Here is a 54,190-nt window from a genome sequence, read left to right on the forward strand (position 1 = left end):
GTGGCCGCCCGCACGGGCGGGGCCGACGAGGGAGAGCTCGGAGATCCGGGCGGCGCCCAGGACCCCGATGCGCAGCGGCTCGGCTGTCGTCATGCCTTGCGTACCTCTTCCATGGTCACGGGGCGGTGTTCGCGCAACGAAAGCGTGCAGGCCTCGGCGATCCAGCCGGCCTCGACGGCGTCGGCGACGGTGCAGGGGGAGGGCCGCAGGCCCGCCACGACCTCGGTGAAGGCGGTGAGCTCGGCCCGGTAGGCGGCGGCGAAGCGGTCCATGAAGAAGTGGTGCGGTGTGCCCCCGGGGAAGGTGGCGCCCGGTTCGACGGAGCGCAGCGGCAGCCTGTCCTCCAGGCCCGCGGCCACGCTGTCCGTCATGCCGTGGAGCTCCAGGCGGGCGTCGTAACCGCGGGGGTTGTGGCGGGTGTTGGAGACCACGGCGAGGGTGCCGTCGTCCAGGGTGAGGAGGGCGGAGGCGGTGTCCACGTCTCCGGCGGCCGCGATGTACTCGGCGCCGCGGTTGGCGCCGGTCGCGTAGACCTCGGTGACCTCGCGGCCGGTGATCCAGCGGACGGTGTCGAAGTCGTGCACGGCGCAGTCGCGGAAGATACCGCCGGAGACGGCCACATAGGCGGCCGGGGGCGGCTCGGGGTCCAAGGTGGTGGACCGCACGGTGTGCAGCGGCCCGAGCTCACCGCTGACCACCGCCGCCCGCGCGGCCACGTACCCGGGGTCGAACCGCCGGTTGTAGCCGATCTGGACCTCCACCCCACCGCCCTCCACCGCGCGGAGGACATCGAGGCTCTCCTCGATCGTGCGCGCCACGGGCTTCTCGCAGAAGACCGGTACGCCCACCCGCACGGCGGCGAGGATGAGCTCGGGGTGGGCGTCGGTGGCCGCGGCGATCACGACGCCGTCCACGCCGGCGGCGAGTACGGCCTCCGGCGAGTCGACCGCGTGGGCGCCGAAGCGCTCGGCGGCGGTGGCGGCGGCCGCGGCGACCGGGTCGGTGACCACGAGGGAGTCCACCGCGTCGAGCGTGGACAGGGTCTCGGCGTGGAAGGCGCCGATCCGGCCCAGACCCATGATGCCGATACGCATGGGGAGTTGTGTCCCTTTCTGATGGTGCGGGTGCTGACGGTGTGGCTTTGGGTGGTGTGGCTTGTGGGCGGGTGTGGCCTATGGGCGGGTGTTGCTTCTGGCGATGCGGCGGGTCAGCCGAGTCCGCCGAGGACGTTCTGGTCCCAGTCGATGACCGAGCCGGTGACGACCCCGCTGCGGTCGGAGAGGAGGAGGACGACGAAATCGGCGATCTCGTCGACCTGGCCGAGCTTGCCCATCGGCTGGGCGCGGGCCGCCTCCTCGCGCCAGTCGTCGCCCGCGCCGTGGAAGGCGCGCTGGATGGCGTCCTCGCCCTCGGTGTCGGTCCAGCCCAGGTTGAGGCCGTTGACGCGGACGCGGTCCCAGCGGTGGGCGTGGGCGGCGTTGCGGGTCAGGCCCGCGAGCCCGGCTTTCGCGGCGGAGTACGGTGCCAGGAACGGATATCCGCCGTGTGCGCAGTTGGAGATGATGTTCACGATGGTGCCCGGGGCCTTTCTGGCCACCATGTCGGCGACGGCGGCCTGCATCGCGAAGAACGGGGCGCGCAGATTGATCGCGACATGCGCGTCGAAGAGCTCGGGGGTGGTGTCCAGCAGTGTCCCGCGCGAGGTGAGCCCGGCGGAGTTGACCAGGCAGTCGATCCTGCCGTGGGCCGCCACCACCTGTTCCACGCTGCCGCGTGCCTGCGCGGGATCGGCCAGGTCGGCGCGGAGGAAGGCGGCCGTGGCTCCCCGGGCGGCGAGCTCCCCGGCCAGCTGCTCACCGGCGTCGGGGCGGCGTCCGGTGAACGCCACCGTGGCCCCTTCGCGGGCGGCGGCGCGGACGATGCCCGCGCCGATGCCCTGGCTGCCCCCGTTGACCAGGACGATCTTGTCCTGCAACAGTCCCATCAGCGGTCCGTCTCCTTCAGCTCTGGCGGCGCTCGGCGCCGGCCCGCAGTTCCGTACGCAGGGTCTCCGGGGTCCAGTCCCGCTCCAGGGCGCGCCGGAGGGTGTCGGCCTGGGAGTCCGGGGCGAGGCCGCCGACCGGCGGGTCGAGGTCGAGGTTGGTGGGGAAGGGATAGCCCTCGGCGCAGGCCGCGACCACGTTGTGCAGCCAGTCCTCGGTGGCGCCTTCGGCCTTGCGCCGCCGTAGTACGGGGAAGACCGCGTTGGCCACCGCCTCGCGGTCGACGGTCTCCATGGCGCGGCCGAAGGCGGAGGAGATCTGCAGCAGGTTCGCCATCCGCCGGATGTCCGTGGAGCGGTTGTGTCCGGCGGCGTGGAAGAGGGCGGGGTTGAAGAAGACCGCGTCGCCCGCCTCCAGCGGCAGCTGGACGTGGTGCTCGGCGAAGTAGGCCATGAACTCCGGGCGGCGCCAGGCCAGATAGCCGGGCTCGTACGTTTGCGAGTACGGCAGGTAGAGCGTCGGGCCGGACTCGACCGGCATGGCGCAGTGGGCGACCGCGCCCTGCAGGGTCAGCACGGGGGAGAGCCGGTGGACATGGGCGGGATAGGCCGCGGCCCGCGCCTCGGAGAGGAAGCCGAGGTGGTAGTCGCGGTGCACGCTCTGGGCCGCACCGCCCGGGTTGACCTGGTTGATCTGTGAGGTGACCTGGTAGCCGGGGCCGAGCCAGGCGGTGGCCACGAGGGCGATGAGGTCGTTGGCGTAGTAGTCGGCGAAGACCTCCGGTGCGCTCAGGGCCAGCTTCTCCAGCGCGTTCCACACCCGGTCGTTGGCGCCGGGCTTGGCGAAGTGATCACCGCGGGCGGGGCCCGCCGCCCGTTCCCGCTCGATCAGCGCCGTGAACGCCTCGGTGGCCCGGTCCAGGACCGACGCGTCGGGGAAGGCGCCCTTGAACACCACGATGCCGGGGCCGTCCAGCAGGGCGTGGACCAGTTCCGCCTGCGCCTCCCGGCGGCCGGGCGCCGTGGCGGCCCGGGCCCGCAGGCGGTCGCCGTCGTAGACGGGGACGTGTCCCTCCACGGCGTCGGCACCGGGGTGGTCGCCGGGGTCGGTGGTCCGCTCGACCAGGGTGCGGAAGGCCTCGAGGGAGCAGTCGGCCTCACTGAACCAGGCATGAGACCTCGGAGCGATGAGGGGCATTGCTAACCGATCCTTCCCGTGGGCTGCGGCTTTCTGTCAGTGTTGTGATCGGCCGAGCATCGAGCAATCCTCAGCGGCCCATCAAAAACCCCTCGGGGAGGCGCGCCGATGGCCCATCCGTATCCCATCCGGGAGATCGCCCGGCAGGCGGGCCTGAGCGAGGCCACCGTCGACCGGGTGCTGAACAACCGGGGCGGGGTGCGCGAGAGCACCACCCGGGAGGTCCACCAGGCCATCAAGGACCTGGACCGGCAGCGCACCCAGGTCCGCATCGGCGGCCGCACCTTCATGATCGACATCGTGATGCAGGCCCCTGAGCGCTTCTCCTCGGCGGTCCGCGCGGCCCTGGAGGCGGAGCTGCCCTCGCTGCGCCCGGCGGTGCTGCGGTCGCGCTTCCACTTCCGCGAGACCGGTCCGGTGGAGGAGCTGATCGCCACGCTGGACCGCGTCGCCCAACGCGGCGGCTGCCAGGGGATCGTCCTGAAGGCGCCCGACATCCCGGAGGTCACGGCAGCCGTCGGCCGCCTGGCGGCCCTCGGGCTACCGGTGGTGACCCTGGTGACCGACCTGCCCAGCAGCGCACGCCGGGCCTACGTCGGCATCGACAACCGCGCCGCCGGAGCCACCGCCGCGTACCTCATGGGCCAATGGCTCGGCGACCGCCCCGGCAATGTGCTCACCACCATCAGCCGGGGCTTCTTCCGCGGTGAGGAGGAACGCGAGATGGGCTTCCGCAGCGCGCTGCGCAACGCACACCCCGGGCGCACGCTCGTGGAGGTCACCGACAGCGACGGCCTGGACGCCACCCAGCGCGACCTGGTCCTGCGGGCACTGCGACGCGACCCGGACATCCGGGCGGTCTACTCGATCGGCGGCGGCAACACCGCGACGATCCAAGCCTTCGAGGAACTCGGCCGCGGCTACGAGGTGTTCATCGCCCACGACCTCGACCACGACAACACCCGGCTGCTGCGCGAGCGCCGGCTGTCCGCGGTGCTCCACCACGACCTGCGCCAGGACATGCGCCGCGCCTGCCAGATCATCATGCGGGCCCACGGAGCCCTCCCCGACGACGGCCCCTCCCTGCCCTCGCCCATCCAGGTCGTCACGCCGTACAACATGCCGCCCGACGTGGCCTGAGACACCTGATCGCGGCACCTTCCCGCACCCTCCGGGCCGCTTGGCGAGATCCCGTTGAACCATGTCACTCGTGCCACTGGGAGCCGTTTCCGCCCTCGCATAGCGTCGGAAAAGGGCCAGACAGACTGGCCATCACCGCATGTGAGGGAACATTTTCATGCTCGCCCAGATCGTCCTGTTCGAGGGCTTCGACCTCCTCGATGTGCTCGCCCCCTACGAAGTGCTGCACGCCGGTGGCATGGCTTCCGGAGGAGCGCTGCGCGCGGAGCTGGTGTCCGCCGAGGGGCCGCGTGAGGTGGTGAGCGGGGTCGGCGGCGTACCGCTGCCCGCCACGGCCGCACTCGATCCGGCGAGGGCGGACCTGGTGGTGGTCCCCGGTGCCGCCGGCCGGGTCGGAGAGCCCGGCGAGGTCCCCGACCACGACGCGGACGCGGACCCGGGCGAGTGGCGGGAGGGCGAGCTCATCCCCGTCCTGCTCGGCCGCACCCTGAACACCGGGCTGCCGGGGCTGCTGAAGGCCGCCATGGACCGCCCGGAGGTGACCGTCGCCACGGTGTGCGGCGGCTCGCTCGTGCTGGCCATGGCCGGTCTGCTGGAGGGCCGCTACGCCACCACCCACCACATGGGCCTGGACATGCTGGATGCCACCGGCGTCAACGCGATCAGGGCCCGGGTCGTCGACGACGGCGACCTCGTCACCGGCGCCGGTGTCACCTCCGGACTCGATCTGGGCCTGTACCTGCTGGAGCGCGAACTGGGGCCGCGGATCGCCCACGCCGTCGAGGAGCTGTTCGCCTACGAGCGCCGTGGCACCCCCTGGCGCCACCACGGGCCGTCGCCCGTCGCCCTGTGACCACACCGCCCCACCGCCATCCGCCCCTACCCACCGTAAGGAAGCACACCACCATGTCCGTCGCAGACTCCGTCGAAGGCACCTGGGATCTGTCCATCTCCACACCCATCGGCCGGATCAAGGCCGTGATCGAACTCCGCGACGAGGACGGCACCCTGACCGGTACGGCCCACGGTGCGGGGGAGGAGGTCCCGCTATCCGATGTGGCGCTCGACGGTGACCAGCTCATCTGGCGTCAGACCATCACCAAGCCCATGCGACTGAACCTCGCGTTCACGATGACGGTCGAGGGCGAGACGATGACCGGCACCTCCAAGGCCGGGCGGCTGCCCTCCTCCAAGGTCACCGGACAGCGCCGCGCCGTCCCCGTGGCAGCGGAGAGCTGACCGGATACGCCGATGAGGGAACCGGGCCGATGGCCCGGTTCCCTTGCGCGTTCCCCAGGTCAGCGGCGCACCGCGAGGCTCATGAGATCGGCACCCACGATCAAGCGCCCCGAGTAGCCCCTCTGGGCCGGCCGCCAGGGGTCGATGTCCCGCAGCTCGAACACGCCCGAGAGACGGGCTGTTCGGGCGCAAGAAGAAGCGGCAGTGCCGACTTCCAACGGAAAAGTGCCGCCGGGTTCAGAGGAACTGCTGGACCATCAGCACGGTCGCGCTCGCCACCGCGAGCACCATGGCGACGGCCCTGGTGCGCCGAATGTCCAGCCGGCTCGACAGCGGGCGGGCCAGCAGCACCCCGATCGCCGCGGCCGGGGCCAGCAGGGCGGTGTGCCACAGGCTGTACGTGTGCACCGCCCCCGTCGCCGCCAGGGTGGCCAGACTCATCACCGAACCGACCAGGAAGAACCCGCTCATCGTGGCGCGCAGCCGCGGTCCGCTCAGGCGTTGCCAGACCATGGCCATCGGCGGTCCTCCGATGGCGGTCGCCGTGCCCATCAGCCCCGACATCAGACCGGCCAGCAGCACCGACCGCCGCCGCGGCGCGGGCACGAAGCCGCGCAGGCTCACCGCCACGCCCGTGAGGACGACCGCGGCCACGAGGAGGGCGAGGTACCGGGCGGGCAGCACGGCCACCAGCGCCGCGCCGCCCAGCACCCCCGGCACCCGGCCGACCAGCGCCCACCCCGCGCCCCGCAGGTCCAGGTGGCCGCCCTCCAGCATCAGCACCGCGGCCGTGACCCCGGTGGCGAGCAGCAGGACCACCACCGGGGTGAGCGACGGGTCGAATATCGCGATCACCGGGGCGGCCAGCAGGCCGAGCCCGAAGCCGATGGAGACCTGGAGCAGCGCCCCGACCGCCACCGTGATGAAGAGCAGGGTGAACTCCGGCGGGCTCATGCTTCCGTCGGCCCGGCGCCCAGCGGGAAGTGGCACAGGCCCTCGTGCGGCTCCCGCCCGGCGTCCGCCGTGCCGGCGCGGATCACGACAGGAGGAGTGAGCTCGGCACACCGGGCCTCGCTCTTCCAGCAGCGGGTGCGGAACCGGCAGCCCGACGGAATGTCGTACGGGGACGGGATCTCCCCGCGCAGCTGGATCTCGTCGTCCTGGGCCTGCCCGGAGACGTCGAGGGTGGGCGCGGCGGACATCAGGGCGGCGGTGTAGGGATGCACCGGCCGGTCGAAGACGTCCTCGGCGGGGCCGTGCTCGATGACCTTGCCCAGGTACATCACGGTCACTCGGTCGGAGACATGCCTGACCACGGAGAGGTCATGGGAGATGAACACGTAGGAGACACCGAGCCGCTCCCGCAACTCGGAGAGCACATTGAGCACTTGGGCCTGCACCGACAGGTCGAGCGCGGACACCGGCTCGTCGCACACGATGAGGTCGGGGTCCAGCGCCAGCGCGCGGGCGATGCCGATGCGCTGCCGCTGCCCGCCGGAGAACTCGTTCGGGTAGCGGTGGGCGTCGCTCTCCCGCAGTCCGACGAGGGACAGCAGCTCACTGATCCGTCGCTCCCGCGCCTGTGCCGTGGGCACGATGTCGCGGTGGGTGCGCCACGGCTCGCCGATGAGGTCGGCCGCGGACATCCGGGCGTTGAGCGAGGCGAAGGGGTCCTGGAACACCATCTGCACCCGGCGCCGCCAGGCCAGCAGTTCCCTGCCCTTGAGGGTGAACGGATCGGTGCCGTCGAAGCGCACCGTGCCCGAGTCCGGGCGCTCCAGCCCGAGCACCACTCTGGCCAGGGTCGACTTGCCGCATCCGGACTCGCCCACCAGCCCGAGCGTCTGGCCGCGCTCGACCCGCACATCGACGCCGTCGAGCGCGGTCAGGCGCCGGCGGCCATGGCCGAACGACTTGGTCACGCCGCGGACCTCGAGCAGCGGCGGGGAAGTGGCGGAGCCATCGGCACGCGGGCCGGTGGCGGTGGCGTCGGTGAGGGGCGTCTCAGGCACGGTCGAGCTCCTCGGAGAAGTGACAGGCGGCCGAACGCGAGGCCCCGACGGACATCAGACGGGGGCGCTCCTGGGCGCAGCGCTCCTTTGCCAGCGGACATCTGGCCTGGAAGACACAGCCGGACGGGACCGCGCTGAGCTCGGGCGGACTTCCCGGTACGGCGGGCAACGGGCGGCCCCTGACGGCGTGTTCGGGGACCGAGTCGAGCAAGCCCTTGGTGTAGGGGTGGCGGGGGCGGGAGAACACCTCCGCCACCGGGCCGGTCTCCACCACATTGCCCGCGTACATCACCACGACATCGTCCGCGCGCTGGTATACCACCGCCAGATCGTGGGTGATCAGCACCAGCGCCATGTCCCGCTCGGTCTGCAGATCCCGCAGCAGCCGCATGATCTGCGCCTGCACGGTGACATCGAGCGCGGTCGTGGGCTCGTCGGCGATGAGCACATCGGGGTCCAGCGCGACGGCCATCGCGATCAGCAGCCGCTGGCGCATACCGCCGGAGAACTGATGCGGATACGCGCGGGCCCGCAGCCGGGGCTCGGGGATGCCGACGCGGGTCATCAGCTCGACCGCCTTCTCCCGGGCATCGCGGCGCGACATCCCGCGATGGATGCGGAACGGCTCGGCGAGCTGTCTGCCGACCGGCTGTACGGGGTTGAGCGCGGTCAGCGCGTCCTGGAAGACGATCGACAGCACGGGACCGGCGAGCTTCCTGCGCCCCGCCTGGCCCAGCCGCAGCACATCGGTGCCGGACACCTTCACGGATCCGCCCGTCACCTCGGTCGTCGGCTCGAGCAGCCCGACGATGGACAGCGCGGTCATCGACTTCCCGCAGCCGGACTCGCCCAGCAGCGCCAGCGTGCGCCCCTTGCGCACCTGGAAGCCGACGCCGTTCACCGCCCGGACGGTCCCGGAGGGGGTGCGCAAGTCGACACAGAGCCCCTCGACTTCGAGTGCGGGGCTGCCGGTCCCGGCGGGCGCGGGCAGGGTGGAGGGCTTCACGCGATCATCTCCGAGGGAACAGTGGCCCGGTTGCCGCGCCGCTTCCTGGGCAACGTCAGACGCCAGCGCTGGGCCGGGTCGGTGGCCAGGCGGACCCAGGCGGCGAGCACCGTGGCCGACACCGTGGTGAGCACGATCGCGACACCCGGCAGCACGGCGATCCACCAGGCCGTCTGGAGGTACTGGCGCCCTTGCGCCACCATCAGCCCCCAGCTCACATCGGGGGGCTGGATGCCGATGCCGAGAAAGCTCAGGCTGGACTCGGTCAGCATGACGAAACAGAAGTCGAGCGTGGCCACGGTCAGCAGCGTCGGCAGCGCGATCGGCAGAATGTGCCGGTAGATGATGTTCCGGCTCGGCGTGCCGAAGGTCCGGGCCGCGTCCACGAACAGACGGCTCCTCAGCTCGGCCGACTCCGCGCGGGCGGTGCGCAGATAGACCGGGACGCGCGCGACGGCGAGGATCAGCACGATGTTCATCGCGCTGGGCGCGAAGACATACAGCACGACCACCGCGATCAGCAGCGACGGGAAACTGAGGATGACATCGGCGACCCGCATCGCGACGTTCTCGCGCATGCCTCCGTGGTATCCGGCCCACAGCCCCAGCGCCGAGCCGATCAGCAGCGAGCACAGCACCGCGGGCACCGCGACGGACAGCGTCGTCCCGGCGGCGTCCACCAGCCGGGCCAGCACGCTGCGGCCCAGCACATCCGTGCCGAGCAGCCCGTAGAAGCCGTGGTCGAGGGAGGGCGGGCGCAGCGAGGCGCGCAGATCCTGCCGTACGGCTCGGTCCCCGATGAACAGCCGGCCGAACAGCGCGACCAGGAACACCCCGGCGAGGATGACGGCCGCGACGGCCGCGGCCCGGTCCCGGCCGAGCAGCAGCCACCAGCGGGGCGGGCGTTGGCGCGACGGGACGGCTGCCGCGCCGGAGGGCCGGTCGGCGGAGCCGGTGGGGTCGGCGGGGTCGGTCATGGTGGCTCCTTCGCTCACGCCGGCACCGCCTGGCGCACTCGGGGGTCGATCAGGGCGTGGCAGACGTCGACGAGGATGTTCAGCGCGAAGATCGTCACCGCCGTGAGCAGGACGGCGGCCTGCAACACCGCGAAGTCGCGCTGCAGAATCGAGTCGATCATGAGCTTGCCGATCCCGGGCCAGCCGAAGATCGTTTCCACGATCACCGCGCCGTTGACGAGGCCGACGGTCAGGTCCCCGGCGACGGTCAGAACGGGCGTGATGGAGTTGCGCAGGGCGTGCCCGAACACCACGCGCTTGGCGTCGGCCCCCTTACTGCGCGCGACCTTCACATACGGCGCCGACAGCGCGCCGACCATGCTGCCGCGGACCACCTGCACCAGCACCCCGAACGGACGGATCAGCAGAGTGGCGATGGGCAGCACCCAGATCTCCGGACCGCCCAGGGTGCCCGAGGTCGGCAGCCAGTCCAGGCCCACGCCGAAGACCAGCACTCCCACGATCGCGAACCAGAAGTCGGGGATGCTGGCCGCGGTCATCGACAGCAGACCGGCGATCCGGTCGATGAGCGAGTTGGGCCGGTACGCGGCGAGGCTTCCGACCAGCAGCGCCCCGAGGATCGCCAACAGCATGGTCACACCGGCGAGTTGGAGGGTGACCGGGAAGGCGTCGAGCACCATCGTGCCGGCCGGCTCCCCGGTGCGCAGCGAGGTGCCGAAGTCGAATTGCGCGGCCTGGGTGAGGTAGTCCCACAGCTGGACCGGGATGGAGTCGTCGAAGCCGTGGGCGGCGGAGAATTCCGCGCGTTGCTGGGAGGTGGCGCTCAGCGGGAGATACAGGTCGACGGGGTTGCCGGTCAGCCGCGCCAGGCAGAACACGCCCAGCACCACGAACACCAGGGGGATCGCGCTGGAGATGACGCGCTTGCCGAGGAAGGACGCCATATCAGTGCTTCCCCGCCTTCCCGGGGGTGACCTCGGACAGCCGCATCTCGTCTCCGGTGGCGGAGTTCGGCCGGTACCGGACCGACGGTGACAGGCCGAGCAGTCCGCGCATATGAGCCAGGTAGGCGAACTGCGCGACGGTCTTGTTCTGATAGCCGAGCAGATCGGCGAACGCCTTCTGACGGGCCTTGCCGGACAGCGTGTTCGCCGCGTCGATGCGCCGGTCCAGCTCCTTGGTGCCGAAGGTGGACTGGGGGCCGTCGCTCAGCAGATATTGACTGGTGGTGAAGGCCGCGTCCCCGGCCTGGTTCCCGTGCATGACCAGCATCGCTATCGGCCCGACACCACGGGGCAGCGGGCGCAGCTGGTACTGAAGACTGGTGGCGGTGTCCGCCATACGAATCCTTACGTTCAGCCCTATCCGCGCCATCTCGTACTGGAGGGCCTCGGCCACCTCCGCGATCCCGGCGAACTGACCGTTGCGTGCCACGATGGTGATTCTCCGTTTGGTGGGGACACCGTCGGCAGCCGCCTGCTCAACCAGTGCGCGGGCCGCGGCCACGTCGTACGAGGTGGGGACGAGGCCGTCGTTGTGGCCCACCACGCCGGGCGGGACGAGTTGTGCGGCGGGTTTGGCCAGGCCGCCGAGAAGGGCGTCGATGATGCCCTTGCGGTCGATCGCCATGCCGATCGCCTTGCGCACCCGGATGTCGTCGAGTGGCGCCTCACGGCCGTCCAGCCGCAGGGCGGTCGTCTCGCTGTTGGGGTAGGGGACGGAGTTGTCCTCGGTCGCGTCCATCGGGTCCAGCGAGGTCGCGATGTCGGCCTCGCCCTTGTTGATCATGGCTGCGCGGACGCTGGCGTCGCTTCGCCAGATATACATGGCCCGGGGATAGGCGGGGGTCTTCCCCCAGTACTTGTCGTTACGGGTCAGGGAGATCGAGACACCGGTCTGCCAGGCCTTGACGGCGTAGGGGCCGGTGCCGATCGGCACCCGCACCTTGGCCTTGGCGTTGGTGGTGCGTGGCACGATCTCGACGAAGCTGATCCGCAGCGGGAGGATCGGGTCGGCCTTCTTGGTGGTGACGGTCAGCCGGGTGGGGCTGACGGCGCGCACATCGAGCTTGTCGTCGCCGAAGACATAGCCGTCCACGTTGCAGGCGAGATCGGAGTTGACGGCGCGGTCGATGGAGAACGCCGCGTCCTTGGCGGTGAACGGCTGCCCGTTCTGGAAGGTCACGCCGGAGCGGATGTCGAAGGTCCATGTCCTGGGCTTCGTCTGCCGCCAGCCGGTTGACAGCAGCGGTTCCAGCTTGCCCGAGGTGGGGTCCCGTTCAACCAGCGGTTCCGTGATGTTGGAGCGAACCACGACACCGGTCGCGGTCGTCGATGACTCACAGGGTTCGAGCGTCGGTGGTTCCTGGGTGAGAACCACTCGCAGGGTGCGGCCGTCCGCGCTGCCGACATCGCCCGCGGCGTCACTGTTCGCCACGGCGCAGCCGCTGGTCAGGAGCATCGCGCCTGAGATCAGAAGGGTGAGAATTCGGTGTGCCCGGCCCTGTGGTGGGCGAGGGTTGGAGGGTACGGAGGACTTCATCGTCAGCGTATCTCCGAGGGTGCTGGCGTGTTGCCGCCGGAGACGCGACGGCCGACTGGCTGTCTATAACCGCGTACCCGGTCTGCATTTGTAGACGCTGAAGCTAAACCGGAGGTGCGGGGGCGTCAAGGGATCTCACAAAGGCGCCGGTCGAGAAGGCGGGCCGGAGGACACGGACCGTTCCGCTGCCTCATGATGTCAAGAAGGTATCCACGGATGCGAATTTACTCTTAGACACGCATCGGCATCGGTCATACGCTCCCGGCCATTCCACAACGACGGGAGTCGACCATGCCTTGTTCAGTCCTCAGTCCCCGCGGTCCGCACTCATCGGGGGGAGCGGCGTGACCGGGGTGGAAGACGGCGGCACCGCCGACCGGGGCACCGTCCTCCAGGTCTGTCCGCTGTTGCCGACCCTGGAGACCGCGCTGGCCACGCACCATCACACCGTACGGCTCGCCGAGTTGCCCGATCCCGACGCGTATCTGCGGGACCACGGCCGCGAGGTGGTGGCCGCCGTGACCAGCGCGCGGATCGGAGTGCCGAACGACCTGATGGACGCCCTGCCCGCGCTCCGCGCCATCGTCCACTTCGGAGTCGGTTACGAGACCACGGACGTGGCGCGGGCCCGCGCCCGCGGCATCGACGTCAGCAACACCCCGGATGTGCTCACCGATTGCGTGGCCGACCTCGCGGTCGGCGGACTGATCGATCTGATGCGCCGGCTGTCGGCCGCCGATCGCTTCGTCCGCCGTGGCGCATGGGCCTCGGACACCTTCCCCCTGTCGGTCAAGGTGAGTGGCAAACGCGTAGGCATCCTCGGGCTCGGCAGGATCGGCCGCGCCATCGCCCGACGGCTGGAGGGCTTCGGTGCGGAGCTCCTCTACCACTCGCGCACCTCCGTGGAGGACGTGAGCTATCGCTTTCTGCCCTCGCCCTCGGCGCTGGCCGCGGAATGCGACGCGCTGGTCGTGGCGGTCTCCGCGGGTGCCGCCACTCAGGGCCTGGTCTCGGCGAGTGTGCTCGACGCGCTCGGCCCCCGGGGTTATCTGGTCAACGTCTCGCGCGGTAGTGTCATCGACGAGCCGGCCCTGGTGTCCGCCCTGGTGAAGGGTGGGATAGCGGGCGCGGCGCTGGATGTCTTCGCCCATGAGCCCGACGTTCCGCGGGCCCTGCTGGACCTGGACACCGTCGTCCTGCTTCCGCATATCGCCAGCGCGACCCATGAGACGAGGCAGGCCATGGGTGAACTCACCTTCCGTAATCTGCATCGGTTCATGACCGAGGGCACGCTCGTCACGCCGGTGCCGACGGCTGCGTCCTCCTGAGCGGAGAACGCCCTCGCCGTATCGCCGGAGACCGGCCGGCTGTCACCTGTCACCGCACATGTGCGCGTTCGAGCTCGTCCCGGGCTCGGGACATGGCCTCCACGATGCGCTTCCGGTGCTCCTCGGTGAGCCGGACCGTGGGCACGGAGCAGCTGATCGCGTCCTCCGCCGGAACGGTGTGGCGCAGGGCGAAACCGAAGCACACGACACCCTCGATGTACTCCTGGTCGTCGATGGCGTAGCCACGTTCCCGGACGGCGTCGAGGTGGTCTCTGAGGGCGGTGTGGTCGGAGATCGTCCGTTCGGTGTACACGGGAAGGACCGGGGGCAGCTCCCGTTCGAGGTATTCGGGGGGCTGCTCCGCCAGCAGCGCCTTGCCGAGGGCGGCGGTGTACGCGGGCAGGCGCCGTCCCACCCGGCTGAACGGGCGCAGATAGTGACGGGACGCGCGGGTGGCCAGGTACACGATGTCGGCGCCGTCCAGCCGGGCGAAGTGGATGGTCTCGCCCAGCTCCTCCGCGAGACCGTCGAGCACGGGGGCGGCCAGGCCGAGCTGGGCGTCGGTGTCGAGGTACTTGGTGCCCGTGAGAAGCGCGCGGATGCCGATGCTGTAGAAGGAACCGGAGGGGTCGGTGCGGACCCAGCCGCTGGCCACCAGCGTCTGTAGCAGGGCGTAGAGGCTGCTGCGGGGCACCCCGGTCAGTTCGGAGAGCTCACGCAGGCGGACCTGGTCGGAGCTGTGGTTGGCGAGGATCTCCAGCACCTGGACGGTCCTCGCGGCGGACTTCACCTCGCGCACTCCGCCCCCACCGTCCGCGTCGGCCGGCCCGCTCCTTCCCCGCATGCATCCTTCTCCGTCGCTCACCCTGACGCGTGGTCGTCCGCCGTCGTCCCCCGCCGGTCATCCCGAACCGGACGACGGCGCCGGTCGATTGTAGTGCCGGCGTGGGGCCGGATCCCCGGAGCGCCCCGATCATTGACAGCCCCTTCGATCATGTCTACAAATGAAGACAGCTGCTACATATGAGGATGGTGTCCATGGCCAGAACGGCCGAACGCATCGCCGAAGTCGCGGTCACCCCGGTGGCCTTCCGGGACTATCCCCTGCTCAACACGGTCGGAGTGCACGAACCGTACGCGCTGCGCACCATCGTGGAACTCACCACGGAGACCGGCGTCATCGGCATCGGCGAGACCTACGGCGGCACGGTCCACCTGGAGCGGCTGCGCCGGGCCGGCGAAGAACTGGTCGGCATGGACGTGTGGAGCCTCAACGACCTGACGCTGCGCACCCGTCGCGCCCTCGGTTCGGACATCGCCGGTGGGGACGGCATGTCCGGCATGGTCACGGGAAGCAGCGCCGTGGACCGCGTCATGTCCGCGTTCGACGTCGCCTGTCTGGACATCCAGGGCAAGCTGGTGGGACGGCCGGTCAGCGACCTCCTCGGCGGCGCCGTGCGCCCCGCCGTGCCCTACAGCGCCTACCTCTTCTACAAATGGGCGGGACACCCGGACCAGGAGGACGACGACTGGGGCGCGGCGCTCGACCCGGACGGACTGGTCGCACAGGCCCGGCGCATGATCGACCAGTACGGCTTCTCCTCGATCAAACTCAAGGGCGGTGTCTTCCCGCCCGACGAGGAGATCGCCGCGATACGCACCCTGCGGGCGGCCTTCCCCGATCTGCCGCTGCGGCTGGACCCGAACGCCGCCTGGAGCGAGGAGACTTCGCTCCATGTCGCCCATGAACTCGATGGAACCCTCCAGTACCTGGAGGACCCGACCGAGGGCATCGCCGGGATGGCCGCCGTGGCACGGCGGACCGACACTCCGCTGGCCACCAACATGTGCGTCGTGTCCTTCGACGACCTCGCCCCCGCCGTCGCCCAGGGCGCGGTGGGCATCGTGCTGTCCGACCACCATTTCTGGGGCGGTCCGCGGCGCTGTACGCAACTGGCCGCGATCTGCGAGACGTTCGGCCTCGGTCTGTCCATGCACTCCAATTCCCATCTGGGCATCAGCCTCGCCGCGATGACCCATCTGGCCGCCGCCACGCCACGGCTGACCTACGCCTGCGACACTCACTGGCCGTGGAAGCGGCCGGACGAGGACGTGATCGTCCCGGGGGTCCTGCGGTTCACCGAGGGGCGGGTCGAGCTGCCCACCGCCCCGGGCCTCGGCGTGGAACTGGACCGGGAGGCGCTCGCCCGGCTGCACCGGCAGTACCTTGACTGCGGGCTGCGCGACCGCGACGACACCGGCTATATGCGCCGTTTCGACCCCGCCTTCGAGCCCACGACACCCCGGTGGTGACCACGGAATGCGCATCATGCTCAACCACCGGATCCTGAGCAGGTTCGGCGAACGGCTGAGGGAGCGGACCGAGGACCGGCACGAGTGGCTGGACGTCTGCGACTGGGACGCGGTACGGATCGCCGACGCCATCGCCTTCGTCGATGTGTACGTGGGCTCACAGCTCTCCGAGGACCACGCGCGCCGGGCCCAGCGCCTCCGCCTCGTCCACGTGGTCGGCGCGGGCTACGACGGCATCCCTCTGGAGGCGCTGGGGCCCGATGTGACCGTGGCGAACACCTTTCACCACGGCGCGTCGATCGCCGAACACGTCCTGATGTGCGTGCTGATGCTGTCCCGGCGGGTGCTCACGGCCGACCGGGAGCTGCGGGCCGGTCGGTGGCGCAACGTGGCCGTCGACGCCACGCTGCCCTTCGGGGACACCCTGCGGGGCCGCCGGGTCGGCGTCATCGGCTTCGGCGAGACGGGGCGGGAGATCGGACGGCTGTGCCAGGCGGTCGGCCTGGGCGTACGGGCCGTGCGCCGCGACCCGTCGGCCCCGCTGCCCGACGATCTGCGCCCCGACTGGGTGGGTGGCACGGACCGGCTCCCGGAACTGCTGGCGGACTCCGACATCGTCGTGGTGACCGTGCCGCTGAGCTCCGCGACCCGCGGACTGATCGGCCCGGCCGAACTCGCCGCGATGGGCCCGCGGTCCCTCCTGGTCAACGTCGCCCGTGGCCCGGTCGTGCGGGAGGAGGCGCTGTACGAGGCGCTGTCGGCCGGCACCATCGCCGGGGCCGCCCTCGATGTGTGGTGGGCCGGCCCGCCCCACGCGCCGAGCCGTCTGCCGTTCCACACACTGCCCAATGTGGTGATGACACCGCACAACTCGGGCCACACGGAGGAGACGTTCGCCGCCCGCGCCACGGATATCGCGGCCAACATCGACCGCCTGGAGGCGGGGAGCCCGCTCGGCAACGTGGTGCGCGCCGGGCGGGTGCGGGCCGTGCCCGACGGCCCCGCGGTGGAGAGTGTCTGAAGCGGCTCAGGGGGCGATGGTGAGGTGGCTGATCAGGCCCTGACGGAGCGTGAAGCGATAGCGAAGGTCGACGGTGCCGCCGGGGAAGTCACCCTCGAGCCGCTGGGTGACGGTCCAGCGGTCCGGGCCCTCGTGCTCGGCCCCGAGGAAAGTGGTGGTGTAGGTGAACTCGGAGGTGGCGCGGCCCAGCCACCGCTCGATGGCGGGGATTCCCTCGTAGGCGTTGCCGTTGTCGACGACCGTCGCGTCCGGCGCCAGCGCGGTTGAGGCCGCGGACACATCGCGCTCGTTGTGTGCCGTCAGGTACCGCTTGACGGCGTCTGGCAGATCGGCGGCGTCGAGGGGCGTGGTGCGGTCGGTCATGGGTGCCTCGATGGTCTGTCGGATGGGGATTCCCGGTCGGTTCTCGGTGGGGCGGTTCTCAGACGGCGGGTACGGTGCCGCCGTCGATGACGTGCTCGGCGCCGACGATGGCGGAGGCCCGGTCGGAGACGAGGAAGGCGACGAGTTCGGCGACTTCCTCGGGTCGGTTGGGACGCCCGAGGGGGATGCCGCCGAGGGAGTCCATGAGCGATGCCAGAGCGGACTCCCGGTCACCGGTCTGCTCGGCGATGCGGTCGATGAGTGCGTCGGCCGCGCTGGTCTGGATGAACCCGGGGGACACCGTGTTCACCCGCACCCCGAGCGGCGCCACCTGGTTGGCCAGGCCCTTGCTGTAGGTGGTGAGCGCGGCCTTGGCGGCGGCGTAGGCCAGCGTGCCGTTCCACAGCGGCATCCGCCGCTGGATCGAGGAGACATGGACCACCGCGCCCCCGCCCCGTTCGATCATGCCCGGGATCAGGGCGCGGTCCAGGCGGACGGCGCCGAGCAGATTGTGGTTGAGCTCCTGCTGCCAGATCTCCTCGGACATCGCCTCGAAGCCACCGGCGGGCGCGGCCGAGCCGCCGAGCGTATGGACCAGGATGTCCGCGCCGCCCAGCCGCCGCCGCGCCTCCCGCGCGATGTGTTCCGCGCCTTCAGGCGTGGTCAGGTCGGCGCCCACGAAGTCGTCGTCGGGGACGTCCTCGGGCCGGGAGCGGGCGGTGACCAGTACGGTCGCACCGGCCGTCCGTAGCCGGGCCGCGATCGCCGCTCCGGTGCCCTTGGTGCCACCGGTGACGAGGGCGCGACGGCCGGAGAGAGAGTCATTGGGTGTGGGCAAGGCTGTCCGTTCCGGAATGCGCGCAGGGCGCACCCCTTGTGACTGCTAAAATAGAAGCAAGTGACTTTCACATTAGCAGTAACTCGGGAGGGTGTCGCGATGGCAAGCCGGATCAGGCTGGAGGACCGTGAGTGCCCGCTGTCGACCACGGTTCAGCACGTGGGGGAGTGGTGGACGCTGCTGATCCTGCACGACGCCTTCGACGGCTACACGCGCTTCGACCAGTTCCAGCAGAGCCTGAACATCTCCACCAGCATGCTCACCACGCGGCTGAAGACCCTGGTGGCGGACGGCCTGCTGGAGCGGCGCCCCTACCAGACCAACCCGGTCCGCCATGAGTACGTGCTGACCGAGCGCGGCCGTTCGCTGCGGCCCGTGGTCGTCGCGCTGGCCGCCTGGGGCAATCAGCACCTCGCACCGGAGGAGCGCGCCATGATCCTGGTCGACGCCCGGACCGGCGAGGAGGCCGAACCCGTCGTGGTGGACGCGCGCACCGGCCGGAGCCTCGACGACAGCGAGATGTACGTGTTCACCGCGGGCCCGGCCGCGAGTGAGGCGATGCGCGCCCGCTACACCGAACTCGAGCGGCAGCGACCCGAGCCCGACCCTTCCGCATCCGAGTAGCACCTCAGCGCCTGGGTGGACGCACCGAAGATCAGCGCGGTCGACGTGGCCGAGCAGACCATGGAAGCCTTGGCGAACGACTGGCTGGAAGTACTCGCCGATGAGGAGACCAGGCAGGCCAAGGCCGCCTTGTCGCAACCCCTTCACGCCGAGCCCGGCCCCGATATGTGAGGCGAAGGCGGCGATCGTGTCAGAAGAACGTCAGGGCACCACGCAGGATCAGGGCGCCACGCAGGATCAGGGCGCCACGCGGGGCCAGGACACCACTCGGGCCGAGTTGATGAGCCGGCCCACACCGCTCGAGGCCGCGCCACGGCTGGCCCGTGCCATCGGGCTGGACCCCGATGACCTGTGGATCAAGCGTGACGATCTGATCGGGCTGGGCGGCGGGGGCAACAAGGTCCGCAAGCTGGAGTGGACGGCCGGTGCCGCCCGCGCCGAGGGCGCCACCACGCTGGTGACCAGCGGGGCCGCCCAGAGCAACCACGCCCGTCTGACGGCCGCGGCCGGGGCCCGGCTGGGCATGGACGTGGTCCTGGTCCTCGCCGGTGCCCCGGCCGAGGGCATGACCGGCAACATCGCGCTCGACGGTCTCTTCGGCGCCCGCGTCGTATGGGCGGGCGAGGTGAGCGAGACGGAACTCGCGGCGGCGGTGGAGGACGTGGCCCGGGACCTGCGCGAGCGGGGCGCCCGGCCCGCGGTGATCCCCTTCGGTGGCTCCAGTGTGCTGGGCGCCCAGGGCTATGCCGAGGCGGGGACCGAACTCCTGGTGCAGGACCCGGACCTGACCACGGCGGTCGTGGCGGTCGGATCGGGCGGCACCATGGCCGGGCTCGTCCACACCCTCGGAGCCGAGCGGGTGCTGGGGGTGCACTGCGGAGCCGTCGCGGATCCCGAGCACACCGTCGGCCACCTGGTCGAGGGGCTGTCCGGACAGCCCGCGGCCACGTCCCTGCGGCTGCGCCTGGATCAGGTCGGGCCCGGCTACTCCGCGCTCACCGAACCGGTCATGGACGCCATCACCACGGCGGCCCGCACCGAAGGCATCGTCCTCGACCCCGTCTACACCGGCCGCGCCCTGGCCGGTCTCATCGCGGCCGTCCACGACGGCCAGGTGTGCCCCGGACAGCGCACGGTCTTCGTGCACACCGGCGGACTGCCGGGTCTCTTCGGGCACCCCGAGACACTGGAGCGGGCGCGTTCCGCCGTGGCCGACACCGCCGTACGGTGGTCTCGCGGCTGAGCGTCGCACCGGCACGACCCCGGGGTGCTTCAACGATCCGGTGTCACTCCGCGCGGGACTCCGGCTCCTCGGTGGCATCGGCGACCGCGTCGGCGCATGTGGCGAGTCGGCGGGCCAGGGCGCGCACATGGTCGCGCAGCGCGTCCGGACGCTCGATCACGAACGGGAGGTCCAGCCAGGCGAGCACGGAGGGCACCCACTCCAGCCGCTCGGCCCGCAACTCGACCCGCACCCATGCGGTGCCCTCTCCTTCCCCGGGGGCAGCGGCCGCGTCCCGCGCCGGGCCGGCCGGGAGCTCCCGCACGGTGGCGAGCCCGGGTGGGAGCCGGTGGCGGACCTGCTCGACCGTGCCCTGGACCCGGAGCGACACCTCGTGCAGATACGGCACCCCGGCCAGCCCGGCCAGCACCCGGGCCGCCGGATCGAACCCCTCGGGCACATCGAACGACCCCGGTAGCACCGAGGCCGTCTCGATCCGGTCCAGCCGGAACGTGCGCACCTCGCCGCTGGCCGAGTCCGCCCCCGTCACATACCAGCGCCCAGAGTGCGCGACGACCCCGTACGGATGCACGGTGCGTTCGCTGCGCCGCCCCTTCCAGGCGGTGTAGCCGATGGCGACGGGACGGCGGTCCCGTGCCGCCTCCGCGAGCATCAGCAGCACGCCCGTCTCCGGGACGGCCATCGGGCGGGCCGGGGCGGTGAAGTCGGCGGTCGCCAGCAGCGCGTCCAGGCGGCGGCCGAGCGCCTCGGGCAGCACCCGGCGCACCTTGGCGGCGGCGCTCTCGGCCGCCGCGACGGACGTGGTCACCAGCCCGGCCCGGCGGCCGGCGACCAGGCCGAGCAGTACGGCCAGCGCCTCCTCGTCGGTGAGCATCAGCGGCGGCATCCGATAGCCGGGGGCGAGCCGGTAGCCGCCGTAGCGGCCGCGCACCGACCGGACCGGGACGTCCAGGTCGATCAGATGGCCGACATAGCGGCGGACGGTGCGCTCGTCCACGCCGAGCCGGTCGGCCAGATCGGCGACGGTACGGGTGCCACCGGCCTGGAGGATCTCCAGCAGGGCGAGCACGCGGGCGGTCGGTCGGTTCATACCGGGCAAGTATTCCGCGAATACCGGGCGGATGCTGTCCGGTATTCCTTCTAGCGTCTGAGCCATGGCAACCTACGTACTTCTTCCCGGGTTCTGGCTCGGTGCCTGGGCCTGGCGCCCGGTGGCGGATGACCTGCGCGGCCGTGGGCACGACGTCCACTCCCTCAGCCTGACCGGGATGGGCGAACGGGCACACCTGGCCCGGCCCGACACCGACCTGGAGACCCACATCACCGATGTGCTCAACCTGATCCGTTACGAGGACCTGCGCGATGTGGTGCTGGTCGGGCACAGCTATGCCGGTGCGGTGGTGGCCCCGGGCGTGGCGGACCGGATGCCCGGCCGGATCAGCCGCCTGGTGTTCATCGACAGCGGACCGCTGCCGGACGGAATGTCCCACCTGGAGTTCACCCCGCCGGAGGAGCGGTCGCGCAACGCCGAGCTGGTTCGTACGGAGGGGGACGGCTGGCGGCTGCCGCCCCCGCCGTGGCGGCGGCTGGCCTCCGAGGTGTCCGGGCTGCCGGACGACACGCTCGAACGGCTGGTGCGGCTGTCCGCCCCGCAGCCGTGGGCCACCGCCACCACCCCGGTCCGGCTGACCGGGGCATGGGAGAAGCTGCCGCGGCTGCATGTGCTGTGCAGCTTCCCGGTGGCAGAGGTCCGGGCGCGGATCGGCGTCGTTCCGGCCTTCCGCCATATGGCGACCGAGGAGTGGGCGTACCGGGAGCTGCCCGGCTGGCACTGGCCGATGTTCGACCGGCCCGGTGAGCTGGCGGCGATTCTGCACGACGCGGCCTGATGAGCCCCCTGGCTGTTGTTCGCCGATGGCACGGTCCGCTTCACGGCGGGCCGTGCCATCAGCTTTCCCGCTGCCATCAGTTCCCGCTGTCATCGGCGTTCCCGGACCAAGGGTGATCAGTTTCCGATTCGAGTGCTTGCGGCTCTAGACAGGACTGAACATGTATGGCTAACTTCCGGACATGCCTAAACAGGTCCTCAAGCATCAGCGCATCGCCCGCGTCCTGGCCCGTGAGATCCACAGCGGCGCCCTGGAGCCGGGCAGCAGGCTGCCCGGCGAACACGCGCTCACCCGGCGCTTCGCGGTCAGCAGGGCCACCGTCCGCCAGGCGCTGGACGAGCTCAGCAAGCAAGGGCTGATCTCCACCCACGCGGGTGTCGGCTCGTTCGTCACCTTCGACGGCGGCCTGCTGGACAACCGGCTGGGGTGGACCAGGGCGCTGGCCGACCAGGGAGCCCAGGTCACCACCGAGGTGCTCCGTCTCGAAGCGGTGCGCGATGCCCGGCTGGCCGGTGAACTCGGCATCGAGGGCGTCGAGTTCATGGCGCTCGACCGGTTGCGGGTGCTGCCGGAGGGCACACCGGTCGCGCTGGAGCGCAGCCGGGTCCCGATGGTCGCGGCCCTGGCCGACGTCCCGCTCGGCGGGCTCCTCGACGGTTCGCTGACCAAGACCCTCGCCGCGGTCGGCATCCGGGCCACGCACGGGGACGAATGGGCGTCCGTGCGTCAACTGGCCGCCGACGAGGCGACCCTGCTCCGCCGCCAGGTGGGAGAGGTCTGGCTCAACACCCGCAGGGTCAGCCGCGGGCCCGATGGCCGGATCGTCGAGCAGGTGACCAGCCTCCTGGACCCCGCCCGCTTCCAGCTGCACCTCGGCTTCGGCGAAAGCCCCGATGAGACGGCCCTGGGCAGCGGCAATGAGGCATCCGCGAAGAAGCGGCCCCGATGAGACCGCACACCGCGCCCGCCCACGCCCGACGTAACACCGCGCCCGCCCACGCCCGACGTAACACCGCGCCCGCCCACGCCCGACGTACCGCCTTCGCGCACTGACAGGAAATCCGAATGAACCACCAGCACGACCGCGCGCTCGGCGCCCTCTACGGCCTGGCGATGGGCGACGCCCTCGGTATGCCCACGCAGATCATGTCCCGGCGGTCCATCGTCGCCCGGTTCGGCACCGTCACCGATTTCGAACCCGGCCCGGAGGACAACCCGGTGAGCGCCGGAATGCCCGCCGGTTCGGTCACGGACGACACCGATCAGGCCGTCATCGTCGGCCGGCTGCTGACCGGGTCCGGCGGCCGGATCGACCCGTTGCGGCTCGCGCACGAGCTCCTGGAGTGGGAGCGCGCCATGAAGGCCAAGGGTTCCTTCGATCTGCTCGGCCCCTCCACCAAGGCCGCCCTGGAGGCCGTGTCCCGTGGCGTACCGCCGGAGGAGGCCGGCAAGTCCGGTGCCACCAACGGCGCGGCGATGCGGATCACCCCCGTCGGCGTCGCCTTCCCCGACACACCCCTGGAGCCCTTCCTCGACCGGGTCGCGGAGGCATGCCAGGTCACCCATGACACCTCCATCGGCATCGCCTCCGCCGCCGCCGTGGCCGCCGCGGTGAGCCGTGGCATCGACGGCGGCGGCCTGGAGGACGCCGTCGGCGCGGCGATCACGGCGGCCGCGGCCGGCGCCGAGCGCGGCCACTGGGTCGCCGGGGCCGATATCGCCGCCCGCATCGGCTGGGCCGTGGACCTGGTCCGCGGACTGCCCGAGCGGGAGGCCCTGGACCGCGTCTGCGACCTGGTCGGCACCAGCGTCGCCAGCCAGGAGTCGGTCCCCGCCGCCTTCGCCGTGCTGTCCCTGGCCGAGGGCGAGCCATGGCGGGCCTGCCTGCTGGCGGCCAACCTCGGCGGCGACTGCGACACCATCGGTGCCATCGCCGGCGCCATAGCCGGTGCCGTCAGCGGGGCGTCCGCCCTGCCCGGCGACGCCCTCGCCACCCTGCGTTCGGTCAACGACCTCGACCTGGAACCGCTGGCCAAGGCCCTGCTCGCGCTGCGCGCCGACACGGCCGAATGACACACACCTCCGCCCCCACATCCGCACCGGAGCGCCCCCGGACAGAAAGACAGGTACCACCATGGCGGCTTCAGAGAACGACCGCGTCGGCTCCGTGGAGACCAGAGGCATCGAGCCGGTTCCCGACGCCGAGCGCCACGGCCATGCGAGCCAGATGTTCTGGACCTGGTTCGCGGCGAACATCAGCATCCTCGGCCTGCCGCTCGGCGCGGCGCTGGTCAGCTTCCGCGGCCTGAACATCTGGCAGGCGGCCGTCGTGGCCATCCTCGGGTCCTTCGGCTCCTTCGCCCTGGTGGGCGCCCTCAGCATCGCCGGGAAGCGGGGCGGAGCGCCCGCCCTCACCCTCTCCCGCGCGGTGTTCGGGGTCCGTGGCAACGCAGGGCCCACGCTGGTCACCTGGATGAGCCGGCTCGGCTGGGAGACCATCAACACCACCACGGCCGCCTTCGCCCTGCTGGCGCTGCTCGACGCCGCCTTCGGCATCCGGCGGAACACCGTCCTCACCGTGGTGTGCCTGCTGGTCTTCATCGGCTGCACCCTGCTGATCAGCGGCCTGGGCCACGCCACCATCATGTGGATCAACAGGTGGGCCAGCTATGTCTTCGGGCTGCTCAACCTCGTCGTGATCGGCTTTCTCGCCACCACCGTGGACTGGGGCAAGGTCTTCCACGCCCCGGTCGGGCCGGTGAGCTCGATGGTCGTGGGCGTCGGCATGATCGCCGCCGGTACCGGGATCGGCTGGGCCAACACCGGGGCCGACTACGCCCGTTACCTGCCCCGCCGGATTCCCGGCGGCAGGCTGGTGGCCGCTTCCGCCTTCGGTGCCGGTATCCCGCTGGTGGTGCTGATCTCACTGGGCTCGCTCCTCGCGGCGGGTGAACCCGATCTGGCCTCCGCCTCCGACCCCGTCTCGGCGATCAACACGATGCTGCCCTCGTGGATGTCCATCCCGTATCTGATCGCCGCGTTCGGCGGACTGCTGCTCTCCAACCACCTGTCCGTCTACTCGGCCGGACTCACCATGATCACCCTGGGGATACGGGTCCGGCGCACCCTCGCCGTCGGCCTGGACGTGGTCGTCACCTTCGCGGGCGGGATCTACTTCATCCTGATCGCCAAGGACTTCTACGGCCCGTTCATCACCTTCCTCACCCTCCTCGCCGTCCCCATCACCGCCTGGGTGGGTGTCTTCGCGGTCGATCTGATACTCCGCCGGTCCTACGACGGCGCGGCCCTGATGGACGTCGGCCGCTCCAGCCGCTACTGGTTCCGGGGCGGGGTCGCCTGGGCCGCGATGATCGCCTGGGCGGCGGCCATCGTGATGGGCCTGCTGTTCACCGAGGCCAGCACCAGCGTCACCGACGTGTGGTTCTCCGGGCCGTTCGCCCACAGCTGGATCGGGTCCAACGGGCTGGGATGGGTGGTGACCCTGGTGCTCGCGGCCGGCGTCTACGCCCTGCTGCGCCGGTTCGACGGCACCGTCCGCGAGGAGTCGTCCGCGCAGCCGCCCCAGCAGCAGGTGCTGCCCGCCCCGGCCGCGCGGGAGGCCTCATGACCGGCCACGACGGCGTCCCCGGGGGATCCGGCGAGGCCACGGGCGGTCGGCTGGTGCTGCTCGGCAACGCCATCGTCGACCTGGTGATGCGGGTGCCCGCACTGCCCGAGCGGGGCGGCGACATCATCTCGCGGGACACCACCCTCACCACGGGCGGCGGATTCAACGTCCTCACCGCCGCCCGCCGCCTGGGCCTGCCGGCCGTGTACGCGGGTGCCCATGGCACCGGGCCGTTCGGCGACCGGGTGCGGGCGGACCTCGCCCGGGAAGGCATCGAGGTGCCGCTGCCTCCTCTCACGGAGGAGGACACCGGATTCTGCGTGGCCTTCGTCGACGGCGGTGGCGAGCGCACCTTCGCCACCAGCCTCGGCGCCGAGGCCCGGCTGACCGAGGCCCACGCGACGGCCGTGCTCGCCGCGCTGCGCCCCGGCGACCTGGTGCAGATCTCCGGATACGGGCTCGCCTACCCGGTGAACGGGCCGGTTCTGGCCTCGCTCGTGGCACGGCTGCCGGAGTACACCCGGGTCTTCCTCGACCCGGGCCCGCTGGCCGACCAGATCCCGGAGGAGGTGCTGGAGCCCGTTCTGGCACGCTGCGACTGGGTCAGCTGCAACCAGCGCGAGGGGCGGCTGCTGACCGGCCGGGACGACGCCCGGGAGGCCGCGGCGGCGCTCGCCGCCCGGCTGGGCCCGCGCACCGGTGTGCTGCTGCGGGCCGACGCGGACGGATGCTGGCTGGTCCCGCCCGGCGGCGAGCCCGCGCACATCCCCGGCCGCCAGGTGACCGCGGTCGACAGCAACGGCGCGGGCGACGCCCATACGGGAGCGTTCCTGGCCCTCCTCGGCCACGGGCTGGACCTGAGCGGCGCCGTACGGGGCGCCAACGCGGCGGCCGCCTTCGCGGTCACCCGCCACGGCCCCGCCACCGGGCCGACCGTCGGCGAGCTGCTGGGCTTCCTCGGCGGCGAGCCGCTCGCGGCGCGGCTGTCCTCGGCGCTCGGACGGTAGTCCGCGCCCGGGCCCGCCATCAGCGGGTCCGGGCACCAGATGGGTCCGGGCACCAGGTGGGTGCGAACCCCTGACGCGAGCGCGTTTCACTCGCCGGTGTCGGCCGCGTCCTTCCCGTCAGGAGTGTGCTCGTACGCGGCGAGGACGTGGTCGCGCACCGCGGTCAGGATGCGGTCCGACAGATCGTCTCCCGTGCAGGCCCGCGACAGCACCAACGCCCCGACCATGGTGGACAGTTCGACGAGAACGGACTCCTCGTCGGCCGCCGTGTCGCCGGACGTCCTCGCGTTGCGCTCCATCCCGCCGATCAGCTTGCGCACACCCTCGATGTACGCCCCCTTGAGCGGGTCACCGGGCTCCGCGTGCGCGGCGTCCACCGCCAGCGCCGCGGCGGCGCATCCCAGCCCGGGGTTGTCGCGGTGCGGGGCGGACAGATAGGTGGCCAGGAAGGCGGCCCGGGCGCCGCTGGTGGCCTCGCCCTCGGGGGGATTCTCCATGTCGGCGAGGCGTTCGGCGAACGCGGCCGAGCACGCCTGGGCGACCAGGTCGTCCTTCGAGGCGAAGTGGCGGTAGAAGCCGCCGTGGGTCAGACCTGCCGCCGCCATCGCCTGCGGCACGCTCACCTTGTCGGCGCCGTGGGTGCGCACCAGCTTCGCGGTGGCCGCGATCACCTGCTCGCGGTGCCGTTCGGCCTCGGCTCGGGATGCTCGGGGCATGGTCGGTACTTCCTTCTGCGTGTGGTGCCGGACTGGGGTACCGGACGCCGGTACCACGTCGATGATATTTGCGGCCCATTTTAGATGATGCTAATAATCTATTCCAGCGCGCCGCTGGGCCGCGGCCTCCTGGGCCGCCGTCCCCGCCGGTTCGTGCGCGCGATTCGACAGGTCCGACAAGGAGGCCCGACATGGTTGCGATCGATGGTTCCGTGGTGCTGGTGACCGGAGGTCAACGTGGCATCGGCAAGGCGTATGTGGAGGCACTGCTCCGGCGCGGAGCGGCGAAGGTCTACGCGACGGCGCGAAAGCCCAGCCTCAGTGAGGACCCGCGGGTGGAGGCCGTTTCCCTCGATGTCAACGACGCGGACGCGGTCGCCGCTCTCGCCGATCGGGCCACGGATGTGGACATCGTCATCAACAACGCGGGAGTGCTCCTGCCCTCGCCGCTGCTGACGGCGGACATGGCCGATGTGGTGGCCACGTTCGAAACGAACGTCTTCGGGCCCCTCCGGGTGGCCCGTGCGTTCGCCCCGGTCCTCGCCGCGCGGGGCGGCGGCGCGCTGGTCGACATGCACTCCGTGCTGTCCTGGGGCGCCGGCGCGGCCGCCTACGGCGCCTCGAAGGCCGCCCTGTGGTCGATCACGAACTCTCTCCGCATCGAGCTGGCGGAGCAGGGGACCCAGGTGGTCGGGGTGCACCTCGGGCTCGCCGACACCGACATGGTCGCCGGGATACCGAGTCAGAAGATCTCCCCGGCCGAGGTCGTGGAGGCGGCCCTGGACGGCGTCGAGAGCGGCGCCAACGAGGTGCTCGTCGACGCCGTGACCCGGCAGATGAAGGCGGCGCTCGCCGGGCCGGTGGAGGGCCTCACCCTGGTCCTCGGACGCTGACCGCTCGCCACGGACAGCCGCTCGTCACCGCCGTTCGACCTCACTCGTCCTGAAGGAGAGAGCAATGCCCCTGTGGCACGTCTACCATCCGGTCGACGCCTACTCCGCGGAGCAGAAGCGGCGATTCGCCGCGGACGTCACGGAGTACTACGCCCGGGTCGGTCTGCCGAAGTTCTACGTCGTCACCCTTTTCCACGAGGTCCCCGAGTCCTCGTTCCTGGTCGGCGGGGAGCCGTCGGACAACACCGTCCGGGTCGTGGTCGAGCACATCGCCCGCCACCTGACGGACCCCGAGGTGCGGAAGAAGGGCACCGAGGGGCTCAACCGCCTGCTGGCCCCTCACACCCGGGACCGCGGGCTGCACTGCGAGTTCCATGTCGACGAGACGCCCCGGGATCTCTGGATGATCGACGGGATGTGGCCCCCTCCCTCGCGCAGCGAAGCCGAGCGGCTCTGGGCGCGGGAGAACCGTCCGGTGGCGTACTGACCGCGAGCACATCGCGATAGCGCGAGGCCGCCGACATCGAACGGCGGCCTCGCCCCCTCCCCGCGAAATCCGTGGTCGAGTGGGGAAGGGTCTGATTGGATCGCGGCATGGCCCAGGAAGACACGCGGAAGATCGGGATCCTGCTGTTCCCGGACGTGGAGGAGCTCGACGCCATCGGTCCATGGGAGGTGCTGTCCTACTGGACCCGTAACTTCGCCGAGGACGGGTGGCAGGTGTTCTGCTTCTCCGCCGATGGAAACCCTGTGACCTGTGCGAAGGGGCTCACCGTAGCCGCCCATCACGCGATGGCCGACCTGCCCGCCCTGGATGTGCTGCTGCACCCCGGTGGCCAGGGGACCCGGCCCCAGCTCGAGGACGGCCGGCATCTGGAGTGGGTCCGGGCCCAGCGGCGATCCGTGCCCCTGATGACGAGCGTGTGCACGGGCTCGCTGGTCTACGCGGCGGCCGGACTGCTGGCCGGGCGGCCCGCGACCACGCACTGGGCGTCGCTGGACCGGCTCGCCGAGCTCGACCCGACGATCGACGTACGGCCCGAAGAGCGGTTCGTCGACGACGGTGACCTGATCACCTCCGCGGGGGTCTCGGCCGGTATCGACATGGCCCTTCACCTGGTCGCCAGGCTGGCCTCGCCGGAGCGCGCACGTCAGGTGCGGCGTGGCATCCAGTACGACCCGAAGCCACCGGTGTGAGCTCAGAGCCTGTGTCATATCCCCGGTCGGATCAGCGTGCGTGCCAGGCGTCGCACGCCCGGCCGGGGATATGACACAGGCTCTCAGCCGGGGCTGGAGCGGCCGTGCCGCCAGTAGCCGAAGAACGCGATGTCCGGCTTCGGCACGCCGCGGTCGCGCACCAGATGGCGGCGCAGCCCGGTGGCCAGTCCGGCTTCCCCGGCGACCCAGGTGTAGAACCGGCCCGGTCGCGGGGACGATGTCCGGACCGCGTCGAGGGCCAGCCCGCCGGGCAGGGTGTCCGCGCCGTCCCGGGCCAGCCACCGCACCCGTACGCCCTCGGGTGCGGTGATGTCCGTGCGGATGTCGGCGGTCCCGGGCACTTCCAGGAAGACCTCGGCCACCAGCGACGCCGGGGCGTCCTCGAGGATGGCGAGGATCGCCGGCACGGCGCTCTCGTCCCCGACGAGCAGCTGCCATTCGGCATGGGCCGGTGGCAGATAGCTCATGCCCATGTCGAAGATGCCCGCCGGGTCCCCGGGCCGGGCGTGCCGGGCCCAGGTGGAGGCCGGGGTGTCGCCGTGCAGGGCGAACTCGATGTCCACCTCGCCGAGTTCGGGCCGGGCGCGCCGGATGGTGAAGTTGCGCACCCATGGTCGGCGGGACTTCGGCAGGAGGAGTAATTCCGCCATCCACGCATCGCTGGAGAGCTTCGGCATCCTCAGCCCGTTCTGCCCCTCGCGGGGGAAGAACAGCCGCACCATCTGGTCGAAGCCCATCGGCTTCAGATGCTCCAGTTCGGGTCCGCCGAGTGTGATGGTCGAGAAGGCGGGTGTCAGCTGGGTGTTCCGGCGCACCTCCAGCGTGATCATTTGCCGTGACTCGGGCGTGCGCATCTTGGGCAACATGTGGTTCCTCGCGTTGAGTTGAAGGCCGCTCGCCGCCTGGTCACAGGTCCACGACGAGCCGCGGGGACAGTGCGCGGGACACACAGGCGTACATCCGGCCCGAGGGGGCGCCGATGTCGTCCCGGTGCTCCGGTTCGCCGTCGAGCACGGCCAGTTCGCAGCTGCCGCAGACGCCTTCGCGACATCCGGACGCCACGGGGAACCCGGCGTGGGTCAGGGCGTCCAGCAGCGACTCGTCGTCGGGCACCTGAACCGTCCGCCCCGACCGGGCGCACACCGCCTCGAACGCGGTGTTGGGCGCGAACGACCTGGGCGCCGGGCGGAACCGCTCCGCGTACAGCCGCCCCGAGGGGAACGCGTCCTCCGCCGCGGCGAGCATCGGCCCGGGGCCGCAGGCGTAGACCACGGCACCGGGGCTCAGCGCGGATGCCAGAGCGGCGAAGTCCGGCCTGCCCTGCTGTCGCGTGGCGACGATCCGCACCCGATCGCCGTAGGAGGAGCGCAGTTCGTCGACGAAGGGCATGGACGCCACCGACTGCCCCAGGTACACGAGCGACGCCGGGACGTCCGACGTGGCCGCCGCCCGCAGCATCGGCAGGATCGGGGTGATGCCGATCCCGCCGGCGAGGAAGAGGTACTCCGGCGCGGGGAGCAGCGGGAAGTGGTTCCGGGGCAGCGACACATCGAGGGCGCGGCCCCGGCGCAGGAACCGGTGGATGTACTCCGAACCACCCCGGCTGAGGCGGTCGTGGCGTACGGCGACGCGATAGGACTCCTGGTCCGCCGGGTCTCCGCACAGCGAGTACTGCCGGGTCAGCCAGTTCGGCAGCGCCAGGTCGATATGGGCGCCCGGCTCCCAGGGCGCCAGCGGGCCGGTGGCGCCCCGCAGGACGAGGGAGACGACGTCTTCGGCGACCTGCTCGATGTGGTCGACGACGGTCTGTTGCATCGTTGATTCACCTTGTGCCGTGGTCAGTAGAGTTTCCGGTAGCCCTCTTCGAGAGCGTGGGTGAGCGCCATCGGGTCGATGTCCATCCCGAACTGGGTGGCGGCGATCTCGCCGACCGACGGGATCTCGTCGGCGAGGGCCTGGCTCGCGGGATCCCACAGCCGGGAGCGGATGAGCGCGCGACCACAGTGGAAGTACGCCTCCGCCACCTCGACGACGATCGCCAGCACCGGGTCCTTGGCCTCGGTCTGCATCCGGGCGAGCACATCGGGGTCGTCGGTGGGGTACGCGCGACCGTTGACCCGAAGGGTCTCCCGCAGCCCGGGGATGAGGAAGAGCAGTCCGATCCCGTCGTTCTCGGCGAGGTTGCGGAAGGAGTCGGCGATCTTGTTGCCGGGGCGGTCGGGAATCGCGAGCGTGTGGTCGTCGAGGACCTTCACGAACCCCGGGTAGTCGCCACGGGGGGAGCAGTCGGCGCGCCCCTCCGCGTCCGCCGTGGCCATGGACAGGAAGGGGGAGTGCGCGATGAAGAGGCGGAAGTATTCGTCGATATGGTCCTGGATCTTGCCCTTGACCATGGCCTCGGGCTCCCCGAGCAGGGCGTGGACCTCGGCCGGCGACAACCGCCGGGGGCGTGTGCTGGTCTGCGTCATGAGGACTCCTTCCGGGAGAGGGGGAGCGGAGGGCGCGGGACCCCGTGCCGGTCGCCTCCCGCCTCCCTGCCGACGACGGTGCCTCACCGCTCCGCCGCAGTTCATGGCACTATTGTGAGCAATTACTCAGGTCTTGCGCCACTCGCTTTCACGGGCGCTGTGCAGGAGGTGTCATGACGACCGGCCGTCGCGGACTTCAGCCACGTAAACAGCCACGCCAGGCCCGGGCCGAGCTCACCCGGCAGCGCATCCTCACCGCCGCTGCTCACGTTTTCGCCGAGTACGGCTATGCCGCCGGGACCACCAATCGCATCGCCGAGCGCGCCCGGATCTCGATCGGCTCGCTGTATCAGTACTATCCGAACAAGGACGCGATCCTGGCCGAGTTGCTGATCCGTCACCTCGACGCCGGGGGCGACGCCATCAGGAGCCGCCAGGACGAGGACGAACCGGACTCCCTGGAAGAGATCATCCGCGGTTTCGCGCGCCCCGTGATCGCGAACCATCTGGACGATCCGCAGCTGCTCCGCGTCATGATGGAACACGGGCCACGGTCACCCGAGTTGCTCGAGAAGATCGCCCGGCATGAGCGGGATCGGGTCGCCTACACCCAGGACTTGCTCGAGCGCCATCCCGAGGTCCGGGTCGAGGACACCTACGTCGCCGCCCGGCTCGTGGTGTCCACGGTCGAGCTCCTCGTCCACCAGCTCATCGCGGCGCCCGACTCCATCGACACCGAGCGGCTGGAGAATGAACTCGTCGCGATGATCACCAGCTACCTCACGGCCGCGCCGGGCGGGGCCGTCGGGGTTGACCAGCCACGGGACGAGGGACGGGCACCCGGTGGCCCGGGTGCCCGTCCCTCGTGATGTGTGAAATGCGTGATGTGTGATGCGTGCCGCGGTCGGACCGCGGGTGTCAGTCGATCGTGATGATGGGCTTGCGCAGATCGAACCACGCCGCCAGGTCGAGGGCGCGTTCGATGATGGCGCGCTGCTGAGTGGTGATGACCTCCGCCGGTGCGTCGAGCGCCTCCCTCAGCGTCTCGACGCGGCACAGTTCGAGGGCCTGGTGTCCGGAGGTGATGAGGTCGCCCGCCTGCCGCCTGATGGCGGCGAGATAGGCCGGGTCGAAGCTGCCGGGGTAACCGCTCTTCTTGCGATTGGCCACGGACTCGGGCAGCACATCGCGGGTGGCCTCGCGCAGGATGCTCTTCTCCCGCCCGTCGAACGTCTTCAGCGACCAGGGGGTGTTGAAGACATAGGAGACGAGGCGGTGGTCGCAGAACGGCACCCTGACCTCCAGGCCGACGGCCATGCTCATCCGGTCCTTCCGGTCGAGCAGGGTGTTGACCATCCGCGTGAGGTGCAGATAGCAGACCTGTCGCATGCGCTTCTCCAGACCGGTCTCACCGTCCTTGAGCGGGGCTTCGTCCAGGGCGCTGAGGTAGTGGTCGCGCAGGTAGGTGTCCAGGTCGAGCTTCTCGGTGAGGTCCTGGGACAGCAGGTCCTTGTTGTCGCCGAGCGTCAGTCCTCCGGCGAGCCACGGGAAGGTGTCGGCCTCGCGCCGCTCGTCGTGGAACCACGGGTAGCCACCGAAGACCTCATCGGCCGACTCGCCCGACAGGGCCACGGTCGACTGTTCGCGAACGGCCTTGAACAGCAGATAGAGCGAGTTGTCCCGGTCGCCGAGCCCGATGGGCAGATCCCTCGCCGCGATGGCCGCCTGCCTGACGGCCGGGTCGGACAGGGCGGAGCCGTCGAGCACGATGTCCCGGTGGTCGCATTTCACATGCTCGGCCACGGCGTGCACATACGGCGTGTCGACGCTGGGCGCCACGTCGATCGCGCGGAAGTTCTCGGCCTGCCCGGGGAAGTCCACGGCGAAGCTGCGGACGATCTCGCCGTGTTCGCCGAGCTTGCGGGCGGCGAGCGAGGTCATCGCCGAGGAGTCGAGCCCCCCGGAGAGCAAGGTGCAGCGGGGCACGTCGGCGACGAGCTGACGGGCGATGATGTCCTCCAGGAGCTCCCGCACATGGGCGACGGTCGCCTCCTGGTCATCGGTGTGCTCGGAGACCTCCAGACGCCAGTACGCCTGCTCGCGAAGTCCATTGCGGTCGACGACGGCGATGTGGCCGGGGCGCAGCTCCTTCATGCCCTTCCAGATCGCATGGCCCGGGGTCTTGGCGAAGGAGAAGATCTCCCGCAGCCCGTCCAGACCGACCTCGGGGGCGACGAGCGGATTGGCGAGGATGGCCTTGGGCTCGGATCCGAAGAGGACGCCGTCGTCGGTCTCGTAGTAGTAGAACGGCTTGATGCCCATCCGGTCCCGGATCATCACCAGCTTCTCGGTACGGGAGTCCCAGATGGCGAAGGCGTACATGCCGTTCAACTTCTCGGTGAGGGATTCGCCCCACTCGACATAGCCGCGCAGAACGACCTCGGTGTCGGAGTCGGTGGTGAAGCTGTGGCCCCTGCGGCGCAGTTCGTCGCGCAGCTCGGTGAAGTTGTACGCCTCACCGGAGTAGACCATGCTCACGGGGCCGTCGGCCGTGTCGACGGCCATGGGCTGCGCCCCGCCGGGCAGGTCGATGACGGCCAGCCTCCGGTGCCCGAGCGCCGCCCTGCCAGTCACCCACGCTCCGGCCGCGTCCGGGCCCCGGCAGGCCATCGTCTCCGTCATGGTGTCGAGGACCTGGCGGTGGGAGGTCAGATCGCGACGGTAGGAGACCCAGCCGGTGATGCCGCACACAGTGATCATCCCTTTCACTCAACGGGAGATGGTTGCCTGTGAAAACCATCTACCTCTCCGGAGGGGGATCGCTACGGGGCGCTGATCTCTGGGGGAGTGGTATTTCTCACTGGTAAATTCCTGTTAACGGTAAGTTTCGTCATGAGTGCTGTCCGAAAAACGACGCCCACTAAGTCGCTATTTTACGGCTGATATCCCCGTCGTAATTCATCAAGGAATGACCGGCGGTATACGAAAGAGAAGGAACGGCTCCGTGGTGGCTCTCGGCTCTTCGCGATGGGCCGCGGCGCATGGGTGGTGGCGGGGGGTCATGGGCTCGCGTGCCGTTCGGCAAGCACGCGGGAGCTGTGCCGGGAGCCCGCGTGGTGGGGATGGCCGGGGGTGCCGACGAGCCCCATGACCTGGGGAGCTAGCATATGAGCGCCACCTAGCTCGAAAGATAAATTTGTGACTCTCAACGAGGACTCGTTCACCAACTGGAAGCACCGCGAGGAGATCGCGGAGTCGATGATCCCCCTCATCGGGAAGCTGCATCGGGAGCGGGACGTCACGGTCCTGCTGCACAGCCGCTCCTTGGTGAACAAGTCGGTCGTCAGCATCCTGAAGACCCACCGATTCGCCCGTCAGATCGCCGGTGCGGAGCTTTCGGTCACCGACACCCTGCCGTTCCTGCGGGCGCTCACCGCGCTGGATCTCGGCCCCTCCCAGATCGACATCGGCATGCTCGCCGAGACGCACCGGGCCGATGACCGCGGTCTCTCGGTGGAGGAGTTCACCGCCGAGGCCGTCGCCGGGGCCACCGGGGCCAACAAGATCGAGTGCCGTGAGGGACGCGATGTCGTCCTCTACGGGTTCGGACGGATCGGGCGGCTGGTCGCCCGTCTGCTCATCGAGAAGGCCGGGTCCGGCAACGGTCTGCGGCTGCGTGCCATCGTCGTCCGCGGGACCGGCGGGCGGGCCGGTGAGGATCTCGTCAAGCGGGCCGCGCTGCTGCGCCGCGACTCCATTCACGGCCAGTTCCAGGGCACGATCACCGTGGACGAGGCGAACAGCACGATCATCGCCAATGGCAACGAGATCAAGGTGATCTACGCCGACGACCCGACGTCGGTGGACTACACGGCGTACGGCATCAAGGACGCCATCCTCATCGACAACACCGGCAAGTGGCGCGATCGCGAAGGGCTGTCCAGGCATCTGCGCCCCGGTATCGACAAGGTGGTGCTGACCGCGCCGGGCAAGGGCGATGTCCCCAACGTCGTCCATGGCGTCAACCACGACACGATCAAGCCGGATGAGCAGATCCTGTCCTGCGCCTCGTGCACCACCAACGCGATCGTCCCGCCGCTGAAGGCGATGGCGGACGAGTACGGCGTGCTGCGCGGCCATGTGGAGACCGTCCACTCGTTCACCAACGACCAGAACCTGCTGGACAACTACCACAAGTCCGACCGCCGTGGCCGCTCGGCGCCGCTCAACATGGTCATCACCGAGACCGGTGCCGCCTCCGCGGTGGCGAAGGCCCTGCCGGACCTCAAGGCGAAGATCACCGGCAGCTCGATCCGCGTTCCGGTGCCGGACGTCTCGATCGCGATCCTCAATCTGCAGCTCGCGCGCGAGACCACCCGCGAGGAGGTCCTGGACTACCTGCGCGATGTGTCCCTGACCTCGCCGCTCAAGCGCCAGATCGACTTCATCAGCGCCCCCGACGCGGTCTCCAACGACTTCATCGGCTCGCGCCACGCCTCGATCGTCGACGCGGGCGCCACCAAGGTCGAGGGCGACAACGCGATCCTCTACCTCTGGTACGACAACGAGTTCGGCTACTCCTGCCAGGTCATCCGCGTCGTCCAGTACGTCTCCGGGGTGGAGTACCCGACCTACCCGGCCCCGGTGGTCTGACACTCGCCACGACAACGGTCCCGCTTCCGGCCCCGTCCGGAAGCGGTCCGCCTAGTCGCCCGTTCCGGCCATGTCGGCCAGTAGCCGTACGATACCCGCCGGCCCGAAGACGTCCTGGGTGGCGAGGGCGATGCCGCCGTGGAGCCCGGAACCGCCCTTGAGCTGTGTCGCGGTGATGGTCAGTTTGCGGGTGGCCAGGGGGAGGGCTCGCTGGTACACGACGGCTCGTACGGCGGAGACCATGCCGTGTTCAGCGCTGCCGCCGGGCCCACTCGCCGCAGAGCCGGACGCTTTCCTCGGGGGTGGCCTGGGCGCCGCGGTCGACCTCGATCACCAGCCAGCCGTCGAAGGTGTCGGGCAGCGCCGCCAGGGTGGCGGGGATGTCGACCGAGGCGTGGCCCGGCTCGGCCCACAGCCCGGCCAGCACGGTCTGCTGGTAGGTCCATCCCTCGGCGCGGCCCCGCTCGGCCACGTCGGTGTGGAAGTCCTTGATGTGCAGGGCGGCGACCCGGTCGGCGTAGTCGCGGATGAGGCCGATGACATCGGCTCCGGTCCAGCCGAGGTGGCCGATGTCCGGGCCGAAGGAGAGGACGTCCGCGGCCACGCCGTCGAGGATGAAGCGGGTCTCCTCCTCGGTCTCCGCCCAGGTGCCGATGTGCGGGTGGAACGCGGCGGTGACGCCGTTCGCCCTGGTGGTCTCGCCCATGCGGGCGAACACCTCGCGCACCCGCTCCAGCCGTTCGGGAGTCGCCTCCGCGCCCACGGCGGGGCGGTGCACCCGGGGGGCCTGCTTGTTCATGCCGGTGGCCACGAAGACCGTGGGCAGGCCCAGTTCGGCCATCTGGGTGCTGACGCGGTCGGTCTTGTCGAGCAGTTCGCGCAGGCTGCTCTCGTCCTCCGGGAGGGGGCCCGAGATATAGCCCGGGGCGGGCGCCAGACCGTGCTCGTCGAGCAGCCGGCCGTATTCGGCGGCCGTCATCCCGGTGGGCACGTCCGCGTGCACGGCGGCGATGCCCGCCTCATGGATGACCTTGAGGCGCTCGGGCAGGGGCGGCGCCAGAGCGGGGTCGATCCAGCCGTCGTCGGTGGCGATCCACTGCAGGGGGTTGATCGCGATCCTGTCGTGGCGAATGGTCATGAGGGTCCTTTCCCTGGGGCCGGGGCGGTGGGACGGGTGGGTGGACGGGCGGGTGTCAGACGGTGAAACGGGGCTGGGGGCGCTCGCAGGAACTGCTCAATGTCACGGACCCGCCCTGCTGGGCCGAGCCCTCCAGCGCGCAGAGCGTTTCGAGCACGTGGAAGGCGAAGGCGGCGTTGGCGCGGTGCGGGCCGCCCTCGACGGCGTTCGCGAGGTCGCGGACGCCGAGCCCGCGGCGGGACTGCTCGCGGGTGCCGACGGCGCCGAAGAGTTCGAGGGCCGGTTCCAGGACCGTCCAGTCGCCGTCTCCGTGCCGCCGGAGCCGCACATCGCCGTCGAAGTGGTTCGGGTTGGCCAGCGAGAGGGTGCCCTCGCTGCCGTAGATCTCCAGGTACGGCAGGTCGCTGTCCCAGACGTCGAAACTCATCTGGGTGGTGGCGATGACACCGGAGGCGAAGGTGAGCACCGCACCGGTGTGGGTGGGGATGGTGACCTCGATGGTGTCCACCGTCCGTTCGGGCGCGGTGACGGTGCGCTCGGGCACGCCTGTGCGGGCGGCCGCCGAGACGGTGGAGACGGGGCCGAGGCAGTTGACGAGGATGGCCAGGTAGTACGGACCCATGTCCATCACCGGGCCGCCTCCCGGCTGGAACAGGAAGGCCGGGTTCGGGTGCCAGGTCTCGGCCTTGCTGTGCCCGATGAAGGCGGAGGCGCCGATGGGTGTGCCGATCAGGCCCGAGTCGATCGCCTTGCGCGCCGTCTGGGTGGCGCTGCCGAGGAAGGTGTCCGGCGCCGATCCGAGTACCCGCCCGGTGCGGGATGCCGCCGCGAGGACCGCTTCGCCGTCGGTTACCGTGGTGGCCAGCGGCTTCTCGACGTAGACGTGTTTGCCCGCTTCCAGGGCCGTGATGATCGTACGGGCGTGGTGGACCGGTGGCGTCAGGTTGACCACGATGTCCACCGAGTCGTCGGCGTACAGCCCGCGGTCGTCACCCCAGGCCGGGATGGAATGGTCGGCGGCCGCCTGCTTCGCCCGTGCCACATCGATGTCGCCCACGCGCACGATCTCCAGTTCCGGGTAGCGGGCGAGACCGGTGACATACCGGCCGAAGATGTTGCCGCTGCCCAGGATGCCGATGCGATGGGTCTGTTCGGCCATGGCCGTGGGTTCCTCTCCCAGGAGTGGTGCGGGGGATGGTGGGGTGTGCGAGTGATCGGCGAACGTGTGCGGTGTGGCGGTGCCTGGCCGGGTCTCGCGGTGTCGCGTCGAGCGGTCCACCGCCCTTGACTTCGGGAACGGGGGCGCCAGCGGACTGCCCTCTTCCGGCGGTTGAGTAAGGCGTGTTCGCGTCGCCTAACACCTTCGTTTAGTTCGGCTACCCCGAACAAGAGGCGGTTGTTAATTTTTCTCGCAAACTAAAAACGTCTTAAAGGGGGGCTGTTCCGGGGTGATCCACGACGGCTAGGTTGGGGAAATGCGTGAAGGTGACGGTTATTCCGCCGATCAGGCGCTGCTGCCCGCGGTCCCCGTCGGACTGCGCAGGGTGCTGGACCTCGTGTTGGCCGGTGAGGCGACCAACCGGGCCGAGATCGCGCGGCGCAGTGGTCTGGCCCGTTCCACCGTCGGCCAGCAGGTGGACCAACTCCTCGGCCGCGACATCCTGGAGGAGTTGGAGTCCAACGAATCGGTGCGCGGGCGGCCGCCACGGCTGCTGACCCTCAGCCCGCGCGCGGGAACCATCGCCGTCGCCGACGTGGACACCCTGGACACCAGGATCGCGATCGCCGACCTCGACGGACGGCTCATCGCCCAGGACACGGTGACCGTGCGCATCGACACGGGGCCGGAAACGGTCCTGGAGGTGGTGTGCGACCGGCTGCACGCCCTGCTGGAGAGGTCGGGGCGCGATCCGGACCGGGTCCGTCAGGTGGTGATGGGGCTGCCCGCTCCCGTGGACCGGGAGCGCGGTTGCCCGCTCAGGCCCAACGGCATGCCGGGCTGGGACGGCTACCCGGTCGCCGAACGGCTCCGCGCACGGTTCCGGGCCCCCGCCCAGGTGGACAATGACGCCAACCTCATGGCCCTCGGCGAGGCCGTTCAGGCCCGGGCCGAAACCCCGGTTCTCTGCCTCAAGATCGCCAACGGGATCGGAGCGGGGCTCATCACCGCGGAGGGCCGGATCTACCGCGGCGCGGACGGCGCGGCCGGCGATGTCGGCCACATCCGGTCCCTCGGCGGCGGCACCGCCCTGTGCACCTGCGGCAATGTCGGCTGTGTGCGCGCCATCGCCTCGCACCGCGCCGTCCTGCGGAGCCTGGACATCCCCGAGTCCACCGAGGAGGACCCGCTGCACGGGGTTCACGAGCTCGCGGAGCGCGTCGCGAACAACGACCCACCCGCCGTCCGGGCCCTGCGGCAGGCGGCCACCGAGATCGGCGAACTCGCCGCCATGCTCGTCTACATGTACAACCCCCGCACCCTCGTCCTCGGCGGCCCGCTCAGCGATCTGCGCGACGACCTGCTCTCCGGGGTGCGCGCCGTGGTGTACCAGCGCGCCCTGCCGCTGGCCACCCGGAATCTGACCATCACCACGACACGGCTCGGCGCCGCCTCGGCCGTGCACGGGGCGGTGGCCCTCGCCACCGGGGACGTCTTCAGCGAACGGGGGATAGCCCGGCTGCTCGTCGACTGAGGGCTACGGCTCGGCGCGATACGCCTCGATCACCGCGAGACGGGTGGTGACGGCCTCCGAGGCGTTCCGCAGCGCCGCCAGCGTACGGGGGACGTTGTGGCGTGCAGTGGCCGCGACGACCGACAGCGCGCCCAGGTAGGCGCCGTCCCTGGGCCCGCGTATGGGCACGGCCACGGCGGAGTAGCCGAGGCGGTGTTCCTCGGAGTCGGTGGCGTAGCCCTGCTCCTGGATGCGGGCGAGTTCGCCCGGGAGCCGGTCGGCGGTGAGGGTGCGGGCGGTCATCCGGCGCATATGCGGGACCAGCCGCGCCAGCGGGTACTGATCGGGGAGCAGGGCCAGGGTGAGCTTTCCCGGGGCCGTGCTGTGCAGCTGGAGCAGCCGTCCGCCGATCGAGGCACCGGCCCGGTTGCGGTGGCGGCCGGCGTTGTCGATGCACAGCAGGTCGGTGCCGTTCGGCACGGACAGGCTCACGGGGCTGTCGAGGGCCTGTGCGAGGTTCTCCATGACCGGCCGCGCGGCGTGGCGCAGGGTGCGCTGACGGGGCGCGCGCAGGCCGATCGCGTACAGCAGGAGGCCGAGCCGGTAGTGGGAGCCGTCCCGCTCCAGCAGCTCGCTGGCGACGAGGTCCTGGCACAGCCGGTGCACCGTGGCCTTGGCGACCCCGGTGCGTGCCGTCAGCTCCGTGAGGCTGAGGGAGAGGTCGCCGTCGCCGAAGGCCGACAGGATCAGCCCGACCTTGCCGAGGACGGACTTGGGGGACCGCCCGTCCGGCTCGGCTTCTCCGCCGCTGCCACGAGGCACCGCCGCAGTCGTCACGACATGCCCTCCTCGCCTGCCGGTGTGCCTCGAACAAGGCCGCCATGTGTGCTGAGGATGGCCAATATAGATATCTTTTTGCCTGGTAGGAATGGTGTGAGGGATCGGAATTCGGCGGAGGTCAGCCCGGTCTCGCGGCCGGTGATCCGCTCACCGGCCCCCCACCAGGGCCGTGTCGGCACCCAGCGGGCCGACCGACCCGGCGCCACCGGGGGTCCCCAGCGGGGCGTCCCGGCCGGGCAGGATCTCCTCGAAGAACCGCCGGTTGTCCGCGCGGTGCTCGGGGTCCGCCTTGCGGTCCACGGTGATCGCCTGCTCCGGGCAGGCGATCTCGCAGGCGCCGCAGTCGATGCACTCCACCGGGTTGATGTAGAGCTTGCGCTCGCCCTCGTAGATGCAGTCGACCGGGCACTCCTCCATGCAGGACCGGTCCATGATGTCCACGCAGGACGCGCCGATGACGTAGGCCATGTCAGTTCTCCTTCTCGGTGGAATGCCCGGGGAACAGTGCCGCCTCCGGGTCGATGACCGTGGCGGCGTTGTTGACGGCGGTGGCGGCCTCGCCGAAGCCGACGGAGATCAGGCGCACCTTGCCCGGGTAGTCGGTGATGTCGCCGGCCGCGAAGACACGGGGCAGGTTGGTGGCCATACGGGTGTCCACGGCGATCCGGCGCGCCTGCAGGGTCAGGCCCCACTCCCGCAGCGGGCCGAGGTCCGCGAGGAAGCCGAGGGCCGCCACCACGGTCTGCGCCGGGAGGCGCGTGGTGTCCTTGGTGGTCCGGTGGCGGATCTCCACCTCCTCCAGGTGCGTGGCGCCGTACAGGCCGCTGACCTCGGAGTCGGTGAGCATGTCGATGCCGAGAGCCTGGACCTTCTCCACCGACGCGCGATGGGCGCGGAACCGGGCGGTGCGGTGCACCAGGCGGACCGAGCGCGCCACGGGGGCCAGCAGGGCCGCCCAGTCGAAGGCGCTGTCGCCACCGCCGACGACCACCACGTCATGACCGGCGTGGGCGGCGGGGTCGGGTACGAAGTACACCTGACCGCGGCCGAGGAAGTCCTCCCCGGCCGGGAGCGGGCGGGGGGTGAAGGTCCCCACGCCTCCGGTGATCACGACAGCCCCGGCCCGTACCGCCGTCCCCCGGTCGCTGCGGACCACGGGCAGTCCGTCGCCGTCGTAGTCCAGCGCCACCGCGCGGTGGCCGAGGAGATAGCGGGTGCCGTGCGCCTCCGCCTGCGCCACCAGGCTGTCCACCAGGTCGCGACCGCGCACCGAGGCGAATCCGGCGATGTCGAAGATGGGCTTCTCCGGGTACATCGCGCTGATCTGGCCACCCCGCTGGGGCAGCACATCCATCACGGCCACGCGCAAGCCACGGAAGCCCGCGCAATAGGCGCCGTACAGGCCCGACGGACCGGCGCCGATGATCAGGATGTCCGTCTCGACCACCGCCGCGTCCTCCGCGGCGACCGGCTCATCGTTGAGAACGCTCATGGTCGAGGAGCGTAGGCAGCCCGCGATCACGGTCCAACGGAATCGGTCCGCCTGCCGGGACACGGCCCCAACCGATGGCCAGGCGCCATGGGCCCCGGACACACCGAAGCGGTGGCACCCAAGGCCCCCGCAGCCCTGTGTGCCACCGCTCCCGCGCCCGGACGCCCCGGGCCGTCACCCGGCGCGCGTCACCTCCACCGTCCCCGTCACACACTCCGAGCCGTCGGCCTTGAGGATGCGCGCGTCGAGCCGGATCACCGCGCCCTCCACCGACGACACCGTCGCGGCCCAGGTCAGACCCTCACCGGCCACCGCCGTGGCGACATTGCGCCAGGCCACCGACTCCAGCCGGGCGCCCGGCCCGGCCCACTCCAGGGCGTGCCGGCTGAGCATCTCGCCGTGCAGCGTGGACTGCACGACGGCGTCGGGAAACCCCTCCGTGGCCGCGTACGCGGCGTCGTAATGGATCCGGTGGGCGTTCCACGACACGGCGCTGAAGCGGAACAGCTGCACACTGGTGTGGGCATACCGGCGTGGCGGACACTCCGCCCCGACAGCGGGCGCCGTCATCGGTCACCTCCGGTGGCGTCGAGCACCACGATCGTCTCGTCCACGGCCGCCAGCTCGCTCCCGTCGGGGTACAGAAACCGCGTGCGGACACCCAGCAGGACGAATTCGCCCGACCGCCCGTGCTTGTGCCGCGCGGAGACGACCGCACGGGCCGCCGTGATCCGCGTCCCGGCCACCGGGGGCCGGACCAGGCGCACCGACTGGCCGCCGTGCACCTGGCGCACCGGGAGGCCCTCGGTGCACGGCGACTCCCGCCGCGCCAGGCCATCCGGCCGCAGCTCGTCCTCCGGCGGGCCGTCCTCCCAGCTCATGGTGGCCGCGAGGAACAGGGCGGGCGCTTCGACGGGCCGTCCGTCCGCCTCCAGGGCGCGGGCCCGGCGGATGTACCCGCCGTCGTTGAGGGCGGCCGCGTAACGGCAGAAGTCCTTGACCGTCGGGGTGCCGCAGTCCTCGTCCCGCCACTGTCCGATCAGCTCCCGCGCCCGTGCCAGCACCTCTTCCAGAGCGGGGGAGGACACGGCGGGCGCCGTCACAGCGCCGACCTCAGCGAGCGGCTGATGCCGAGACCCGCCGTACGCAACGCGGTGGCGTGGGCGATCGCGTCCACACGATAGGTCGGCGCCGTGATCGACAGGGCCCCGGCGAGGGCGTTCTGCCGCCCGAACACCGGTACCGCCATGCTCATATAGCCGAGCCGCACCTCCTCCGCCTCCGTGGCGATGCCCTGCTCGCGGACGCGGTCCAGCTGGCCGCGCAGCAGACCCGGCGAGGTGATGGTGTGGCGGGTGACCGGCTTGAGGCCGTTCCTGACCACCTCGCCGAACAGGGTGCCGGGGGAGTGGGCGAGAATCGCCTTGCCGGTGGCCGTGCAGTGCAGCGGAAGCCGCCCCGCCACCCGCGACTCCTCGCTCAGCCCCCGGTGAGGCAGGATCTTCTCCAGGTACACCACGTCCAGTCCGTCGTGGATGGCGAAGTGGATGGTCTCCCGCGTGGCCAGCAGCAGATCCTCCATGTACGGCTGCGCCACCTCCCGCAGGATCCGCTGCCGGTGCACCCGCTGCCCGATCTCGAACAGGCGCAGCCCCAGCCGGTAGTTGCAGCCCGCCCGCTCCAGCGCCCCCCATGCGACCAGCTCCTGGGACAGCCGGTGGACGGTCGCCTTCGCCACGCCGGACCGGCGCACCACATCGGCGAGCGAGAGCGAGTCGTCGTCGGCGGTGAACGCCTCCAGGATGGACCGGACCTTGCCGAGGACGGAGTTCATCGAGTCGGGACAGGCTCGGGTGGCGTGGTCGATGGGGACGACGGTCATGGCAGGCACCTCACGATCAGGTGGTGGAGGACGCGGCGAGGAACTCCAGGCTGAGCGGGTTGTACAGATCCGCCTTCTCGTGCTGCGGCCAGTGACCGCACTCGTTGAAGATCTCCAGACGGGCGCCGGGGATCGCGGTGGCGATGGCCTCGGCCTCCGGTACGTCCCCGAACGGGTTCTTGTTGCCCCAGACCACCAGCGTCGGCGCCTTGATCCGGGCCATGCGGTCGGGCCGCAGCAGATTGCGCTCGCGGGTGTCCGTCTCCTGGAGCGCCAGCAGATTGTGCAGGTTCCGCTGGAAGTCCGGGTGGTGGTAGATCTCGTAGCGGATCCGCGTCAGCTCCTCGCCCAGCTCCTCGTCCCAGTCGGCCCACAACAGCCGCAGACGGTCCCGGGTGAAGGAGATGTCGTCCTCCAGGGAGGCGCTGCGGGTGGACTTCTTCAGCCGCTCCATCACCGCCGGATTGACCTTTGTGCCGCCCATGCACAGCAACTGGAGGGAGGCGACCCGGTCCGGGTGCTCGCTCGCGGCCCACGACGAAACCCAGCCGCCCAGCGACTCGCCGACCAGATGGGCGCGCTCGGCGCCGACCGCGTCCAGATAGGCCATCAGATGCTCGACATACGCCGGGATCTCGCCCGGGCGGTCCGGCTTGCCCGTGTAGCCGTGGCCCAGCATGTCGATGGAGTGGCAGCGGTAGCGCTCGGCGTGCGCCGGGATGTTCCGTACGAACGCCTCCAGATGGCCGGTGGTGCCGTGCAGGAACACCACATGCTCGCCGTCCTCCGGGCCGGCCTGCAGCGCGCGGGTCGTGATGTCGCCGGTCTTCACATAGGCGTGCCGGTAGTCGATGCCCGACAGTTCGGTCCAGATGCTCATGGCTGCCCTACTTTCTTGGTCGTGGGTTCGAGCACGGCGACCCCCATGCCGGTGAGCCACTCGGGCATCGGCTCGTAGGCCAGACGCCGGCCCGGGATGTGGTCGAGCAGCGCGGCCATCAGCAGCCAGGTGCGCAGCTCCTGTGCGCCGTTGCCGGCCACCTTCTCCAGTTCCGCGGTGGTGTACTCGGTGAGGCGGTGGGCCTGTCCGCGTTCCACCCAGGACAGGAACTCCTCGTCGAACTCCGGGTTGAGCGCCGCCTCGGCGGCCCGGATGATCTCGCGCCGCCGCGCGTCGTAGTCCTGCCAGTTCTCCCGGCCGTTGAGCCAGGCGCCGACCATGAACTCCTCGTCCTCGCCCCGCGGGTCGCGCCAGTCCGGCCAGGGCAGCCGGTGGGACAGCCCGCCGGAGCCGATGACCGCCACCCGGCGGTCGCCGGGGAACGCCAGGACCGCCTCCCGGATCGCCCGGCCGAGCCGCTCGCAGCGGTCGAGCGTGGGCAGCGGGGGCGCGAAGACGTTCACCACGAGCGGTACGAGGTCGACGTCGAGCCCGTCGAGCAGATACTGGACGGCGTGCGACTGGCCGTGGTCGATCTGCAGCCGGGCGGAGAACGCCACATCGAAACCGGACCGCTCCACCAGCGCGTTGGCCAGGTGGAGGGACAGCTCCCGGTCCACCGGCTGCGGGCCCTTCGGGGTGCCGGACTCGCCGCTGGCGAGGCACTCGTCCACCCCGAGGGTGAAGCTCGGGATCAGGTCGAGCCAGAATCCCCGGAAGTGGTTGGAGCCGATCAGGACCACCGTGTCGGGGCGGGCCGCGGCCAGCGCGTCGCGCGCCTCGCCGAGCGCGTCCCGGAACCGCTCGGCGCGGTCCTTGTGGTACGTCTCCTCCCAGTGGGTGTTCATCAGCGTGCTGTGCGACGCCCCGACCCCCAGCACGATCTCCGTCATGCCACGGCTCCTTCCTCGGCCTCGGCCACCTCGGCGCGGGTCCGGGTGACGGTGTCCACTGCCGTGCGGATCAGATGGCGTGTGAGCCTCTCCATGGCCCGGAGCGACACCGTGTTCATGCCGCGGGCGAAGTCGATCTCGAACGGAGCCTCCGCCACCTTGGGCATGCCGATCCGCACCGTGGGGATGCCGCGGCCGCGCAGGATGTTGGCGTCGGTGGCACCGCTGTTCCCGGCGATCACCTCGTGCGCGCGCCCCTCCAGCGCCTCCCAGGCCGCCGTGGCGCTGCGGTTGATCCACGACCCGCGCGGTGTGCGGGTGCCGGGGATCGCCAGCACCATCTCCGCCCGGACGTCGAGACCGGGTGAGGCGGCCCGCAGGGCGGCCAGCGCGTCCATGAACTCCCGCTTGGCCCGCATCGGTGTGATGTCCGGGCTGATCCGCAGGTCCACCATCAGGGTGCACACGGCGGGGGTGACCGCCGCCATCCGCGGCCAGCCGCCACGGATCGACGAGACGATGCCCTGCGGTGCCACCGTGCCCGAGGTGTGCCGCTCGGCGTACTCCTCGAACCACTTCTCCAGATACGCGGCCACCTCCCCGGCGCGGGCGATGGCGTTGTCGTACGGGAGCCGGTGGCGGGAGCCCGCGTAGGTGTGGGTGCCGCCGACCGTCACCTCGAACCAGACCAGCCCGACCTCGTCCCACGAGACGGTCCAGCCGGGCTTGGCGATGACCGCGTAGTCGGTCCACACGCCCTGCTCCAGCAGGAACGAACACCCGGCGCCCTGGCCGGTGTTGTGGCGGCTCCCCACGGGCCGGGCGTTGGTGGGCATCCCACCCGCGCCGAAGGCCGCCACCAGGTCACCGGTGAGCGGGACACCGGCCCGGGAGATCGCCTCGGTGGCCATCATCACGCACGCCGCGTGCCCCTTGGGGTTGGAGGCGCCGAGCCCGGTCACGAGGTCGTCGTACACGGTGGCGGCGGGCCGCATGTCCTCGCGCAGCTCCGGGCCGATCCACGGCACGTCCTCGCTCTCCTCGCCCACGGTCAGGGTGTCGATGGGGGCGTAGAGCATGAGGTCGGGGCCGGTGCCGTCACCGGTCAGCCGCCCCCAGGCGTTGGCCTGCCGGTCGTCGAGGGGCTGGGCGGCCGCGTGGCAGCCGGTGGCGCGCAGGGTGTCGGCGATATGGGTGGCCAGGGGGCCCTCGTCACCGGTGGGGCTGGGAATGTCCACCAGGCCCGTGATCAGTTCGCGGAGCCGGTCGGCGCTGATGTGGCGGGCGGCGTCGAGCGCCCAGGAGCGCCGCCGCTCGTCCAGGCCCACCAGGCCGTCGGCGCTCACTGGTTGATCCTGTGGACCTGGGTCATCGTGGTCCGCGCCACGCGCTTCGTGGCCAGCGGGATCCCGACGGCGATCGCCGCGCCCAGCAACAGGGTGAACAGGGTACGGAACATGTCATGCCTTCTCTTCGGATGCGGATGCGCCGCCGACCGCGGCCAGCTTCTTGCCGTACTCCTCCTCGCTGAGGTTCCGCCAGGCGGTGAGCGAGACATCGGGCCGGTAGAGCTTCTCCGGCGGCGCGTCGGTGACATCGACCATCCACGCGTCCTGGCCGGAGAACTGGCCGTGGAACAGCCAGCGGATCGCCCCCAGGTACTTGGCGTAGAAGCGCAGGGTGTCCCAGCCCTCGGTGAAGTTGACCATCACCCCGACATAGCGGTGGTTGTTCTCGTCCACCGGGACGTAGAACTCGTAGTGGATGAACTTGGGGTAGGCGATGCGCAGCACGCCCGGCATCGACAGGGAGGCGAAACCGGGGAAGTCCTGGGCCTCGATCGTGGGGTCGACACTGTCGGCCTTGCCGGTGTTGCCGATGTTGAAGGTTTCCTTCGGCGGCTGCATCTTCCACCAGCGCTTGTTGGTCCAGCGGCCCACGCCGGGGTACTCGGCCTCCCAGTGGACCTCGTCCTGGACCCGGAAGATCCAGCGGCCACGCGGCACGATCCGGGTGATGTTCCAGGTCGGCATGGGCTTGAACAGCCGCCACAGGGCCGTGCGGTGCAGATACTTGGCGTGGCCCTCGTCGAAGCCGTTCTCGCAGGCGAACCGCCAGTTGCCACCGCGCGGCTCGATCCGCCCGCCCAACACGAACGCGTTGCCGACCAGCTCCTCCGGAAGCTGGGAGTCGATCGGATGCGGCTCCTCGTCGGCGATCGGGATGTACACCCACACCATCCCGAGGCGCTCCTCGACCGGATAGGTGCGCACCCCCAGCTTTCCGGTCAGCCGGCACCCGGGGCCGTCGGTGATGACCGCGGACAGCCGCCCGGTGGGCAGGTCGAAGGTCCAGCCGTGGTACGGGCAGCTCACCGTGCCCGGAAACTGCTGATTGCCCTCCGACAGCGGCACACCGCGGTGCGGGCACCGGTTGTGCAGGGCGTACGCGGTGCCGCCGTCGCGGATCAGCGTGATCCGCTCGCCGCAGACGGTGAAGGGCAGCGGCTTGCCGGTGATCTGGCTGGACCAGGTGACCGGGTACCAGTAGCCGCGGAAGCCCGCGGCCGCACCGTCGTAGTGGGGCCAGGACGACCAGTCCTGGCGGCCGGGTTCGGCCGGTTTTCCGCGGCGGCGGGCGGGGGTGGCCGTGTCGGGAGAGTCCTCGACCGTCATCGTGCGTGTCCTCCTGATACCGGGTGAACGGTGGACCCGAGCATCCGGCCCGGCGCGGATCCGCCCAAGGGATCCGGTCCGCTGAGCAGACCGCTGTGCTCCTCCGGCGGACGGCCGGACGGTGGGACGGTCGGCGGCCGGACGGTGGGCGACGGAAAGGCGGGGCGCCCGGACGGGGCGATCGGACGGCGGCCGCGGCGGGGCGTCCCGCTGAGTGGACCCCGTCCGGTGCGCGGACCGTGGGACGCGGTCTAGCGTGCGCGGCGTCCGCCCCTCCCCGAACCGGGCCGTGCGCCCGTGGATACGGAGCGAAAACGTGAGCCACCCGACGTCACAGTCCCTGGTGCTGGAGGAGTTCGGCACCCTCCCGCGGCTCGTCGAGCGGCCGGTACCCGAGCCACGCCCCGGCCACACCCTGGTGCGGATGAAGGCGGCCGCCGTCAGCCACCTCGATCTGAACGTCGTCGACGGCAGGTTCGGCATCCTCCCCGATCTGCCGTCGGTGCCCGGAACCGAAGGCAGCGGCATCGTCATCGCCTCCGACGCCCACCCCGAGGGGAGCCTGGTCCGCCTCCGCGGCAAGGCACTCGGACTGCGCCGCGACGGCACCTGGGGCGGCCACGCGCTGGTCCCGGACGCCGCCGTGGAGGCCGTGCCCGACGGTACGGACCCCGCCCTGGCCTGCAGCTACTTCTCCCCGGCGGGGACGGCGTGGGCCTCGGTGCACACCGTGGCGGGCGTCCGGCCCGGGGAGCGGGTCCTGGTGACCGGGGCGGCCGGTGCGGTCGGTGCGCTCACCGTGCAGGTCGCGGCCCGGGCCGGGGCCGAGGTGATCGGGGTGGTGGGCCGCCCCGCCAAACTGCCGCACGTCCCGGCCCCCGCCAAGGCGCTCCTCGCCGCGGACCTGTCCGCGGACGCGATCGGCGGCCCGGTGGACGTCGTCGTCGACACCGTGGGCGGGCCGGTCCTGCGCGACTCGCTGCCGCTGGTGCGCCCCCGTGGCCGGGTGGCCCTCGTCGGCTACACCGCGGGCCGTGAGTTCACCGTGGACCTGGCCGACTTCCTCCTCGCCGATGTGTCGCTGCTGCCCGTGAACCTGATGACCCGCGGCCAGGAGGTGGCCGCCGACACCCAGCGGCTGCTCGGCGACCTCACCTCCGGCGAGCTGACCCTGCCCGTCGAGCGCCATCGCATCGACGGGCTGGCGGAGGCCGTGGCCCGTCTGCGGTCCGGGGAGGCGGTGGGCAAGGTCGTCCTCGACCTCGGCTGAACGGTTCCGGACCCCGGCTGAACGGTCCCGCGCCCGGGCGGGGCCGTTCACCCCATCAGGACCACGGCCCGGCCCCGGCAGCACACCACATCGCCCCGTCCACCGTGCTCGACCAGATCCAGGGTGACCCGCCCCGTCGCCGGATCGACGGCGCCGACCGTGCCGCTCACCACGAGCCGCTCCCCGGCCAGGGCCGGTGCCCGGTTCTGCCATTCGACCTCCAGGACCCGCCCGTCCGGACCCGCGAACGACGTGGCGGCGCGGTGCATCAGACAGCCGTGCAACTGCGCCATGACGACCGGGCCGTCCAGCCCCTCGGACCGCGCGAACCCGGTGTCGTAGTGGATGCGATGGGCATTGCGGGTGACCGCCCCGAACCGCAGCAGCGTGACGGCGTCCGGGGTGAACTCCACCGGCGGTACGGGCTGCCCCGTGTGCACACTCATCGGACGATGAACCTCTCCCGCACCCGGGCGAGCGTGCCCCGCTCCGCCGTGTACGTCTTCTCGACGGTCAGCAGCAGAAACGTCGTACCGCTGCCCTTGCGTGTGACATCCGTGAGGACACGGCGGACCGCGATCCGGTCGCCCGCCCGCACCTCGCCGGTGAACCGGACCTCCTGGCCACCCGCCATCAGCCGGACGTCCAGGCCGTCGGTGCCCGGGACCTCGTCGCGGTACATCCCGTCCGGCCGGAACTCGCCCTGGCCGGCGCCGCCCGCGCCGCGCAGCAGACTCACCACGTACAGGGGATGGACGGTGAATCCGGGGTGGCCGGGGTCGGTCAGCCGCGGACTGGTCTCCCCGGCCGCGCGCGCGAACTCCGCCGCGTCCTCGGCCCGTACGACCCCCAGATCCCGGTGGTCCGGGCGGCCGATCACCGCCCTCGCCCGTTCCTCGGCCACTTCCCACGCGGACATGTGCTGCCTTTCTGTGGACGCGAATCATCGGGGACTCGATGAGCCGGGAGGCTAGCCACCGCCCGGAGACCCTCACCACGGGACCGGCCCGCTCAGCGGACCGGTCCGCTTGGGCGGAGATCACCGGCCGCACACCATCGGGACATGGACCTCATGACCATCCAGAAGCCGCCGGAGGGCGCCTACGCGGAAGCGGACGGCGTCACGTACCACTACACCGAACTGGGCACGACGGGCAGGCCGACGGTCTTCCTGCACGGCGGCGGCCCCGGGTGCACGGGCTGGTCCGACTTCGGGCAGGTGGCACCGCTGTTCGCCGAGGACCGCCACTGCTACCTGGTGGACATCCTCCAGTACGGCAAGTCCGGCAAGTCCGTCATCGAAGGCCCGATGTGGGACCACCACGCCGCCAAGACGGTCGCCCTGCTCGACACCCTGGGCATCGAGCGCGCCGACTTCGTGTGCAACTCATGGGGCGGAACCATCGCGCTGAACCTGGCCGCGAAGTACCCCGAGCGGGCCCGGTCGCTGACCATCACCGGCAGCATGCCGGTGTTCCACGGCCCGCTGGCCCCGCTGCCGGAGGGCGGCCGGCGTGGCCGCAACGCCCGCGATGTGTACTACGGCGGCACCGGCCCCTCCTGGGAGAAGATGCGGCAGCTGATCGCCCGCCTGGAGTGGTACGATCCCGACGCCATCCCCGATGACACCATCACCCTGCGCTACGAGCAGAGCCTGGACCCGGAGGAGACCGCCCTCGCCGGCGCCTCCGACAACCCGCGCGGCGACTGGCAGGACCTCACCGCCGAACTCGGGGCCATCCAGGCGCCCACCCTCTTCCTCTGGGGCATGTACGACGCGTTCCTCACCCCGGACTATCCGCTGATGCTCGCCCGCATGGTCCCCAAGGGCAATCTGCACGTCATGCACCACGCCTCCCACCATCCCCAGGAGGAGCGGCCGTACGCCTACTACACCGCGGTCACCGGCTTCCTGAACCAGCAGCACGACTGAGCATCCCGCGGAGGAGATGTGAGCAACCCGGCCGTTCGCGTCGTCGAACTGTCCAGCCCCTTCACCCGGTTCGCGGGCCGGCTCCTGGTCGGCCTCGGACACGAGGTCGTCCTGGTCGAGCCCGAGGAGGGCGATCCGACACGGCGCGAACTGAACGGCGACGCCTTCGTCCACTGGCACGCCGGCAAGCGGTCCGTCACCCCCGCGTCCCCGGAGGAGCTGCGGCGCCTGGTGGCGGGAGCCGACGTCCTCCTCGACGGGACACCGGACGGCGCGCCGGAGGCCGCAGCGGGACTCGGCCACCTCGTCCACGTCCGCGTCACCCCCTTCGGGACCGTGGGCCCCCGCAGCCACTGGCAGGGCACCGATCTGGTGGTCGCCGCGCTCGGCGGCATGCTCGCGCAGGTCGGCGACCCGGACGGGCCGCCCCTGCACCTTCCGGAGAACCAGGCGGAGCAGCTCGCCGGTGTGCACGCCGCGATCGCCGCGCTGCTCGGACTGCGGGCCAGGCGCACGGGGCCGGGCCAGCTCGCCGACGTGTCCGCCCAGGCGTGCGCGGCCGCCGCCCTGGAGGCGGGCGCCCTCGCCCATCTGCACGAGGACCGGGTGCCCGCGCGCCCCGGCCGGGTGCATCCGCTGGTGCCGCACGGGCTGTTCCGGTCCGCCGACGGCCATCTCGGCGGTGGCCTCGGCGGCAGCCCCCGGATGTGGGACGCGCTGCTCGCCTGGCTGCGCGAGGAGGGTGCCGAGGCCGACCTCGCCGAGCCGCGCTGGCAGGACCCGGTGGAGCGGAAGAAGTACCAGGAGCATGTCTTCGCGGTGGTGCAGGACTTCGCGGGCCGGTGGCCGAAGGCCGAGTTCGCCGACCTCGCCCAGTCCAGGAAGCTGCCCTGGGCGGCGGTCGACCTGCCGCATGAGCTGCCCGGCAACCCGCAGCTCGCCGCCCGTGACTTCTTCCTCCGCGCCGGGGACCGCACCGACCTGGGGTTCCCCTTCGCGTTCCCCGAAGGCCACCGGATCAAGGAGCTGGACGTCCCGGAACGGGGCGCGGACCAGCGGCTGCTGCACGAGCACCGCCCGGCGCCGCACGTGCCCGCGGCGTCCGAGGAACCCGCGCGGCCCGCCCTGCACGGCGTCCGCGTCCTGGATCTGACCTGGGTGCTCGCCGGGCCGTACTGCACCAAGGTGCTCGCCGACCACGGCGCCGATGTCATCAAGGTCGAGTCCCTGGGCCGTCCCGACCCCACCCGGTTCGCGCCCTTCATGCATCTCTCGCGCGGCCCGCACACCGATCCGAACACCAACGGCTACTTCAACGAGGTCAACCGGAACAAGCGCAGCCTGGCCCTCGACACCCGCACCGAGGACGGCGTCGCCGTACTGCGCGACCTCATCGCCTCCTGCGACGTCCTGGTGGAGAACTTCAGCGCCACCGTGATGACCAAACTCGGCCTGGGCTACGACACCCTGCGCGAGATCAATCCCCGCCTGGTGTACATCAGCATGTCCGGTATGGGACACACCGGTCCGCGCAGCGGCTGGGTGTCGTACGCGGACACCGTGTCCGCCAGCTCGGGGCTCACCGGCCTGACCGGATGGGGCCCGGACGACGTGGTCGGGGTGATCTACGGCCACGGCGACATCGTCGCGGGGCTGCAGGCCGCGCTCGCCACCGTCGCCGCCCTGGAGCACCGGGAGGAGACCGGGCGCGGACAGCACATCGACCTGTCCCAGCTCGAGGCCATCGCCTCCCACATGGGCACCAGCCTGCTCCACCCCACCGAACCCGCCGGGAACACCGATCCGCGGTGGAGCCCGCAGGGCGTGTACCGCTGCCTCGGCGCCGACAGCTGGCTGGCCGTCAGCGTCCGCGACGACACCGAATGGGCCGCCCTGTGCACGGTGATCGGCCGCCCCGACCTCGCCACCGACGACCGCACCCGCGCGGCGGAGAGGCGCGCACACCACACCGAGCTGGTCGACGAGGCCCTCGCCACCTGGGCCAGACCCCTGCCGGCCGACGCAGCCGCCGAACTCCTCCAGGAGCACGGCATACCCGCGGGCCCGGTGCGGGACGGCCGCGACCTCGTGGAGCACGATCCGCAGCTGCGGGCCAGGGGCTTCTACGTCCGCGTGGAACACCCGGTGGCGGGGGCCTT

56 protein-coding genes (1 of these 56 cut by a window edge) are annotated in these 54,190 nt (G+C 71.0%); 23 read left to right on the plus strand and 33 right to left on the minus strand.

Annotated features, from left to right (window positions below):
* Positions 1-89 precede the first annotated feature (89 nt).
* The 3 genes from ACFXB5_RS14835 to ACFXB5_RS14845 all read right to left on the minus strand — a co-directional run bounded on the left by ACFXB5_RS14835 (position 90) and on the right by ACFXB5_RS14845 (position 3,179).
* Positions 90-1,094, minus strand: coding sequence for a Gfo/Idh/MocA family oxidoreductase (locus ACFXB5_RS14835; RefSeq protein ID WP_385207150.1), 1,005 nt, complete (start codon positions 1,092-1,094; stop codon positions 90-92).
* Between the two features lie 113 nt (positions 1,095-1,207).
* Complete coding sequence (locus ACFXB5_RS14840) at positions 1,208-1,984, minus strand: SDR family oxidoreductase (protein ID WP_385207153.1); 777 nt, start codon at positions 1,982-1,984, stop codon at positions 1,208-1,210.
* A gap of 16 nt (positions 1,985-2,000) precedes the next feature.
* A complete protein-coding gene (locus ACFXB5_RS14845) occupies positions 2,001-3,179 on the minus strand; it encodes a phytanoyl-CoA dioxygenase family protein (protein WP_385207155.1) in 1,179 nt (392 codons plus the stop codon).
* A gap of 108 nt (positions 3,180-3,287) precedes the next feature.
* On the opposite strand from ACFXB5_RS14845, the gene ACFXB5_RS14850 reads away from it, so the two are divergent.
* The 3 genes from ACFXB5_RS14850 to ACFXB5_RS14860 all read left to right on the plus strand — a co-directional run bounded on the left by ACFXB5_RS14850 (position 3,288) and on the right by ACFXB5_RS14860 (position 5,558).
* The gene (locus tag ACFXB5_RS14850) at positions 3,288-4,319 is read left to right on the plus strand and encodes a LacI family DNA-binding transcriptional regulator (protein WP_385207158.1); all 1,032 of its coding nucleotides are present in this window, start codon (positions 3,288-3,290) and stop codon (positions 4,317-4,319) included.
* 157 nt (positions 4,320-4,476) lie between these two features.
* A complete protein-coding gene (locus tag ACFXB5_RS14855; RefSeq protein ID WP_385207160.1) occupies positions 4,477-5,172 on the plus strand; it encodes a DJ-1/PfpI family protein in 696 nt (231 codons plus the stop codon).
* 53 nt (positions 5,173-5,225) lie between these two features.
* The gene (locus ACFXB5_RS14860; RefSeq protein ID WP_385207163.1) at positions 5,226-5,558 is read left to right on the plus strand and encodes a hypothetical protein; all 333 of its coding nucleotides are present in this window, start codon (positions 5,226-5,228) and stop codon (positions 5,556-5,558) included.
* A 237-nt stretch (positions 5,559-5,795) separates the two neighbouring features.
* Here ACFXB5_RS14860 and ACFXB5_RS14865 read toward each other — a convergent pair whose 3' ends face one another.
* From ACFXB5_RS14865 to ACFXB5_RS14890, 6 genes are read right to left on the minus strand one after another with little or no spacing between them, the layout of a single operon-like run.
* Positions 5,796-6,512, minus strand: coding sequence for a sulfite exporter TauE/SafE family protein (locus ACFXB5_RS14865; RefSeq protein ID WP_385207166.1), 717 nt, complete (start codon positions 6,510-6,512; stop codon positions 5,796-5,798).
* Positions 6,509-7,570, minus strand: a complete 1,062-nt coding sequence (locus tag ACFXB5_RS14870; protein WP_385207168.1) for an ABC transporter ATP-binding protein — start codon at positions 7,568-7,570, stop codon at positions 6,509-6,511. The genes ACFXB5_RS14865 and ACFXB5_RS14870 overlap by 4 nt, the downstream gene beginning before the upstream one ends.
* Positions 7,563-8,576 (minus strand): ABC transporter ATP-binding protein, encoded by a 1,014-nt coding sequence (locus tag ACFXB5_RS14875; protein WP_385207170.1) that lies wholly within the window; start codon positions 8,574-8,576, stop codon positions 7,563-7,565. Before ACFXB5_RS14875 ends, ACFXB5_RS14870 begins: the two co-directional genes overlap by 8 nt.
* Positions 8,573-9,553, minus strand: coding sequence for an ABC transporter permease (locus ACFXB5_RS14880; RefSeq protein WP_385207173.1), 981 nt, complete (start codon positions 9,551-9,553; stop codon positions 8,573-8,575). The genes ACFXB5_RS14875 and ACFXB5_RS14880 overlap by 4 nt, the downstream gene beginning before the upstream one ends.
* Before the next feature lie 14 nt (positions 9,554-9,567).
* The gene (locus tag ACFXB5_RS14885; protein ID WP_385207176.1) at positions 9,568-10,497 is read right to left on the minus strand and encodes an ABC transporter permease; all 930 of its coding nucleotides are present in this window, start codon (positions 10,495-10,497) and stop codon (positions 9,568-9,570) included.
* A 1-nt stretch (position 10,498) separates the two neighbouring features.
* Positions 10,499-12,013 (minus strand): ABC transporter substrate-binding protein, encoded by a 1,515-nt coding sequence (locus ACFXB5_RS14890; protein WP_385207179.1) that lies wholly within the window; start codon positions 12,011-12,013, stop codon positions 10,499-10,501.
* Between the two features lie 425 nt (positions 12,014-12,438).
* Between ACFXB5_RS14890 and ACFXB5_RS14895 the strand changes: the two genes are divergently transcribed.
* On the plus strand, positions 12,439-13,422 hold the full coding sequence (locus ACFXB5_RS14895) for a 2-hydroxyacid dehydrogenase (protein WP_385207182.1): 984 nt from the start codon (positions 12,439-12,441) through the stop codon (positions 13,420-13,422).
* 49 nt (positions 13,423-13,471) lie between these two features.
* On the opposite strand, the gene ACFXB5_RS14900 is transcribed toward ACFXB5_RS14895, so the two are convergent.
* Positions 13,472-14,266 carry an IclR family transcriptional regulator gene (locus tag ACFXB5_RS14900; protein ID WP_385207185.1) on the minus strand — a complete coding sequence of 265 codons (795 nt, stop codon included), beginning with the start codon at positions 14,264-14,266 and terminating at the stop codon, positions 13,472-13,474.
* A gap of 194 nt (positions 14,267-14,460) precedes the next feature.
* Between ACFXB5_RS14900 and ACFXB5_RS14905 the strand changes: the two genes are divergently transcribed.
* Together ACFXB5_RS14905 and ACFXB5_RS14910 are read left to right on the plus strand one after the other, a co-directional pair.
* On the plus strand, positions 14,461-15,735 hold the full coding sequence (locus tag ACFXB5_RS14905; protein WP_385207188.1) for a glucarate dehydratase family protein: 1,275 nt from the start codon (positions 14,461-14,463) through the stop codon (positions 15,733-15,735).
* Positions 15,736-15,742: 7 nt separating this feature from the next.
* Complete coding sequence (locus tag ACFXB5_RS14910; protein ID WP_385207191.1) at positions 15,743-16,756, plus strand: 2-hydroxyacid dehydrogenase; 1,014 nt, start codon at positions 15,743-15,745, stop codon at positions 16,754-16,756.
* A 6-nt stretch (positions 16,757-16,762) separates the two neighbouring features.
* Here ACFXB5_RS14910 and ACFXB5_RS14915 read toward each other — a convergent pair whose 3' ends face one another.
* Positions 16,763-17,119: a nuclear transport factor 2 family protein gene (locus ACFXB5_RS14915; protein ID WP_385207193.1), complete on the minus strand. Its 357-nt coding sequence runs from the start codon at positions 17,117-17,119 to the stop codon at positions 16,763-16,765.
* Between the two features lie 58 nt (positions 17,120-17,177).
* Positions 17,178-17,957, minus strand: a complete 780-nt coding sequence (locus tag ACFXB5_RS14920) for an SDR family oxidoreductase (RefSeq protein ID WP_385207196.1) — start codon at positions 17,955-17,957, stop codon at positions 17,178-17,180.
* A gap of 99 nt (positions 17,958-18,056) precedes the next feature.
* Here ACFXB5_RS14920 and ACFXB5_RS14925 point away from each other — a divergent pair, with 99 nt between their 5' ends.
* From ACFXB5_RS14925 to ACFXB5_RS14935, 3 genes are read left to right on the plus strand one after another with little or no spacing between them, the layout of a single operon-like run.
* Positions 18,057-18,581: a winged helix-turn-helix transcriptional regulator gene (locus tag ACFXB5_RS14925; protein WP_385207199.1), complete on the plus strand. Its 525-nt coding sequence runs from the start codon at positions 18,057-18,059 to the stop codon at positions 18,579-18,581.
* A gap of 15 nt (positions 18,582-18,596) precedes the next feature.
* Positions 18,597-18,752: a hypothetical protein gene (locus ACFXB5_RS14930; RefSeq protein ID WP_385207202.1), complete on the plus strand. Its 156-nt coding sequence runs from the start codon at positions 18,597-18,599 to the stop codon at positions 18,750-18,752.
* Between the two features lie 16 nt (positions 18,753-18,768).
* Complete coding sequence (locus ACFXB5_RS14935; RefSeq protein ID WP_385207205.1) at positions 18,769-19,824, plus strand: D-cysteine desulfhydrase family protein; 1,056 nt, start codon at positions 18,769-18,771, stop codon at positions 19,822-19,824.
* A 43-nt stretch (positions 19,825-19,867) separates the two neighbouring features.
* On the opposite strand, the gene ACFXB5_RS14940 is transcribed toward ACFXB5_RS14935, so the two are convergent.
* Complete coding sequence (locus ACFXB5_RS14940) at positions 19,868-20,914, minus strand: helix-turn-helix transcriptional regulator (protein WP_385207207.1); 1,047 nt, start codon at positions 20,912-20,914, stop codon at positions 19,868-19,870.
* Positions 20,915-20,978: 64 nt separating this feature from the next.
* On the opposite strand from ACFXB5_RS14940, the gene ACFXB5_RS14945 reads away from it, so the two are divergent.
* The 5 genes from ACFXB5_RS14945 to ACFXB5_RS14965 all read left to right on the plus strand — a co-directional run bounded on the left by ACFXB5_RS14945 (position 20,979) and on the right by ACFXB5_RS14965 (position 26,348).
* On the plus strand, positions 20,979-21,713 hold the full coding sequence (locus ACFXB5_RS14945) for an alpha/beta fold hydrolase (RefSeq protein ID WP_385207210.1): 735 nt from the start codon (positions 20,979-20,981) through the stop codon (positions 21,711-21,713).
* 181 nt (positions 21,714-21,894) lie between these two features.
* The gene (locus ACFXB5_RS14950; RefSeq protein ID WP_385207213.1) at positions 21,895-22,662 is read left to right on the plus strand and encodes a GntR family transcriptional regulator; all 768 of its coding nucleotides are present in this window, start codon (positions 21,895-21,897) and stop codon (positions 22,660-22,662) included.
* A 116-nt stretch (positions 22,663-22,778) separates the two neighbouring features.
* A complete protein-coding gene (locus ACFXB5_RS14955; RefSeq protein ID WP_385207216.1) occupies positions 22,779-23,786 on the plus strand; it encodes an ADP-ribosylglycohydrolase family protein in 1,008 nt (335 codons plus the stop codon).
* Between the two features lie 61 nt (positions 23,787-23,847).
* Positions 23,848-25,341 (plus strand): purine-cytosine permease family protein, encoded by a 1,494-nt coding sequence (locus ACFXB5_RS14960; RefSeq protein WP_385207219.1) that lies wholly within the window; start codon positions 23,848-23,850, stop codon positions 25,339-25,341.
* On the plus strand, positions 25,338-26,348 hold the full coding sequence (locus ACFXB5_RS14965) for a PfkB family carbohydrate kinase (RefSeq protein WP_385207221.1): 1,011 nt from the start codon (positions 25,338-25,340) through the stop codon (positions 26,346-26,348). The genes ACFXB5_RS14960 and ACFXB5_RS14965 overlap by 4 nt, the downstream gene beginning before the upstream one ends.
* Positions 26,349-26,434: 86 nt before the next feature.
* Here ACFXB5_RS14965 and ACFXB5_RS14970 read toward each other — a convergent pair whose 3' ends face one another.
* Positions 26,435-27,064, minus strand: a complete 630-nt coding sequence (locus ACFXB5_RS14970) for a TetR/AcrR family transcriptional regulator (RefSeq protein WP_385207224.1) — start codon at positions 27,062-27,064, stop codon at positions 26,435-26,437.
* Positions 27,065-27,255: 191 nt separating this feature from the next.
* Here ACFXB5_RS14970 and ACFXB5_RS14975 point away from each other — a divergent pair, with 191 nt between their 5' ends.
* The 3 genes from ACFXB5_RS14975 (at position 27,256) to ACFXB5_RS14985 (ending at position 29,154) form a co-directional block, all read left to right on the plus strand.
* Positions 27,256-27,957, plus strand: a complete 702-nt coding sequence (locus tag ACFXB5_RS14975; RefSeq protein ID WP_385207227.1) for an SDR family oxidoreductase — start codon at positions 27,256-27,258, stop codon at positions 27,955-27,957.
* A gap of 64 nt (positions 27,958-28,021) precedes the next feature.
* Positions 28,022-28,444, plus strand: coding sequence for a tautomerase family protein (locus ACFXB5_RS14980; RefSeq protein WP_385207230.1), 423 nt, complete (start codon positions 28,022-28,024; stop codon positions 28,442-28,444).
* A 107-nt stretch (positions 28,445-28,551) separates the two neighbouring features.
* Entirely contained in the window at positions 28,552-29,154 is a 603-nt protein-coding gene (locus ACFXB5_RS14985) for a DJ-1/PfpI family protein (RefSeq protein WP_385207233.1), read from the plus strand.
* Between the two features lie 83 nt (positions 29,155-29,237).
* On the opposite strand, the gene ACFXB5_RS14990 is transcribed toward ACFXB5_RS14985, so the two are convergent.
* From ACFXB5_RS14990 to ACFXB5_RS15000, 3 genes are read right to left on the minus strand one after another with little or no spacing between them, the layout of a single operon-like run.
* The gene (locus ACFXB5_RS14990) at positions 29,238-30,029 is read right to left on the minus strand and encodes a siderophore-interacting protein (protein WP_385207236.1); all 792 of its coding nucleotides are present in this window, start codon (positions 30,027-30,029) and stop codon (positions 29,238-29,240) included.
* Between the two features lie 52 nt (positions 30,030-30,081).
* On the minus strand, positions 30,082-30,990 hold the full coding sequence (locus ACFXB5_RS14995) for a PDR/VanB family oxidoreductase (RefSeq protein ID WP_385207239.1): 909 nt from the start codon (positions 30,988-30,990) through the stop codon (positions 30,082-30,084).
* 23 nt (positions 30,991-31,013) lie between these two features.
* A complete protein-coding gene (locus ACFXB5_RS15000; RefSeq protein WP_201847405.1) occupies positions 31,014-31,643 on the minus strand; it encodes an MSMEG_1061 family FMN-dependent PPOX-type flavoprotein in 630 nt (209 codons plus the stop codon).
* Between the two features lie 173 nt (positions 31,644-31,816).
* On the opposite strand from ACFXB5_RS15000, the gene ACFXB5_RS15005 reads away from it, so the two are divergent.
* The gene (locus ACFXB5_RS15005; protein WP_385207243.1) at positions 31,817-32,512 is read left to right on the plus strand and encodes a TetR/AcrR family transcriptional regulator; all 696 of its coding nucleotides are present in this window, start codon (positions 31,817-31,819) and stop codon (positions 32,510-32,512) included.
* A 49-nt stretch (positions 32,513-32,561) separates the two neighbouring features.
* Here ACFXB5_RS15005 and asnB read toward each other — a convergent pair whose 3' ends face one another.
* Positions 32,562-34,394 (minus strand): asparagine synthase (glutamine-hydrolyzing), encoded by a 1,833-nt coding sequence (asnB, locus tag ACFXB5_RS15010; protein WP_385207363.1) that lies wholly within the window; start codon positions 34,392-34,394, stop codon positions 32,562-32,564.
* A gap of 447 nt (positions 34,395-34,841) precedes the next feature.
* Between asnB and ACFXB5_RS15015 the strand changes: the two genes are divergently transcribed.
* Entirely contained in the window at positions 34,842-36,296 is a 1,455-nt protein-coding gene (locus ACFXB5_RS15015) for a glyceraldehyde-3-phosphate dehydrogenase (protein WP_385207246.1), read from the plus strand.
* A gap of 51 nt (positions 36,297-36,347) precedes the next feature.
* On the opposite strand, the gene ACFXB5_RS15020 is transcribed toward ACFXB5_RS15015, so the two are convergent.
* Genes ACFXB5_RS15020 through ACFXB5_RS15030 form a run of 3 tightly spaced genes read right to left on the minus strand, consistent with a single transcriptional unit; the run spans position 36,348 to position 38,593 of the window.
* Positions 36,348-36,539 carry a hypothetical protein gene (locus ACFXB5_RS15020; RefSeq protein ID WP_385207249.1) on the minus strand — a complete coding sequence of 64 codons (192 nt, stop codon included), beginning with the start codon at positions 36,537-36,539 and terminating at the stop codon, positions 36,348-36,350.
* A gap of 7 nt (positions 36,540-36,546) precedes the next feature.
* A complete protein-coding gene (locus tag ACFXB5_RS15025) occupies positions 36,547-37,434 on the minus strand; it encodes a sugar phosphate isomerase/epimerase family protein (RefSeq protein WP_385207251.1) in 888 nt (295 codons plus the stop codon).
* A 55-nt stretch (positions 37,435-37,489) separates the two neighbouring features.
* Positions 37,490-38,593: a Gfo/Idh/MocA family protein gene (locus ACFXB5_RS15030; protein ID WP_385207254.1), complete on the minus strand. Its 1,104-nt coding sequence runs from the start codon at positions 38,591-38,593 to the stop codon at positions 37,490-37,492.
* A 316-nt stretch (positions 38,594-38,909) separates the two neighbouring features.
* Between ACFXB5_RS15030 and ACFXB5_RS15035 the strand changes: the two genes are divergently transcribed.
* On the plus strand, positions 38,910-40,127 hold the full coding sequence (locus ACFXB5_RS15035; RefSeq protein WP_385207257.1) for an ROK family protein: 1,218 nt from the start codon (positions 38,910-38,912) through the stop codon (positions 40,125-40,127).
* 3 nt (positions 40,128-40,130) lie between these two features.
* Here the strand turns inward: ACFXB5_RS15035 and ACFXB5_RS15040 are convergent, their stop codons facing one another.
* The 10 genes from ACFXB5_RS15040 to ACFXB5_RS15085 all read right to left on the minus strand — a co-directional run bounded on the left by ACFXB5_RS15040 (position 40,131) and on the right by ACFXB5_RS15085 (position 48,828).
* Complete coding sequence (locus ACFXB5_RS15040; protein WP_385207264.1) at positions 40,131-40,943, minus strand: IclR family transcriptional regulator; 813 nt, start codon at positions 40,941-40,943, stop codon at positions 40,131-40,133.
* Positions 40,944-41,093: 150 nt separating this feature from the next.
* On the minus strand, positions 41,094-41,414 hold the full coding sequence (locus tag ACFXB5_RS15045) for an indolepyruvate ferredoxin oxidoreductase subunit alpha (RefSeq protein WP_385207267.1): 321 nt from the start codon (positions 41,412-41,414) through the stop codon (positions 41,094-41,096).
* A 1-nt stretch (position 41,415) separates the two neighbouring features.
* Complete coding sequence (locus tag ACFXB5_RS15050) at positions 41,416-42,438, minus strand: NAD(P)/FAD-dependent oxidoreductase (protein WP_385207270.1); 1,023 nt, start codon at positions 42,436-42,438, stop codon at positions 41,416-41,418.
* 174 nt (positions 42,439-42,612) lie between these two features.
* On the minus strand, positions 42,613-43,008 hold the full coding sequence (locus ACFXB5_RS15055; protein ID WP_385207273.1) for an acyl dehydratase: 396 nt from the start codon (positions 43,006-43,008) through the stop codon (positions 42,613-42,615).
* The gene (locus ACFXB5_RS15060) at positions 43,005-43,541 is read right to left on the minus strand and encodes a hypothetical protein (protein WP_385207275.1); all 537 of its coding nucleotides are present in this window, start codon (positions 43,539-43,541) and stop codon (positions 43,005-43,007) included. Before ACFXB5_RS15060 ends, ACFXB5_RS15055 begins: the two co-directional genes overlap by 4 nt.
* Positions 43,538-44,320 (minus strand): IclR family transcriptional regulator, encoded by a 783-nt coding sequence (locus ACFXB5_RS15065; RefSeq protein WP_385207278.1) that lies wholly within the window; start codon positions 44,318-44,320, stop codon positions 43,538-43,540. The genes ACFXB5_RS15060 and ACFXB5_RS15065 overlap by 4 nt, the downstream gene beginning before the upstream one ends.
* Positions 44,321-44,336: 16 nt before the next feature.
* A complete protein-coding gene (locus ACFXB5_RS15070) occupies positions 44,337-45,200 on the minus strand; it encodes an alpha/beta fold hydrolase (RefSeq protein WP_385207280.1) in 864 nt (287 codons plus the stop codon).
* Positions 45,197-46,153, minus strand: coding sequence for a catechol 1,2-dioxygenase (locus ACFXB5_RS15075; RefSeq protein ID WP_385207283.1), 957 nt, complete (start codon positions 46,151-46,153; stop codon positions 45,197-45,199). The genes ACFXB5_RS15070 and ACFXB5_RS15075 overlap by 4 nt, the downstream gene beginning before the upstream one ends.
* Positions 46,150-47,499 carry a M20 family metallopeptidase gene (locus ACFXB5_RS15080; protein WP_385207285.1) on the minus strand — a complete coding sequence of 450 codons (1,350 nt, stop codon included), beginning with the start codon at positions 47,497-47,499 and terminating at the stop codon, positions 46,150-46,152. Before ACFXB5_RS15080 ends, ACFXB5_RS15075 begins: the two co-directional genes overlap by 4 nt.
* Before the next feature lie 114 nt (positions 47,500-47,613).
* The gene (locus ACFXB5_RS15085) at positions 47,614-48,828 is read right to left on the minus strand and encodes a Rieske 2Fe-2S domain-containing protein (RefSeq protein ID WP_385207288.1); all 1,215 of its coding nucleotides are present in this window, start codon (positions 48,826-48,828) and stop codon (positions 47,614-47,616) included.
* A 316-nt stretch (positions 48,829-49,144) separates the two neighbouring features.
* Between ACFXB5_RS15085 and ACFXB5_RS15090 the strand changes: the two genes are divergently transcribed.
* Positions 49,145-50,098 (plus strand): zinc-binding alcohol dehydrogenase family protein, encoded by a 954-nt coding sequence (locus tag ACFXB5_RS15090; protein ID WP_385207291.1) that lies wholly within the window; start codon positions 49,145-49,147, stop codon positions 50,096-50,098.
* Positions 50,099-50,145: 47 nt separating this feature from the next.
* Here ACFXB5_RS15090 and ACFXB5_RS15095 read toward each other — a convergent pair whose 3' ends face one another.
* Positions 50,146-50,544: an acyl dehydratase gene (locus tag ACFXB5_RS15095; RefSeq protein ID WP_385207294.1), complete on the minus strand. Its 399-nt coding sequence runs from the start codon at positions 50,542-50,544 to the stop codon at positions 50,146-50,148.
* Positions 50,541-51,017 carry a MaoC family dehydratase N-terminal domain-containing protein gene (locus ACFXB5_RS15100; protein WP_385207297.1) on the minus strand — a complete coding sequence of 159 codons (477 nt, stop codon included), beginning with the start codon at positions 51,015-51,017 and terminating at the stop codon, positions 50,541-50,543. The genes ACFXB5_RS15095 and ACFXB5_RS15100 overlap by 4 nt, the downstream gene beginning before the upstream one ends.
* 144 nt (positions 51,018-51,161) lie before the next feature.
* Between ACFXB5_RS15100 and ACFXB5_RS15105 the strand changes: the two genes are divergently transcribed.
* Together ACFXB5_RS15105 and ACFXB5_RS15110 are read left to right on the plus strand one after the other, a co-directional pair.
* Positions 51,162-52,031, plus strand: a complete 870-nt coding sequence (locus ACFXB5_RS15105; RefSeq protein ID WP_385207300.1) for an alpha/beta fold hydrolase — start codon at positions 51,162-51,164, stop codon at positions 52,029-52,031.
* Positions 52,032-52,049: 18 nt separating this feature from the next.
* A protein-coding gene (locus ACFXB5_RS15110) for a CoA transferase (RefSeq protein ID WP_385207303.1) crosses the window boundary here: on the plus strand, positions 52,050-54,190 show its 5' portion. Its footprint extends 160 nt past the window's final position; only the first 2,141 of its 2,301 coding nucleotides appear in the window; the start codon lies at positions 52,050-52,052; its stop codon lies beyond the right edge, outside the window.

It is taken from the genome of Streptomyces sp. NPDC059455, assembly GCF_042750115.1.
Lineage (GTDB): Bacteria > Actinomycetota > Actinomycetes > Streptomycetales > Streptomycetaceae > Streptomyces > Streptomyces endocoffeicus.

What these genes read in the sequence shown, in the direction of transcription:
- ACFXB5_RS14835 (WP_385207150.1), bottom strand. Translation starts at nt 1,094, where the DNA reads ATGCGTATCGGCATCATGGGTCTGGGCCGGATCGGCGCCTTCCACGCC.
- ACFXB5_RS14840 (WP_385207153.1), bottom strand. Translation starts at nt 1,984, where the DNA reads ATGGGACTGTTGCAGGACAAGATCGTCCTGGTCAACGGGGGCAGCCAG.
- ACFXB5_RS14845 (WP_385207155.1), bottom strand. Translation starts at nt 3,179, where the DNA reads ATGCCCCTCATCGCTCCGAGGTCTCATGCCTGGTTCAGTGAGGCCGAC.
- ACFXB5_RS14850 (WP_385207158.1), top strand. Translation starts at nt 3,288, where the DNA reads ATGGCCCATCCGTATCCCATCCGGGAGATCGCCCGGCAGGCGGGCCTG.
- ACFXB5_RS14855 (WP_385207160.1), top strand. Translation starts at nt 4,477, where the DNA reads ATGCTCGCCCAGATCGTCCTGTTCGAGGGCTTCGACCTCCTCGATGTG.
- ACFXB5_RS14860 (WP_385207163.1), top strand. Translation starts at nt 5,226, where the DNA reads ATGTCCGTCGCAGACTCCGTCGAAGGCACCTGGGATCTGTCCATCTCC.
- ACFXB5_RS14865 (WP_385207166.1), bottom strand. Translation starts at nt 6,512, where the DNA reads ATGAGCCCGCCGGAGTTCACCCTGCTCTTCATCACGGTGGCGGTCGGG.
- ACFXB5_RS14880 (WP_385207173.1), bottom strand. Translation starts at nt 9,553, where the DNA reads ATGACCGACCCCGCCGACCCCACCGGCTCCGCCGACCGGCCCTCCGGC.
- ACFXB5_RS14885 (WP_385207176.1), bottom strand. Translation starts at nt 10,497, where the DNA reads ATGGCGTCCTTCCTCGGCAAGCGCGTCATCTCCAGCGCGATCCCCCTG.
- ACFXB5_RS14890 (WP_385207179.1), bottom strand. Translation starts at nt 12,013, where the DNA reads ATGCTCCTGACCAGCGGCTGCGCCGTGGCGAACAGTGACGCCGCGGGC.
- ACFXB5_RS14900 (WP_385207185.1), bottom strand. Translation starts at nt 14,266, where the DNA reads ATGCGGGGAAGGAGCGGGCCGGCCGACGCGGACGGTGGGGGCGGAGTG.
- ACFXB5_RS14905 (WP_385207188.1), top strand. Translation starts at nt 14,461, where the DNA reads ATGGCCAGAACGGCCGAACGCATCGCCGAAGTCGCGGTCACCCCGGTG.
- ACFXB5_RS14910 (WP_385207191.1), top strand. Translation starts at nt 15,743, where the DNA reads ATGCGCATCATGCTCAACCACCGGATCCTGAGCAGGTTCGGCGAACGG.
- ACFXB5_RS14915 (WP_385207193.1), bottom strand. Translation starts at nt 17,119, where the DNA reads ATGACCGACCGCACCACGCCCCTCGACGCCGCCGATCTGCCAGACGCC.
- ACFXB5_RS14925 (WP_385207199.1), top strand. Translation starts at nt 18,057, where the DNA reads ATGGCAAGCCGGATCAGGCTGGAGGACCGTGAGTGCCCGCTGTCGACC.
- ACFXB5_RS14940 (WP_385207207.1), bottom strand. Translation starts at nt 20,914, where the DNA reads ATGAACCGACCGACCGCCCGCGTGCTCGCCCTGCTGGAGATCCTCCAG.
- ACFXB5_RS14945 (WP_385207210.1), top strand. Translation starts at nt 20,979, where the DNA reads ATGGCAACCTACGTACTTCTTCCCGGGTTCTGGCTCGGTGCCTGGGCC.
- ACFXB5_RS14950 (WP_385207213.1), top strand. Translation starts at nt 21,895, where the DNA reads ATGCCTAAACAGGTCCTCAAGCATCAGCGCATCGCCCGCGTCCTGGCC.
- ACFXB5_RS14955 (WP_385207216.1), top strand. Translation starts at nt 22,779, where the DNA reads ATGAACCACCAGCACGACCGCGCGCTCGGCGCCCTCTACGGCCTGGCG.
- ACFXB5_RS14960 (WP_385207219.1), top strand. Translation starts at nt 23,848, where the DNA reads ATGGCGGCTTCAGAGAACGACCGCGTCGGCTCCGTGGAGACCAGAGGC.
- ACFXB5_RS14965 (WP_385207221.1), top strand. Translation starts at nt 25,338, where the DNA reads ATGACCGGCCACGACGGCGTCCCCGGGGGATCCGGCGAGGCCACGGGC.
- ACFXB5_RS14970 (WP_385207224.1), bottom strand. Translation starts at nt 27,064, where the DNA reads ATGCCCCGAGCATCCCGAGCCGAGGCCGAACGGCACCGCGAGCAGGTG.
- ACFXB5_RS14975 (WP_385207227.1), top strand. Translation starts at nt 27,256, where the DNA reads ATGGTTGCGATCGATGGTTCCGTGGTGCTGGTGACCGGAGGTCAACGT.
- ACFXB5_RS14980 (WP_385207230.1), top strand. Translation starts at nt 28,022, where the DNA reads ATGCCCCTGTGGCACGTCTACCATCCGGTCGACGCCTACTCCGCGGAG.
- ACFXB5_RS14985 (WP_385207233.1), top strand. Translation starts at nt 28,552, where the DNA reads ATGGCCCAGGAAGACACGCGGAAGATCGGGATCCTGCTGTTCCCGGAC.
- ACFXB5_RS14990 (WP_385207236.1), bottom strand. Translation starts at nt 30,029, where the DNA reads ATGCGCACGCCCGAGTCACGGCAAATGATCACGCTGGAGGTGCGCCGG.
- ACFXB5_RS14995 (WP_385207239.1), bottom strand. Translation starts at nt 30,990, where the DNA reads ATGCAACAGACCGTCGTCGACCACATCGAGCAGGTCGCCGAAGACGTC.
- ACFXB5_RS15000 (WP_201847405.1), bottom strand. Translation starts at nt 31,643, where the DNA reads ATGACGCAGACCAGCACACGCCCCCGGCGGTTGTCGCCGGCCGAGGTC.
- ACFXB5_RS15005 (WP_385207243.1), top strand. Translation starts at nt 31,817, where the DNA reads ATGACGACCGGCCGTCGCGGACTTCAGCCACGTAAACAGCCACGCCAG.
- ACFXB5_RS15020 (WP_385207249.1), bottom strand. Translation starts at nt 36,539, where the DNA reads ATGGTCTCCGCCGTACGAGCCGTCGTGTACCAGCGAGCCCTCCCCCTG.
- ACFXB5_RS15025 (WP_385207251.1), bottom strand. Translation starts at nt 37,434, where the DNA reads ATGACCATTCGCCACGACAGGATCGCGATCAACCCCCTGCAGTGGATC.
- ACFXB5_RS15030 (WP_385207254.1), bottom strand. Translation starts at nt 38,593, where the DNA reads ATGGCCGAACAGACCCATCGCATCGGCATCCTGGGCAGCGGCAACATC.
- ACFXB5_RS15035 (WP_385207257.1), top strand. Translation starts at nt 38,910, where the DNA reads ATGCGTGAAGGTGACGGTTATTCCGCCGATCAGGCGCTGCTGCCCGCG.
- ACFXB5_RS15045 (WP_385207267.1), bottom strand. Translation starts at nt 41,414, where the DNA reads ATGGCCTACGTCATCGGCGCGTCCTGCGTGGACATCATGGACCGGTCC.
- ACFXB5_RS15050 (WP_385207270.1), bottom strand. Translation starts at nt 42,438, where the DNA reads ATGAGCGTTCTCAACGATGAGCCGGTCGCCGCGGAGGACGCGGCGGTG.
- ACFXB5_RS15055 (WP_385207273.1), bottom strand. Translation starts at nt 43,008, where the DNA reads ATGACGGCGCCCGCTGTCGGGGCGGAGTGTCCGCCACGCCGGTATGCC.
- ACFXB5_RS15065 (WP_385207278.1), bottom strand. Translation starts at nt 44,320, where the DNA reads ATGACCGTCGTCCCCATCGACCACGCCACCCGAGCCTGTCCCGACTCG.
- ACFXB5_RS15070 (WP_385207280.1), bottom strand. Translation starts at nt 45,200, where the DNA reads ATGAGCATCTGGACCGAACTGTCGGGCATCGACTACCGGCACGCCTAT.
- ACFXB5_RS15075 (WP_385207283.1), bottom strand. Translation starts at nt 46,153, where the DNA reads ATGACGGAGATCGTGCTGGGGGTCGGGGCGTCGCACAGCACGCTGATG.
- ACFXB5_RS15085 (WP_385207288.1), bottom strand. Translation starts at nt 48,828, where the DNA reads ATGACGGTCGAGGACTCTCCCGACACGGCCACCCCCGCCCGCCGCCGC.
- ACFXB5_RS15095 (WP_385207294.1), bottom strand. Translation starts at nt 50,544, where the DNA reads ATGAGTGTGCACACGGGGCAGCCCGTACCGCCGGTGGAGTTCACCCCG.
- ACFXB5_RS15100 (WP_385207297.1), bottom strand. Translation starts at nt 51,017, where the DNA reads ATGTCCGCGTGGGAAGTGGCCGAGGAACGGGCGAGGGCGGTGATCGGC.
- ACFXB5_RS15105 (WP_385207300.1), top strand. Translation starts at nt 51,162, where the DNA reads ATGGACCTCATGACCATCCAGAAGCCGCCGGAGGGCGCCTACGCGGAA.